Annotated in this window: 41 protein-coding genes and 1 rRNA gene; 25 read left to right on the plus strand and 17 right to left on the minus strand. The window is 34.7% G+C overall.

Going from position 1 to position 52,035, the window contains the following annotated elements:
• Nucleotides 1–91: 91 nt before the first annotated feature.
• The 3 genes from IWX83_RS13555 to IWX83_RS13565 form a co-directional block, all read right to left on the minus strand.
• A complete protein-coding gene (locus IWX83_RS13555; RefSeq protein WP_196830390.1) occupies nt 92–301 on the minus strand; it encodes a helix-turn-helix domain-containing protein in 210 nt (69 codons plus the stop codon).
• A 709-nt stretch (nt 302–1,010) separates the two neighbouring features.
• Nucleotides 1,011–2,405, minus strand: coding sequence for an exonuclease domain-containing protein (locus tag IWX83_RS13560; RefSeq protein WP_196830391.1), 1,395 nt, complete (start codon nt 2,403–2,405; stop codon nt 1,011–1,013).
• Between the two features lie 274 nt (nt 2,406–2,679).
• Nucleotides 2,680–3,456 carry a LexA family transcriptional regulator gene (locus tag IWX83_RS13565; protein ID WP_196830393.1) on the minus strand — a complete coding sequence of 259 codons (777 nt, stop codon included), beginning with the start codon at nt 3,454–3,456 and terminating at the stop codon, nt 2,680–2,682.
• Nucleotides 3,457–3,540: 84 nt separating this feature from the next.
• Here IWX83_RS13565 and dinB point away from each other — a divergent pair, with 84 nt between their 5' ends.
• Both dinB and IWX83_RS13575 read left to right on the plus strand, forming a co-directional pair.
• Nucleotides 3,541–4,722: a DNA polymerase IV gene (dinB, locus tag IWX83_RS13570; protein WP_196830400.1), complete on the plus strand. Its 1,182-nt coding sequence runs from the start codon at nt 3,541–3,543 to the stop codon at nt 4,720–4,722.
• A 265-nt stretch (nt 4,723–4,987) separates the two neighbouring features.
• Nucleotides 4,988–8,050, plus strand: a complete 3,063-nt coding sequence (locus IWX83_RS13575; protein WP_196830402.1) for a DNA polymerase III subunit alpha — start codon at nt 4,988–4,990, stop codon at nt 8,048–8,050.
• Between the two features lie 256 nt (nt 8,051–8,306).
• Here IWX83_RS13575 and IWX83_RS13580 read toward each other — a convergent pair whose 3' ends face one another.
• The 6 genes from IWX83_RS13580 to IWX83_RS13605 all read right to left on the minus strand — a co-directional run bounded on the left by IWX83_RS13580 (nt 8,307) and on the right by IWX83_RS13605 (nt 19,016).
• Nucleotides 8,307–10,598: a DNA topoisomerase 3 gene (locus tag IWX83_RS13580; RefSeq protein ID WP_196830404.1), complete on the minus strand. Its 2,292-nt coding sequence runs from the start codon at nt 10,596–10,598 to the stop codon at nt 8,307–8,309.
• Between the two features lie 240 nt (nt 10,599–10,838).
• Complete coding sequence (locus IWX83_RS13585) at nt 10,839–12,410, minus strand: calcineurin-like phosphoesterase family protein (RefSeq protein ID WP_196830406.1); 1,572 nt, start codon at nt 12,408–12,410, stop codon at nt 10,839–10,841.
• Between the two features lie 22 nt (nt 12,411–12,432).
• On the minus strand, nt 12,433–13,863 hold the full coding sequence (locus IWX83_RS13590) for a SusD/RagB family nutrient-binding outer membrane lipoprotein (protein ID WP_196830451.1): 1,431 nt from the start codon (nt 13,861–13,863) through the stop codon (nt 12,433–12,435).
• 14 nt (nt 13,864–13,877) lie between these two features.
• On the minus strand, nt 13,878–17,324 hold the full coding sequence (locus IWX83_RS13595) for a SusC/RagA family TonB-linked outer membrane protein (RefSeq protein WP_196830408.1): 3,447 nt from the start codon (nt 17,322–17,324) through the stop codon (nt 13,878–13,880).
• Between the two features lie 62 nt (nt 17,325–17,386).
• Nucleotides 17,387–18,340: a FecR family protein gene (locus tag IWX83_RS13600; RefSeq protein WP_196830410.1), complete on the minus strand. Its 954-nt coding sequence runs from the start codon at nt 18,338–18,340 to the stop codon at nt 17,387–17,389.
• Nucleotides 18,341–18,431: 91 nt separating this feature from the next.
• Nucleotides 18,432–19,016: an RNA polymerase sigma factor gene (locus IWX83_RS13605; protein ID WP_073355283.1), complete on the minus strand. Its 585-nt coding sequence runs from the start codon at nt 19,014–19,016 to the stop codon at nt 18,432–18,434.
• 411 nt (nt 19,017–19,427) lie between these two features.
• Between IWX83_RS13605 and IWX83_RS17285 the strand changes: the two genes are divergently transcribed.
• The 14 genes from IWX83_RS17285 to IWX83_RS13675 all read left to right on the plus strand — a co-directional run bounded on the left by IWX83_RS17285 (nt 19,428) and on the right by IWX83_RS13675 (nt 32,488).
• Nucleotides 19,428–19,625: a TetR/AcrR family transcriptional regulator gene (locus IWX83_RS17285; protein ID WP_231380026.1), complete on the plus strand. Its 198-nt coding sequence runs from the start codon at nt 19,428–19,430 to the stop codon at nt 19,623–19,625.
• 714 nt (nt 19,626–20,339) lie between these two features.
• Entirely contained in the window at nt 20,340–21,137 is a 798-nt protein-coding gene (locus tag IWX83_RS13615) for a sulfite exporter TauE/SafE family protein (RefSeq protein WP_073354926.1), read from the plus strand.
• A gap of 525 nt (nt 21,138–21,662) precedes the next feature.
• Nucleotides 21,663–22,046: a hypothetical protein gene (locus IWX83_RS13620; protein WP_196830412.1), complete on the plus strand. Its 384-nt coding sequence runs from the start codon at nt 21,663–21,665 to the stop codon at nt 22,044–22,046.
• Between the two features lie 208 nt (nt 22,047–22,254).
• A complete protein-coding gene (locus IWX83_RS13625) occupies nt 22,255–23,655 on the plus strand; it encodes a rhodanese-like domain-containing protein (protein WP_196830414.1) in 1,401 nt (466 codons plus the stop codon).
• Nucleotides 23,656–23,667: 12 nt separating this feature from the next.
• A complete protein-coding gene (locus IWX83_RS13630; RefSeq protein WP_073354922.1) occupies nt 23,668–23,985 on the plus strand; it encodes a rhodanese-like domain-containing protein in 318 nt (105 codons plus the stop codon).
• A gap of 235 nt (nt 23,986–24,220) precedes the next feature.
• Nucleotides 24,221–24,529, plus strand: a complete 309-nt coding sequence (locus tag IWX83_RS13635) for a DUF202 domain-containing protein (protein WP_073354921.1) — start codon at nt 24,221–24,223, stop codon at nt 24,527–24,529.
• Nucleotides 24,530–24,570: 41 nt separating this feature from the next.
• Nucleotides 24,571–25,785 carry an MFS transporter gene (locus IWX83_RS13640; RefSeq protein WP_231380027.1) on the plus strand — a complete coding sequence of 405 codons (1,215 nt, stop codon included), beginning with the start codon at nt 24,571–24,573 and terminating at the stop codon, nt 25,783–25,785.
• Between the two features lie 61 nt (nt 25,786–25,846).
• Complete coding sequence (locus tag IWX83_RS13645; RefSeq protein ID WP_196830416.1) at nt 25,847–26,416, plus strand: TlpA disulfide reductase family protein; 570 nt, start codon at nt 25,847–25,849, stop codon at nt 26,414–26,416.
• A 102-nt stretch (nt 26,417–26,518) separates the two neighbouring features.
• On the plus strand, nt 26,519–27,082 hold the full coding sequence (locus IWX83_RS13650; protein WP_073354932.1) for a YeeE/YedE family protein: 564 nt from the start codon (nt 26,519–26,521) through the stop codon (nt 27,080–27,082).
• Between the two features lie 10 nt (nt 27,083–27,092).
• Nucleotides 27,093–27,590: a DUF6691 family protein gene (locus IWX83_RS13655; RefSeq protein ID WP_196830417.1), complete on the plus strand. Its 498-nt coding sequence runs from the start codon at nt 27,093–27,095 to the stop codon at nt 27,588–27,590.
• 6 nt (nt 27,591–27,596) lie between these two features.
• Nucleotides 27,597–28,694, plus strand: a complete 1,098-nt coding sequence (locus IWX83_RS13660) for a c-type cytochrome (RefSeq protein ID WP_196830419.1) — start codon at nt 27,597–27,599, stop codon at nt 28,692–28,694.
• 5 nt (nt 28,695–28,699) lie between these two features.
• Entirely contained in the window at nt 28,700–29,119 is a 420-nt protein-coding gene (locus tag IWX83_RS13665) for a DsrE family protein (RefSeq protein WP_196830421.1), read from the plus strand.
• A 99-nt stretch (nt 29,120–29,218) separates the two neighbouring features.
• The gene (locus IWX83_RS13670) at nt 29,219–30,913 is read left to right on the plus strand and encodes a bifunctional UDP-sugar hydrolase/5'-nucleotidase (RefSeq protein WP_196830423.1); all 1,695 of its coding nucleotides are present in this window, start codon (nt 29,219–29,221) and stop codon (nt 30,911–30,913) included.
• A gap of 144 nt (nt 30,914–31,057) precedes the next feature.
• Nucleotides 31,058–32,488 (plus strand): OprD family outer membrane porin, encoded by a 1,431-nt coding sequence (locus IWX83_RS13675; RefSeq protein WP_196830425.1) that lies wholly within the window; start codon nt 31,058–31,060, stop codon nt 32,486–32,488.
• Nucleotides 32,489–32,894: 406 nt separating this feature from the next.
• On the opposite strand, the gene IWX83_RS13680 is transcribed toward IWX83_RS13675, so the two are convergent.
• Entirely contained in the window at nt 32,895–33,341 is a 447-nt protein-coding gene (locus tag IWX83_RS13680; protein ID WP_196830427.1) for a tellurite resistance TerB family protein, read from the minus strand.
• A 473-nt stretch (nt 33,342–33,814) separates the two neighbouring features.
• Between IWX83_RS13680 and katG the strand changes: the two genes are divergently transcribed.
• Entirely contained in the window at nt 33,815–36,067 is a 2,253-nt protein-coding gene (katG, locus tag IWX83_RS13685) for a catalase/peroxidase HPI (RefSeq protein WP_196830429.1), read from the plus strand.
• 269 nt (nt 36,068–36,336) lie between these two features.
• Here the strand turns inward: katG and IWX83_RS13690 are convergent, their stop codons facing one another.
• The 3 genes from IWX83_RS13690 to IWX83_RS13700 all read right to left on the minus strand — a co-directional run bounded on the left by IWX83_RS13690 (nt 36,337) and on the right by IWX83_RS13700 (nt 39,397).
• Nucleotides 36,337–37,272: a tetratricopeptide repeat protein gene (locus tag IWX83_RS13690; protein ID WP_196830431.1), complete on the minus strand. Its 936-nt coding sequence runs from the start codon at nt 37,270–37,272 to the stop codon at nt 36,337–36,339.
• A 173-nt stretch (nt 37,273–37,445) separates the two neighbouring features.
• Nucleotides 37,446–39,026, minus strand: a complete 1,581-nt coding sequence (locus tag IWX83_RS13695) for an NADP-dependent glyceraldehyde-3-phosphate dehydrogenase (RefSeq protein ID WP_196830433.1) — start codon at nt 39,024–39,026, stop codon at nt 37,446–37,448.
• Between the two features lie 59 nt (nt 39,027–39,085).
• Complete coding sequence (locus tag IWX83_RS13700; protein WP_073354902.1) at nt 39,086–39,397, minus strand: rhodanese-like domain-containing protein; 312 nt, start codon at nt 39,395–39,397, stop codon at nt 39,086–39,088.
• 283 nt (nt 39,398–39,680) lie between these two features.
• Between IWX83_RS13700 and IWX83_RS13705 the strand changes: the two genes are divergently transcribed.
• From IWX83_RS13705 to IWX83_RS13740, 8 genes are all read left to right on the plus strand, one after another.
• Nucleotides 39,681–40,307 (plus strand): Crp/Fnr family transcriptional regulator, encoded by a 627-nt coding sequence (locus tag IWX83_RS13705; RefSeq protein WP_073354900.1) that lies wholly within the window; start codon nt 39,681–39,683, stop codon nt 40,305–40,307.
• A gap of 68 nt (nt 40,308–40,375) precedes the next feature.
• A complete protein-coding gene (locus IWX83_RS13710; RefSeq protein WP_196830435.1) occupies nt 40,376–41,164 on the plus strand; it encodes a sulfite exporter TauE/SafE family protein in 789 nt (262 codons plus the stop codon).
• Nucleotides 41,165–41,242: 78 nt separating this feature from the next.
• Nucleotides 41,243–42,658 (plus strand): rhodanese-like domain-containing protein, encoded by a 1,416-nt coding sequence (locus tag IWX83_RS13715; RefSeq protein WP_196830437.1) that lies wholly within the window; start codon nt 41,243–41,245, stop codon nt 42,656–42,658.
• A 25-nt stretch (nt 42,659–42,683) separates the two neighbouring features.
• Nucleotides 42,684–42,887: a DUF2892 domain-containing protein gene (locus IWX83_RS13720; RefSeq protein WP_066076681.1), complete on the plus strand. Its 204-nt coding sequence runs from the start codon at nt 42,684–42,686 to the stop codon at nt 42,885–42,887.
• Between the two features lies 1 nt (nt 42,888).
• Nucleotides 42,889–43,704 carry a methyltransferase domain-containing protein gene (locus IWX83_RS13725; RefSeq protein WP_196830439.1) on the plus strand — a complete coding sequence of 272 codons (816 nt, stop codon included), beginning with the start codon at nt 42,889–42,891 and terminating at the stop codon, nt 43,702–43,704.
• A 34-nt stretch (nt 43,705–43,738) separates the two neighbouring features.
• On the plus strand, nt 43,739–43,945 hold the full coding sequence (locus IWX83_RS13730) for a hypothetical protein (RefSeq protein ID WP_196830441.1): 207 nt from the start codon (nt 43,739–43,741) through the stop codon (nt 43,943–43,945).
• Nucleotides 43,938–44,240, plus strand: coding sequence for a thioredoxin (gene trxA / locus IWX83_RS13735; RefSeq protein WP_196830443.1), 303 nt, complete (start codon nt 43,938–43,940; stop codon nt 44,238–44,240). The genes IWX83_RS13730 and trxA overlap by 8 nt, the downstream gene beginning before the upstream one ends.
• A 276-nt stretch (nt 44,241–44,516) precedes the next feature.
• Complete coding sequence (locus IWX83_RS13740) at nt 44,517–45,131, plus strand: TIGR00730 family Rossman fold protein (protein WP_370568429.1); 615 nt, start codon at nt 44,517–44,519, stop codon at nt 45,129–45,131.
• A 116-nt stretch (nt 45,132–45,247) separates the two neighbouring features.
• Here the strand turns inward: IWX83_RS13740 and IWX83_RS13745 are convergent, their stop codons facing one another.
• From IWX83_RS13745 to rrf, 4 genes are all read right to left on the minus strand, one after another.
• Nucleotides 45,248–47,395 carry a PAS domain-containing hybrid sensor histidine kinase/response regulator gene (locus tag IWX83_RS13745; protein WP_196830447.1) on the minus strand — a complete coding sequence of 716 codons (2,148 nt, stop codon included), beginning with the start codon at nt 47,393–47,395 and terminating at the stop codon, nt 45,248–45,250.
• A gap of 144 nt (nt 47,396–47,539) precedes the next feature.
• Complete coding sequence (locus IWX83_RS13750) at nt 47,540–47,863, minus strand: PAS domain-containing protein (RefSeq protein WP_196830455.1); 324 nt, start codon at nt 47,861–47,863, stop codon at nt 47,540–47,542.
• A 3-nt stretch (nt 47,864–47,866) separates the two neighbouring features.
• Nucleotides 47,867–50,779 (minus strand): chemotaxis protein CheB, encoded by a 2,913-nt coding sequence (locus IWX83_RS13755; RefSeq protein ID WP_196830449.1) that lies wholly within the window; start codon nt 50,777–50,779, stop codon nt 47,867–47,869.
• 1,164 nt (nt 50,780–51,943) lie between these two features.
• Nucleotides 51,944–52,035: ribosomal RNA gene (gene rrf, locus IWX83_RS13760) — 5S ribosomal RNA — on the minus strand; the annotation flags it as partial.

Consider the following 52,035-nt stretch of genomic DNA (forward strand, 5'->3'; position numbering starts at 1 on the left):
TCAACTGTTTTCATAATGTCGTTTTTTAGGACATCTAAGTTACGAAAAACTCATCGGTGTTTGCGTTTGCTAAATCATGGATATTTCATAATTATTTATTGATTGGACTTTTAAATTGTACGTCAATATTTAATACATGTAGAACTGATAAAAGATTGATCCAACTAACCGTTTCTTTATTTTTTTCAATATCAAAAACGGTAGTCTTCCCTACTCCTGCCAGATTAGCCAATTCTAATTGCGTCAAACCTGCTTGTTTACGATGCTCTTTTATGAAGAGACCTAAATTAAAATTATCCATTTTTACCGCTTTAACAGTAAAAATAAACAAATATCCTATAAACTACAAGTAATTAAAATAAAACTACTAATTTTTACTGCTATAGCGGTAATTATTATACAAATAACAGTTAATAGGCTTAAAAAAGGAGCGAAATAAAGCTATTTTACTGCTATATCGGTAATTTAAGGGATCTATTATCTATTGCTTTTTCCTTTAAGTTCTATGAAATTAAATGCTTGGAATAATCTATCATAATTTCTATATCCATATCGAGCAAAACCTTCTATAGCTTAATAAATATCCCCATTAAATTCAGATTCATAAGTGCATAAAATAACAGTTTTAGAGTTTTTACATACACATCTTTTGTACAAAATTTTTTGCCCCCTATAAAACAAGAGTACTATTCTAAATTTCGATTTATAATTAATTTATTCATTATCAAATAATTAAAAGAAAACATACTGATTACTATGGGAGTTTGATTGAAAACATTGGACATTTTAAATTACTATCGAACACCAATGTGACAAATTCCCTTTTTTGTTTACTTTTTTATTACTGCTATATGGAGTAGATTCCTGTTTGTCCTTAATTTTTCAGTAAAGTGCTTTTCTAAATTTAAGGGTAACTTGGAGTGATAAGGAAAACCACGAAATTCTTTTTGGCAGTATTAAGTTATTATCTTTTAGTATTGCTATAAGTTGTTGTTTACCAATTTTTACGATTACTCAAACGCCACAAAATTATCATCCCTTTTCTGAATATGAACGGTTCGAGGATGTTTTTGCGCAAAAGAAAAGATGAGTTGCATGATGTACTGGTTCGTTTTATAAGGCGTCATGTATTCTTTGACTTGAGATGGATCAGTAATTACTAGGTCTGAATCCAGATAACCCATACCAAAAAAATGTCCGTTTTCGACCCAAATGCAACTGCGTTCATCCGTTGTTCTTCCTTTGTCAATAATCGCAAAACTGGGTCTGCTATTCAAATAAAAATCAATTGCTGCTTGAATTGTATCGTTATGTACCTGTATTTCAGGTAAGGCTGCCGTATCATTTTGAGTTGTAAAAACCCCATCGGACATGCTACCGTATTTGCAAAACCTTTGATCAATTTCAAATTGTTTGGCTAATTCTTGAAGTAAATTTATTCCTGCGTAAATGGTATCAAAAGTTTCCAGACAATTTTGATTTTTAGCCAGTTTTCCTATTGCCAAGTAGCGGTATCCATTTCTTGCTTCGTATTCAAACAATCCAAATTTTGGTTCAAAACGTTTCAATGCTTTATTGTGATCGGGCCATAATTGTTTTATTTCACTGCATTCGAGTAATAATGCCATCAATTCGGTACCGCAAACTTCGTGCGTAATAGAATAGATATCCCGCAAGAAAAGTTGTCGTTGCGGTGTAATGTTATGTCCTCCAAAATGCGATGCTACTCGCTTTTTTAAGTTAACCGCTTTGCCTATGTAAACCACTTTTTTATGTTCATCATAAAAATAATACACGCCTGGTTTATCTGGTAATTGATCAAAATCTTCTCGAGGTAAATTGGGCGGTAATTGCTGCTCTTGGGATGTTTTTTTAATCATGACATCCATTACTTTTTCAGAATCCCACTCTAATAATCGACTGAACAAAATGGCAGTTGCATCAGCATCACCTCCAGCACGGTGACGGTTCTCTAAATCGATGTCTAAGGAGCTACAAAGTCTTCCCAAACTGTACGATGGCAATCCGGGCTTAATTTTTCGTGCTGCTCGTACGGTACATAATTTTTTTGCAGTCCACTTTAATCCGGCTCTTTCTAGTTCATGACGAACAAAGAAATAGTCAAAATTCACGTTGTGAGCCACAAATACTCGATTGGACAAAAGCTCAAAAACTTGATCTGAAATTAAATCAAAAACAGGAGCTTCACGTACCATTTCATTGGTAATACCTGTCAATGCAAAAATAGCGTCGGGGATGTGTTTTTGAGGATTAACTAAAGTCTCCCATCGGTCGATTACTTTTTCGCCATCGTGAATGACAATCGCTATTTCAGTAATGCGGCTGTGTGTGGCATTGCCGCCTGTGGTTTCAATATCTACTATGGCGTATTCTTGTTTTTTCATTTTTTATAATAAGGAAGACTTCTCGACTGCGCTCGAAGTGACAGTATTTTGATTGAAATTGAATTATAACTTTTATGTTAAGTAATGCTTCTCGACTGCGCTCGAAGTGACAGTATTTTAATTGAAATTGAATTATAACTTTTATCTTGAGTAATGCTTCTCGACTGCGCTTGAAGTGACAGTATTTTGATTGAGATTGAAATATAACTTTTATCTTGAGTAATGCTTCTCGACTGCGCTCGAAGTGACACTATCAATCTCAAATATTTAGTTGTTAATTCGTTAAACCAATGCTGTTTTTTACCTCAGCTAGATCTTTCTTTAATTCAACAAACATGTTTTTGATCGTATCACTTTCCAGCGCTTCTGTCCGTTTGTCGCTTCTGGCAATGCTGCACTGGTATTCCCAAATTTCAAGAATATGGGACGCTTTGACTTCGTATGGTGGATAGAAATAATTATCTGATGCTAGTACCAAGGCATTTTTGTTGTTTTTATTGAGTCGTTTGTATACCATTCCTTCACTTCTGGTAATGAAAATATACGTTTTCCCATCTAAAACTTCACCCAAACCTTCTACGTAACGTCCCACAATAATATCGCCATCTTGATGCGGTGGCATCGAATCCCCTTCGACAGGGAAGCCACGGTATTTGCCCACGCCTAAAAACGGTAAGGATATTTGTTGCAATTGTTCGATATATTCGGGATCGGCATAGCCATTTAAGTATCCTGCTTTCACTTTTTGGGTTACTACTTCAATGCGGTTTTCGCCCATTTGATCTACTTGAATGGGTAAAATGAGTCGGTTATTTTCGAGTTTTAACAAATCAGTGACCTCAATTTTCCGAACATCAACAGACAGTAATAAATCAATACTGATTTGGTAATATTGCCCTATTTTCTTGAGAATTTCATAAGGTGCTTCCGAAGTTCCATCTTCGTACTTTACATAGCGACCCCTAGTAATAATAAGGCTTTCGGCTACTTTTTCCTGTGAGATTTTGTGTTTTACACGCAAGGCTCTGATATTGTCTGAAAATAAGGACATACTGAATTTGTTATAATTTGGAACAACAAATATACTAAAAAATGTTAGTATCTGTGCTAATTTTGTCCTCTAAAAAGAAATGAAATGGCACGTGCAATTGTACATATGGATTTGGATACTTTTTTTGTTTCCTGCGAACGCTTGAACAACTCGAAACTGGAAGGGATTCCGTTGATTATTGGCGGTGGTGATCGGGGTGTTGTGGCTTCCTGTTCGTATGAAGCGCGGCGTTTTGGAGTCCGTTCGGCAATGCCCACTTCGATGGCGCTTAAACTTTGTCCGCAAGCCAAAGTAATCAAAGGCGATATGGAACGCTACTCGAAATTGTCGCATACCGTCACCGAAGTGATTCAGGAAAAAGCACCTATCATGGAAAAGGCGAGTATCGATGAATTTTACCTAGATATCACCGGCATGGATCGTTTTTATGGTTGTTACCAATGGACGAATGAATTGGCCGATCGGGTAGTAAAAGAAACCGGATTACCCATCAGTTTTGCTTTGTCGATTAACAAAACCGTTTCTAAAATTGGCACGGGCGAAGGCAAACCCAAAGGACATTTGGACATCCCCGAAGATCAAGTGCGTACTTTTTTGAATCCGTTATCGATTCAGAAAATCCCCATGGTGGGCGATGTGACGTTTCAAACTTTATCCCGAATCGGTATTCGAACCATACAAACTCTCTCCGAAATGCCTGCCGAAGTCTTGCAGCGCATGATTGGTAAAAATGGTGTCGAGATTTGGAAAAAAGCCAATGGTATCGATAATAACCCAGTAGAACCGTACACGGAACGCAAGTCGATTGCCACCGAACACACTTTTGTACAAGACACTATTGATATTGCGCACCTCAAATCAATTTTGTGCGGTATGGTTGAAAAACTAGCGTTTCAATTGCGTTCCGAAGAGTGGTTGACCTCAACAGTCGTCGTGAAAATCAGGTATGCTAATTTTGATACGGAAACCAAGCAATGCAAGATTGCCTACACCTCAGCGGATCATTTGCTTACGCAAAAAGTACTCAGCCTCTTTGATGTGCTGTACCAACGCCGAATGCGGTTGCGTTTGGTGGGTGTTCGTTTTAGCGGTTTGGTTCGGGGTACTTATCAGATGGATCTTTTTGAAGATACGCAAGAAATGCTCTCGCTTTATGCCGCTATGGATAAAATGAAAAGCCGCTATGGTTTTGATGCGGTAATGCGTTGTGCTGGTGCCGCTATGAAGCCTAATAGGAAGGATGTTATTTTGAAACGGGTGAAGTGAGGATTGATTCGTAAGAAGTGAGAAGTTCTCGACTCCGCTCGAACTGACCTATTTGTTTAATATTCAAATCGTTGGGTGTGATTAAAAAAATTCGTCAGTTCGAGTGTTTTTTGTGAAGTAAAACGGAACAAAAAATGTATCGAGAACCATTTTAATAAATTTTTCTTGTTATCGATACACTTTTATTTCCGATGATTCGGGAGAAAAGTAGTCAACTTGGCGAAAAATTATCAATAAAAATTAATTATTAAAATTTAGCACTACTATGTATTTAAATTGCCATTCCTATCATTCGTTGCGTTACGGCACGATTCCACTGGACGACCTGATTGATAAAGCAGTTCGCTCTGGGGTTACGGCTATGGCACTCACGGATATTAATACGGTGACGGGGATTTACGATTTTATAACGGCGTGCAAAAATGTAGCTATTAAACCTTTGGTAGGCATCGATTTTCGTTCGGGAAATGACTTTCGGTATATCGGTCTAGCCAAAAATACTAGCGGACTCGCGGCCATGAATCGGTTTTTGACCCATCATAATTTTAAGGAAATTCCTTTGCCAAAAGTAGCGCCCGAATTTGAATCGGTTGTGATTATTTACGCTTTCGCCAATGCGCCAACGGAATTAAAACCGAACGAATACATTGGGATTCGCCCTGAAGAAGTGGGAAAACTTTTTGGATATAAAGGCAGTCTTGATAAAATGGTGATGCTGCAACCGGTTACTTTTCGAACCAAAAAAGAATACCAACTTCATAAAATTTTACGCGCGATTGATAACAATATTTTGTTGTCTAAACTCGGCGATTCGGATATCGCTACGCCTTATGAAGTGATGGTTTCAGAAGAGCGTTTGCTTGCTGCCTACAAAGAGTATCCGCAAATTATAGCCAATACGCAAGCCGTTATAGACAGTTGCGATTTTCAATTTGATTTTGAATCGCCCAAAAACAAAAAATACTACACTACTTCTCAGGAAAGTGATATTGCGTTGTTGACCACTTTAGCCCATCAAGGGATGCACTGGCGGTACGGAAAAGATCATGCAGCCGCTTTGGCTAGAGTCCAAAAAGAATTGAAAGTGATAGATGAGTTGCAGTTTAGCGGCTATTTTTTAATCACTTGGGACATTATCAGGTACAGTAATAGCCGTGGTTTTTTACATATTGGTAGAGGAAGTGGAGCCAACTCGATCATCGCGTATTGTTTGGGAATTACGGATATCTGCCCGATAGAACTCGATTTGTATTTTGAGCGTTTTCTGAATGAAAATCGCAAAAGTCCGCCCGACTTTGATATTGACTGGAGTTGGCAAGAACGCGATGTCATTTTAGAATATATTTTCAACCGATATGGGTATGAAAATGTAGCTTTTTGTGGTACCAATGTCGAATTCAAGTACCGATCCATCTTCAGGGAAGTAGGGAAAGTTTTTGGTTTACCCAAAGAAGAACTGGATCATCTAGCCAAAAACCCGATGCGGTTGCAACAAAGCAATAGCGTGGTCAGAGAAGTGCAGGAATACGGTATGTTATTAGAAAAATACCCCAACCAACGGAGCATGCATTCCTGTGGAATCATCATTTCCGAAGAACCCATCACGAATTACACGCCTTTAGAAATGCCCCCAAAAGGTTTTCCCATCGTGCTTTTCGACATGCACGTAGCCGAGTCTATTGGTTTCGAGAAGTTTGATATTCTGAGTCAACGTGGTATTGGTCATATTGACGACACCGTTAAACTGGTTGCTAAAAACAGAGGCATTCGGATTAATATTCGGGATACGAGTATTTCTAAAAATGAAGCCAAAGCCAATACGTATTTAGCTAAAGGCAACACTATAGGCTGTTTTTATATCGAAAGTCCGGCGATGCGCGGTTTGTTGCGTCGATTGAAATGTGATAACTACAAAACTTTGGTAGCCGCTTCTTCAATCATTCGGCCAGGTGTTGCGAAATCTGGAATGATGAAAGAATATATTTTCAGGCACAACCATCCCAATCAATTTGAGTATTTCCATAAAGTTTTCGAAGAACAATTAGGCGAAACCTACGGCATTATGGTTTATCAGGAAGATGTGATTAAAATTGCATTGCATTTTGGAGGACTACCCGCTGCTGACGGTGATATTTTGCGCAGAGCGATGAGTGGCAAAGGGCGTTCCTTAGCTGCTTTGCAAAAAGTGAAAGATGATTTTTTTGTGAGTTGTGCCAAACAAGGACATACCGAAACACTGAGTCAAGAAATTTACCGACAGATCGAATCATTTGCAGGCTATTCGTTTTGTAAAGCACATTCGGCCTCGTACGCGGTAGAAAGTTACCAGAGTTTGTATCTAAAAGTGTATTATCCCATTGAGTTTATGGTGGCGGTCATCAACAACCAAGGTGGTTTTTATAGGACCGAAGTCTATGTGCATGAAGCGAGAATGGCGGGTGCAAGCATACACAATCCGTGTGTGAATAAAAGTGAATTTACGACTACTTTATATGGTGAAGCTGTTTATTTAGGATTTATGCATTTGCAAGGATTGCCCGTAAAACTAGCGGAAGCAATCGTGAAAGAACGAGAACGTAATGGCGACTATTTTTCTTTAGAGGATTTTTGCAATCGGGTTACAATTGGTTTAGAAAGTCTTAAACTATTAATTTTTATAGGCGCTTTTAGGGAAACGGGCAAAACCAAAAATCAACTGTTGATCTTGGCGAGTTTACTGTTTCATTCGGCTCCATCCGATCATCAAATGTTGTTGTTGCAGGAATCGGTTAAGGAATATCAATTGCCTCAATTAGAACGTTCCCGATTTGAAGATGCTTTTGATGAAATCGAATTGTTGGGCTTTCCGATTTCGTTTACGCCTTTCGATTTGTTGCAAAGCACGTTTAGAGGTGATGTTATGGCGCAACATTTACTGCAACATCACAAAAAGCAAGTTCGAATGTTGGCCTATCTGATTTCGAGAAAACAAGTTCCCACGATTAGAGGCACGATGTATTTTGGTACTTGGGTCGATTTTGAAGGCACTTATTTTGATACGACCCACTTTCCTGATAATTTACTGCAGTATCCGTTTCAAGGTGGCGGATGTTACTTGCTCTTGGGCACGGTTGAGGTCGATTATCATTTTCCGACGCTGACAATTCTGAAAATGGCCAAGATGCCTTTTGTACCAGACCCGAGATATTCGGATGCTAAAGATCATCAGTTCCTGACCCAACAACGCATGCGGGAAGATGTGAGTAGTACCAATCGCGAACCATATCCTAGAGCGCATGAGATTCATTTGCCACGATATAAAATGGGCAATGATTTAAAGGAAGTATAATCTCTAAAACAACTCCCTAATAAGGCAACTTCGGTAGTTATTTTAGATTTTATTTTATTTGGTAAAGCTATTCTTTAGTGCTTTTAGTTCTCATCTTATCAGGAAGAAAACCTCATCAACAGCAAGAAATTAGGCACTTAAAGAATTTTGATTTGGAAAATTTAAATTGGAAATTGCAACTTAATAAAAACCAGAAATTAAGGAAAAAACAGTACTATAAAAACACAAAACAAGTATTACAAATCCTTAATTGGTATTAAACACTTTCGTTTAAAATAGTATAAACTAGTTCTTTAGTAGGTTTTTTATTTTTCAATTTTTCTCTAACCACATCAAAAGTCACTTTGAAATCACAGCCCGATTTATAGTGGCTACATCCATAAGCCGTTTTTCCTTTAATAACCGTTCCACTTTGGCATTTTGGACAGATTAATTCGTCTGGTATGGCTTTCGCCAAAGCTTTCTTAGGTTCTAATTTGAGTTGGAAATTTTCGTCAAAACGTAGCAAACCCTCTACAGCGCCGGCATTCGTTTTAAAGTCTTTCAAATTTACAGTAGATCCTTTTTGTAGTAATCGCAAATATTGATTCTCGGATATTTTTTTCTCTGCAAAACTATACGGCAATAAAAACGTACAACCCGCTTTGTAATCGCCACATCCATAGGCCGATTTTCCTTTGATGAGCGTTGCATTTTTACATTTTGGACAAGTTGCTGCTAAAATTCCCGCTAATTTCTTTTGCTCTATTTTAACGACTTCTTTTTGGACACTACTGGCATGCGAAATATTGGCACGCGTGGTTTCACTTCGTACTTCATAGACTAAAGCTTCTACCATACGTTTCATGTTGTTGATAAATCCAGCAGCGCTATACGTACCTTTCTCAATATCTTTCAATTGCTTTTCCCAAGAACCCGTCAACTCAGCTGATTTTACTAAATCATTTTGAATGGTATCAATCAGTCTAATCCCTGTTGGCGTTGGCAATACCTGTTTTTTATTTCTAACAATATATTGGCGTTTAAAAAGCGTCTCAATAATATTAGCGCGTGTTGATGGTCGTCCTATTCCATTTTCTTTCATCAATTCGCGTAAATCTTCATCATCTACTTGTTTTCCTGCCGTTTCCATGGCACGTAGCAAGGTTGCTTCTGTAAACTGATTGGGTGGTTTAGTTTCCTTTTCTAAAAACGACGGCTGGTGCGGTCCCTTTTCGCCTTCAACAAAACTTGGCAATAGATCGGCTTCTTTTTCTTTTGCATTCGGATCTTCAAAAACAACACGCCATCCTTTTTTTAAGATTTCTTTTCCTGTAGTTTTAAAAGCTACATCGGCTGCTTTTCCTATTACGGTGGTATTGGCTACCAAACAATCATCATAAAAAACGGCAATGAACCGTTTAGTAATAATATCATAAACCTGTTGCTGATTGTATTGTAAATTGGTTTGAATCCCCGTTGGAATAATCGCATGGTGATCCGTTACTTTTTTATCGTTAAAAACTTTAGTAGATTTTATAATCTTTTTTCCTAATAGCGGTTCCGTTAACGCAGAATAATTGGTTAGCTTTTGAAGAATACCAGCTACTTTTGGGTACACATCATTGGGTAAAAAAGTAGTATCGACTCTGGGGTACGTGACAACTTTTTGCTCGTACAAAGTTTGAGCAATTTTCAACGTTTCATCTGCAGTAAACCCAAACTTAGTATTGCAATACACTTGTAAACCCGTTAAATCAAAAAGTTTTGGAGCAAATTCATTTCCTTTCTTTTTTTCGATAGAGACAATTTCAAAATCGCTTTCCTTGACTTTATTGGCTAAAATCTCTCCGTCTTCCTTTTTTAAAAAACGTCCTTCTTCATAACTAAAAAGCGTCTCTCTATATAAAGTCTGCAGCTCCCAATACGGTTGCGGTTTAAAATTTTCAATTTCCTTAAAACGATCCACTACCATAGCTAATGTAGGGGTTTGTACCCTTCCAATAGACAATACTTGTTTGTACCCGCCATGTTTTACGGTGTACAAACGGGTCGCATTCATACCCAATAACCAGTCGCCAATGGCTCTAGAAAATCCCGCATAGTACAAATTATCATAGTTGGATGATGGCTTTAAGTTTTCAAAACCCTCCCTGATTGCTTCGGTAGTTAATGAAGAAATCCATAAGCGTTTCACTTCGCCTTTATAATTGGCTTCATTCATCACCCATCGCTGTATCAATTCTCCTTCTTGACCTGCATCCCCACAGTTGATGACCAACTCTGCTTTGTCAAATAAACTTTTTATAATTTTAAATTGCTTTTGAATACCGGAATTCTCCACTACTTTAGTTTCAAATTTTTCGGGAAGCATAGGTAAATTATTCAAATCCCAACTTTTCCAATGCGGTTTATAATCATTTGGTTCTTTTAAGGTGCATAAATGACCAAAAGTATACGTCACAACATAGCCGTTGCCTTCGTAATACCCGTCATGTTTGGTATTAGCTCCTAATACGGATGCGATTTCGCGCGCTACACTTGGTTTTTCGGCAATACAGACCTTCATTATATACTACTAATTTGAAGCCGCAAATTAGGAATTTATATGTTGGGAATAAAAAGGAATCGTCAGGAGTTATGAACGAGCTTCAAAAATAGAGTGCGACATTGCGTGAAATAATAAAAGAATGACAAAATCATAATTAATTGATAGCAGGACGACAGTTCTGAAACTGATTTGTATAAAAAAAGGCTTACCTAGATTAAAATCATCGGTAAGCCAAGCCAATAAAAACTGATTACAGTTTTATTTTTTATTTTCTAAGCGGTAAGAAGTTCCTCCACTATGTATTTTTCCAAATTGATCTATTGCTTTTATTTCAACTTGATGTTCTCCAATTTCTAGATTAGTTTGGATTTTCCCTCTCCAAAGATGTTTACTATCGATAGGGTTTGACGAGCGCCTTCCTGGAATTAATTCTTCGATAAGATCCCATTCATAAACGTCAATTGCATAAGCAGGATCAATTTCTTCAACATACTCCAAGGCGATCCATTGGCCTTGGTCGATACGATAGTGTAAGCTGTCATTTTTACTTCCCATAAAGAAATTCACATAAATACCAGATTTAGTAGAACGTCCTTTTTCAATAACTTTTGGAGCAAAAACTTCCATTTGATAGGTTTTGGGTTTGCCCGCTACTTTATAATCGATGTTGTATTGATTTCCTTTAAAATTAATAAAAGCATATCCTTTAGGTGTTCCATCACGCATGGTTGAAACCGGAACGCCTTGCTGATTGAGTTTCCCTGAATACCAATCTCCAGAGGTCGTTCCTACATTATAATGATGATGTGGTTTTTCCTGTAGCCAGCCTTCCTTTTTGCCAAAGTAATCCTGACGTTGAATATGGGTATGGGCCGACAAAGAAAGTGTATTTGGAAAATCTTTTAAAAGTCTAAATAACTGATCCCGGTCAGCATCTCTGAACGAATCACCTTCGGTTTCGCTTAAAGGAATGTGAAAAGCTAAGACTATTAAATGATCTTTTGGAACAAGTTTCAAATCGTTTTCAATAAATTGTAGTTGGTTTGCTGTGAAACCGCCCCAATATCCTTTTTGATTTCTTGGGTCAGGATAAAGCACATTATCTAATATGATAAAATGTACTTTTCCGTAATTGAAGGTATAGTTGGCTGGGCCAAAATGTGCTTCATAAGTCTCATCGGCCATTTCATTTGATGTGGCATCAAAATTAAGATCATGATTCCCCAGTAAATTATACCACGGAATTCCTGCTGCTTTTACCGCTTTTATATATGGATTAAATAAAGCAAGGTCATTTCCAACTAAGTCACCTAAACTTAAGCCGAACGGAACATTTTTTATACCTGCAACTTCGGTTACAATACCTTTCGCAAAAAAATCGACTTCCGCTTGAGTATATGGTTGTGGATCACCAAAAATTAAGGCTGTAAATGCATCATTTTCTTGTTGCGGAATTAATCCGAAATTAACTGATTTTGGCAGTTTTCCTGTTGGATCGACCCCTTTATATTTTAATTTTGGAGAACCATTAGGCTTGTGATTGTAAAAAAACTGTGGAAGATTATTTTCATCAACACCCACTTTATAATTCGCTGGTTTTATTACAGCTATAATGGCATCATCGTTAATAGGTAGATTGTATTTGCCATCTTTATTCGTGAGGACAACGTCAAGGCCATTAGTTACGGCCACATTAGAAATTCCTTTTTCATTGCGATCCATTTTATTATTCTTATTGTGGTCCTCAAAAACAAAGCCCTCAACATTAGTTTGTGCCATAAAAGGAATGGAGAAAAGAAGGGCACAAAAGGGTAAAAATACTTTTTTCATGATTTTTTATTTTAATTAAGATTTATTTATCCCACCAAACTTTAGTGTTAACATCATCTGTACCTAAGATTTCGACAGCTTTAAGATAATTTTGTTGGTTGTTAATTTGAATGCTGGTTGGATAGAAAAAACGGGATGGCATTATTGCATTATTTTCCATCGCAGTAGTTTTTGGAAGTATCGGAAACCCGGTTCTTCGGTATTCAAACCATTGTTGGTAATCAATAAAATATAGTGCGTAATATTTTTGAAGCATTATTCTTTCCAAAGTACCATCATAAGTTGCCAGTTGACTATCAAAATAAGTTGTTGTAATGGTAACTCCTAATTGTTCCATTGCAGCTTGAACTCCTTTTTTATAATGTAATTCAGCCTCCGTTGTGAATCCTCTTTGAGCAGTTTCGGCTTTTATAAATTCTACCTCTGCATAAGTAAACAAGAAAATATTCATTGGATTGGTGATTTGAGCTGAATTAAACGTCGAAGCATTGTAAGCAAATTGAGATTCGGCGCCAACATAAGCGCTGGGAATTCCTTTATATCCTATCGAAACAGTATTCATATCTGTTGCAACACCAGCAATAATTGGCCTTCTAGGATCTGACATAGTATTTAAGTTGTCAATAAAAAAAGAGGCTATTTTGACATTTAAGCTAAAATCCTGAGGTCTTCCCCAAGGTGAAACATTAGGGGTAGCTCCTGTAACTTTCAAAATTGCAGATTCAGCGGTATTTTCAAAAACAGGATACAGTATTGGATTTTGAATCATGGTTGCTAATTTTTGAAAAGCATTGGTTTCTGAACGATTGGATATTCGCAACAACAAGCGCATCTGAAGCGAATTAGTGAATTTTCTCCATTTTTTAACATCATTTTGAAAGAGAATATCACTGGCATAAACCATTGGAGAACTAGTTTTATAAAGCGTATTGGCTCTCTCTAAATCTGCTAAAATAGTTTTGTATATCTGCTCCTGAGAATCAAATGCAGGATAGAGATTGCCTTCTTCCCCGCTTACCGCCTCGGTCATGGGTACTGGTCCAAAAATATCTGTTAAATTAGCATAAACCCAAGCATTTAAAGTCAAGGCAATCGCTTCATAATTAGGATCTTCTGCTCGAATGGCGGCTATTTTCATTTCTTTAATGTTATTGAGCCATTTGTAATAATTATTCCAAGACGAAGCACCAATTTCTTGACTTAAATCATAGCGATGTAAGCCACCAGAAACACTTGGAAACGGCAGTGAAACTTGCATTAAATTAAAAGTCACACTTGCACTTCGGTTGGCATTGTGTGTGGCCAAACCATAAATTATAGGATTAATTAAAGTTCCTGGACTTATTTCAGCAATACGATTTGGATCCTCATTGAGTTCACTAAAATCGCCTGTACAGCCCATATTTAGCAGTATCATTGCTAAAATTGCAGTAAAAATTTTTATCTTTTTCATCATTAAATAGGAGTTTAGAAATTCACTTTTAAATTAAAACCATAACTGGCTGGAGAAGGCATTTGCCCTATTTCGATACCTGGTAAAAGAGTATCTCCATTTAAGGCTGCGGTTTCAGGATCAAAAACAGGGAAATCAGAAACAACAGCCAAGTCTCTTCCAAAAATGGCAAAATCTAAACTTGTAATACCACTGTTTTTCAACCAGTATGAAGAGAATTTGTATTGTAGACTTACTTCTCTCAATTTCACGAAAGAGGCATCAAAAGAATTAGATTCGACGTTCGCTCTGCGATAATAACGACTATACCAGTCTGGTGTTAGCGCTTCTTTCGTATTAGGAGAATATGTATTGTCTGGATTTAAAACAACACCTTCGCCTATAATTACACCTTCCTCACGGCCTTTCATTGTTGACATTATTTTTCCCATTTCGGTTAGTTTATGATGGGTTTGAGAATAAACTATTCCTCCGAGTTGACCGTCAAGCATAACATTTAAGCTTAAATTTCCAAATTTAAAGCTGTTGTATAATCCTGCTTTCCAATTGGCATTTGCATCTCCTATATATTGAATTTCATCTGGATAAGCTGGCAAACCTGCATTATCATATACGATTTGTCCATCTGGAGATCTTACAAAACCATACCCGTAAAGTGCTGTAGTTGTTCCACCCACTTTAGCAATTAAAGAAGCTGATCCTGCTGATCCTATGGTTTGTTGACCCTGAATTCCCTCGGCAAGTTCCATGACGCGATTCCAGTTTTTAGACCAAGTTAAAGTTGAAGACCATTTAAATTTAGTAAGATCTATAATTTTACCCGTAAGAGTTAATTCCATCCCACGGTTTCGCACTTCGCCGGAATTCATAATCCCTGAACTGTATCCAGTGGTTATGTCTAAGGGCACCGCGATAATCTGATTTTTAGTTGTAGACTGATAAACAGTTGCGTCAAAATTAATACGGTTTTTGAATAATCGACCTTCAAAGCCCGTTTCAAAACTAGTCGTTATTTCCGGTTTAAAGGTGGCATTAAATAAGGTAGATGGAGCTACTGCTGAACTCGCAAAGGCAGATTGATCGTAATATTTACTGGTTCTGTAAGGATCCGTGTCATTACCAACCTGAGCTAGGGATAATCGGTATTTTAAATACTCAAAAGATTTTGGAAAATGGAAAATATCAGAAATAATGAAACTAGTATTCAGCGAAGGGTAAAAGAAAGAATTGTTTTGTACTGGTAAAGTACTGGACCAATCATTTCTTCCTGTTAGATCCAAAAAAACCTGATCTTTAAAAGATAAGGAAAGAATTCCATACAGACTGTTTACTTTTTTATAACTGTCATTTACACTTACAATTGGATTACTGACACCATTTGACAATTTATAAACATTGGGAACCACTAATCCTTCAACTTCAGCATCCATCCTCTGGTATTTATAACTCATTGCATTTCCCCCAGCTGAAACCGAAAGAGAAAAATGATCCGACAGCTTGTTTTTATAGTTCAATAAAAAATCAGAATTTACTTCCTGCATGAACACATCTTGGGCTCTAAAAAACCCTTTTACATAGCGATTGATACTGTACGGTCTTTTTTGTTCCCGATCCTGATGATAGGTATTTAAAGCGGTTCTAATTAAAAGATCTAAATTAGGAGTCAACTGGATAGTAGCATTCAAATTTCCTACTATTTGATTGCTTGCTAATGAATTAGTAGCTTCATTAGCAATAAGATAAGGATTATCAATATAACTACTAAAAGGCTGAAGTTGCTGAATCTGGGTTTTTCCTTTTTCCCAAATAGGTTTGTACCAATTAAGATCAGCATTTGGGTTTTGAAAAATTGTAAAGTAAGCAATAGATCCGTTGTTATATCCAGTACTTGGTAAATTATCACTCGATCTATTGTTGTAGTTAATTACCGAAGCAATTTTGATTCTATCAGAAATTTTATAGTCTGCATTTACTGAAGCTGTAATTCTTTCAAATCCAGTATTAGGCATAATCCATTCATTTTTAGAATGACCAACTGACATTCGCATGGATCCATTTTTATCACCACCCTGAAGCGTAATATTATTGTTTATAGTAATTCCAGTACGCCAGAAATCTTTAATATTATTTTTATAGGGTTGCCAAAGTGTCCTTTCAGTCCCTTGCATTTCTGTTTTTGGATCATATTGAAAATAATATTGACCTTCAAATTTGGGACCCCAAGCGCTACTAGTAGAACCCGTATTACTTCCATCTACTGAACTACCGTAGGAATAATAAGGATTTTTGTTTTTATCAAATGATTTGCCAGTGCCTTGTCCATATTCATATTGATAATCCGGCCAACGTTGAATAACATCAAAAGTGACTCCTGAGTTGTAGGTAATACCAAGCCCTTTACTTGTTTTACCAGATTTTGTAGTAATGATTAATGCTCCATTTGCGGCACGACTTCCGTAAAGTGCTGTTGCTCCGGGGCCTTTTAACACCGTTACACTTTCGATATCATCCATATTCAGGTCTGAAATACCGTTACCAAAATCTACGGGAGAATCATTACCCATGTAAGCACTACTAGAACCTGAACTGGTTATTTTACTATTCATAGGGACACCATCCACTACAATTAAAGCATTATTACCATTTGGATTTAGGGAATTACTTCCTCTCAATGTTATTTGTTGGGAGTTTAAAGGGCCAGAACCGGATGAAACAAAATTTAAACCGGCTACTTTTCCTTTTAATCCCGAAGACCAATTGTTAGGAGCGGTCTGAGCTAGGTTATCACCGCTAATTGTTTGCTGTGAAAAACCCAATTGTTTTTCCTGTCTTTTAATTCCTAAAGCCGTAACGACTACTTCACTAAGAATATTTAAATTTTCAATTAATGTAATTTGTTGAAAACTACCATTTTTTAGTGAAATTTCCTTGGTGTCATAACCAATGTATGAAACTGATAAAACAGCTAGAGGATTAGAGATGATAAGATTAAAATTCCCATCAAAATCTGTAGTTGTACTATTCGTTGTTCCTTTTTCAAGAACTGTCGCTCCAGGTAATGATAAACCATTAACATCACTCACTTTCCCATTAATTACTTGCTGAGTGAGAATAGGCTTAGTTACTGAAATTATATTATTAATTTTATGAAATTTAAAACCTGTTTTACGGGTTATCTTATTTAAAATTACGTCCAAAGTTTCTTTGTTTACCACTAAAGTTAAACGCTGTGTTGAAGATGAAATTTTTTCGTCAAAAAGGAAAGTACACTTCGTTTTCTTTTCTATCATGTCAAAAACTTCTGTGATTTTAACTTCTCTTACATCAAGAGATAAATTTTCTTCTTCTCCACCAGAAATAAATGAAGCTGCGTTAACTCCATGAAATAAAAAGAAGCAGCCTAACAGATAAATATATTTTGTTAATTTCAAGGGAATAAGAAATTGGTTTTTAAAATTCATTGCAATATTTTTTTAATATTTTTCGTATATTCAAAGAGTAACCCTCTTATTTGGTATTATTTTTAGTTTTGAATGTCGTTCTTGTTTTTTTCTCTTATATAAATTTGGTTTTGGGTTATAAATTCTATTTCAAGTTGTTTTACTACTGCGATACTTTGCAAAATATTATTTAAATTTTCTTTTTTGAATTTTCCAGTGATTCGAAGTTCTCGCAAATCATGAGAATCAAAAATTATAGAAACATTAAATTTATTTTCTAAAGTTTCTGCGGCTTCACCTAAGGTTGAATTTGTGAAGATTAAAGTATTTTTGGTCCAAGCCAAAAAATCTTCATTTGTAGCAAATGACTGCACGGGAAGCATTGATTTTGAGAATTTAAGTTGCTGATTTTTGGTAAGAATAAATTTCCAATAGGTATTTTCTGTCGAATTCACTTCTACTATTCCGGTGAGAACCTTTATTTGGTTAGACTGATTTTTATAGGCTTTAATCGTAAAAGACGTTCCTACTACTTTAGTTTCAAACTGTTCTGATTTGACAATAAAAGGACGATTAGGATTTTTTACTACTTTAAAATAAGCTTCCCCACTAAGGATTATATTTCTATTGGTTTTAAAGTCCGAGGAATAACTTAGGCTACTATTTGCATTTAATAGTATTTGGCTACCGTCAGGCAAAAGGAGTGTTTTTTGCTCCCCTTTAGCAGTACTTTGAATTATTGTTCGATGATTTTGCCCTGGATTGAATAAGAATACCATTCCAATTAGGGCAATTCCAATTGCTGCGATTGTAGCTGTTTTAAAATATAAAGCGCGAAGTACTCCTTTTGGTTTACTTATTTTAGCATTAATACGATCGAGTATTACCTTCCTTTTTTCTTCTGAAAAGAGGATAGTAGTATTTTCTTCCTCTTCTATCCGTTTTTGAAAAAAGATTTCTACTGCTTCTTTTTCGGATAAAGAACATTTATTTTGAGCGTATTTTTGAGCAAATGATATGAAGTCTTCTTTTTGCAAAATGGATCTTTTACTATAAGTCCCATTTAAAGCTCATTTTACGTAGTAGAAAATCGAGTCTTAAAGATTTGTTAACTTGGGTTTATTTGGGTTAACATTGCAGCAACATTCCTGTAATAAATACCGAGAATTGGTATGGATCGATAGATTTTTTAAGCAACCTTAAGCCATCGCTAATATGTTTTTCTACAGTGCGTACGGATATATTTAGCCTCAAGGCAATTTCAATATTGGTGTAATTCTCTAATCGACTTAAAATTATTACTTCCTGACTTCTGGGAGGAAGTTTTTTTATTTCTCGAAATACATTAGCTTCAAATTCTTTATAAACTAAATGTTTATCTGATCTAGAAGGATTTGGAATGTTTTCGAGTATTTCAAGATGCCTGTTATCAAACTTCAAATCCCGTATGTGGTTCGCAACTTTGTTTTTTACAGCTCTAAGCAAATAGCCTTCTAAATTCGTAATAGATGTACTTTTCGATTTTTCCCAAAGACTAATAAAAATCTCTTGAACAATATCTTCGCAAATAGCCTCTTCTTTATAAATTTTAAAAGCGTAGGAATACAATCTTTTCCAATACCGATCGAACAGTATTTCAAAAGCCACTTGGTCTTGGATTTCTAACCGTTTTTGCAGCTCCAGATCCGATAATTTTAAAAGTGTTGTTTTCATTATTTTGTAGTTGCAACAAATGAAACCTATTTTAAGTTGCTTGAGGTCAAAGAGAGTTTAAGCTAAGGTTAACGAATGTCAATAATTTTTTGTTAGAGCAGTAACACAATCTTGGAATGAATTAGATTTTCATGTACGTAAAAAATGGAACCCTTCTCTAAAAATCCATGTCCTATCCCTTTATACTTAATAAGAGAAGTAAAATAAACCTACTAGAAAAGTTGCTTTACACCTCATTATCACACTAATCAATAAATAGTTACAGAAAATCAATCAGTAAAGTAATATAATTTCTAATACTTGTTAACCAAATGGTTAAACCATTTAATTAAATAAGATGACCAAATAAAAATTAGAAAATACGGAAATAGAAATATTAAATGCCGCCAAAGAAATATTTCAACAAAAAGAATGGATGGAGCTAGAATGCAAGAAATTGCAGATAAAGCTAAAATCAACAAAGCCTTATTGCATTTTTACTATAGAAGCAAGCAACTACTATTTGAAGCAGTTTTCAAAAGTGACTTCTCTTTATTGGCCACACAACTGAATAAAGTATTGAAAGATGACAGTGATTTATTTGAAAAAAAAAACAAAATTTACAGATAGCTATATCCATATGTAATCAAACATCCGTATTTACCCAATTTTGTTATTCAAGAGTTAAATAAAAATCCCGAATTTGTCATGAAACTCCGTTCACAGGAAAATTTTCCAACTATAGACCAATTCAAATAGCAAGTGACCGATGCGATCAAAGAAGGGGTAATAAAACCTATCAAAGCCAAGCAATTATTCATAAACATTATAGCATTAAACCTATTTCCATTCCTAGGGGAACCCTCGTTGATGGCGCTACTAAATGTGGATCAAAAAAGTTATACGCAACTATTACAGGATTGTAAAGTCCATGTAGCCGACTTTATTATTAACGCAATTAAAATTTAAAACAAGAAAAATACAGTAGTTCTACTCTTGCTATTCCTGCTGTCATTAAGTTTAAATGCACAACCAACTTTGACATTGGATGACTGATATGCTTTAGCCGCTAAAAACTATCCTATGGCATAACAAGCGGCAGTACTTCAGTACTAGATTTTATATCGTAAAGCAATAAATTTTGGTCTAATTCAGCTGAAAACCGAGTGTATTTAAGACAACGCTGCAGACAATATTTGAAGTAAAAATACGTCGGAGTATTGTGATGTTTCAAAATAGTGTACCGTATAAATCGCTAGTTTAAGAAAAATAAACAGCTGTGTGATAAATGTTACTGTACACAAAATTTAAACGGCTAATCTTTACATCATAAAATTTATGATTATGGAATATATCGGGTATTTTTCTTCAATACTAATAGGCGTAGCGTTAGGACTAATTGGCGGTGGCGGAAGCATTCTTACGGTCCCCGTTTTAGTTTATTTATTTGCTATTGAGCCTGTTTTAGCAACAGCTTACTCGCTTTTTATTGTAGGGCTTACAAGCGCTGTGGGTTCTGTGGGTTATTTCAAAAAAGGGTTGGTAAATATCAAAACAGCCATTGTTTTTGGTATTCCGTCAATTATTGCCGTTTTTACTACGCGAGCTTTAATCGTTCCTGCAATTCCTAAAGTTTTATTTTCTACTGATAATTTTACCTTGACCAAAGATTTATTTTTAATGTTACTTTTTGCTGTTATCATGATTTTTGCTTCGTACAGCATGATAAAAAAAGACAAAAAAAATTCAATGGAAGCACCACAAGCACAAAAGTTCAACTACCCAATTATACTTCTTGAAGGAGCAGTCGTTGGAATAATCACTGGATTAGTAGGTGCTGGAGGTGGTTTTTTAATTATTCCAGCCTTAGTAATTTTGAGCAAATTACCCATGAAAGAGGCCGTTGGAACTTCATTAGTAATTATTGCGGCTAAATCGTTGATTGGTTTCTTTGGCGAAAGTGGTGAAAATGGAATAAATTGGCAATTCCTATTTACGATTTCAGCCTTTGCCATTGTTGGTATCTTCATTGGTACTGCATTATCTAAAAAAGTAGATGGAGCGAAACTTAAACCCGCTTTTGGTTGGTTTGTTTTAGTGATGGGAATCTACATTATAACCAAAGAGCTTTTTCTAAAATAAACAGAGTGGACTACAAAACCATAGAAGTGATTTAGCGCAATGAGATCTTTTTACTTAAAATAGTAGTCTCCGTTACAACCACTTTGTCGATTTAGTGCATACTGTTTCATCCAAAATAAAAAATCCATACCACTTAAAATAGGAATCCCTTTCGATAAAAATTGAAAGGGACTTTTTTCGTTTTGTGCGCTTTTGGAATTACAAGTAAATAAATAACGTATAAAATACACCTTAACTATAAAATTACATAAATACTTGAAAACAAACTACTTACAATTTTAATTACATTAAAAATATTCTTAAATTAGTGGTCATAAATAAATCAATAGTTCAATTTATAAGTGCCCTTTTATAAATATATTTTGAATTTTTTAGGAAAGTAATACTGTTCTAACTACTATTATTTTATTAGTACTTGTATTAAATGGTAGTGCTATGAATTATATTTCTTGATTTTTTTACATTTTGAATTATTAATTAAAATAATGCGGACTAAATTAATCTCACCTTTTATAAACAATAAAAATGGAAACTTCAAAAACAATTTATGAATTACACGAAGAGCACAAAACATGGATAAACAAGCTTTTGTTTTACAAAGACGAACTTTCCATTATGGCAAATCGACTAGCTGAAGTAGCTACTAAAAACACTTCAAATGAGGTACGCTCCGCTATAGACCACTTTCAAAATCTGCTTGTTATCCAGAACGAACAGATTGATATTTTAAATCATGATATAGAAAGTCACGAATCTTTTCTTGAAGGAGCCATAAGTAAAAATGCTGCTAATATTGAGTATGAAAAATTTTCAGATCATAAAAAACACCGCGAAAGCATCGCTATTTTCGAAAAAATATTCAAAGATTTACGAGAAGAGTTGATTGATTTTCTGTCAAAATGGATGTAATTTTAAAAATATCTGTTGTCACGACATGCAATTTGATAATCGAAAATAAAGCCACAACAAGAAGTGCTGCGGGAATTATCTTCGTCTTCCTTCTTGAGTGAAGCATTAGATTATCCAGTTAAAAAAGCCTGTGTAACATTAGTCACCAACTATAAGGGAAACATGTCCTAATTTTGTAAAATAAATTATGAACTAAAAAATTAAAGATATGTATTTTCAACACATTTACGACAAGAGTCTTGCTCAGGCAAGTTATTTTATTGGCTGTCAAAAAGCAGGAGTAGCTGCGGTAATCGATCCTAAAAGAGATGTAGACACCTACCTTGAAATTGCCAAGCAGAACAATATGAAAATTACTCATATTTTAGAAACACACATTCATGCTGATTTCCTTGCTGGATCAAGAGAATTAGCCGCATTGACTGGAGCAGAAATGTACCTTTCAGCGGAAGGCGGACCAGATTGGAAATATGAATTTCCTCATGTTGACGTGAGAGATGGTGATGTTTTAAAAGTAGGAAACTTAAAAATTGAAGTAATTTCTACTCCTGGACATACTCCAGAAAGCATCAGTTTTCTATTAACCGATCCACCTGCAAGCGACGAACCCGTTATGTTGTTCACCGGTGATTTTGTATTCGTTGGTGACATAGGAAGACCTGATTTGCTCGAAAAAGCAGCAGGAATGAAAGGAACGCAAGACGTTGGTGCCAAACAAATGTATGAGTCTATTAATAAATTCGATGCATTACCTGATTATATTCAAGTATGGCCAGGCCATGGAGCAGGTTCGGCATGTGGAAAAGCTTTGGGAGCAGTTCCAAGCACCACGGTAGGATATGAAAAAATGAGAAATTGGGCTTTTCAGCATAAAAATGATGAAACTGGATTTGTAAAATATTTATTGGAAGACCAACCGGAACCGCCAAAGTATTTTGCGATGATGAAAAAACTAAATAAAGTTGATCGTCCGCTGCTCACTGAAGTTCCTAAATTGAAAAAATTAGAGTACACTGAACTAGTAGAGGCTTTAGCCAAAGGAACTAAATTAATTGATGCCAGAGATAAAACGGAATTTTCTAAAGGATTTATTCCGGGAAGTATCAATATTCAGGGGAATAATTCTTTTGCCACTTGGGCAGGATGGTTTATTACGTATGAAGAGCCTTTTATCTTGCTTGCCGATGAATCTCAATTGGATGATTTGACCAGAAAACTAATGAGAATAGGATTAGACAACATTCAGTGTTACGTTCCTTCTACAAAAACATGGGAAGAACATGGCGGTACTTTAGAGACTGTAAATCAAATTTCATTGGAAGAATTTAAAACCTTACAGCAAGAAAAAGACGTTCAGGTAGTTGACCTTCGTGGTGTTGCTGAATATAATGCAGGTCACATAAAAGGAGCTGATAACGTATTTGTAGGTACATTACTAAACAATATGGATCAAATAAGCAAAGATAAAAAAGTAGTAATCCATTGTCAAGGCGGCGACAGAGCAGCAATTGCTTATTCCTTACTAGCACGAAACGGTTATAAAAACGTGCTGAACTATTCTCCGGGAATGAATGAATGGATGAATCAAAACAATATTGTTGAATACTAAAAAATCTTAATTATGTTTGGAATTTTCAAAAATATATTTTCAAAAAAAGACACCACTCAAATGGAAAAATTAATAAAAGAGGGCGCATTTCTAGTAGATGTGCGCACCCCAGCAGAATTCGCTGAAGGCCATGTAAAAGGATCAACAAATATTCCTTTAGATCAAGTTCCAAATCAATTGGCTCAATTTAAAGGAAAAGACCAAATTATTGTTTTCTGCCGAAGTGGCAATCGCAGTGGTCAAGCCAAAATGATTTTGGAAAGAAATGGCTTCAAAAATGTGACCAATGGCGGAACTTGGCAGGATGTAAATGAAGTTCTAAACAGTTAAAAAGTTAAATTATAAAAATAGTGTGCAGTTTAAAGCAACTGAAATAGTTGTTTTTAAACTGCACAATTATTTAGGTAGGACTTGATAACCTTATAACCCGAATGATTTTTTAACTATTTTAAATAAAAGAGTAAATTTGAGGGATTCAGTATTAGATGTAGCGCTTTGACCCGTTAAATTCAAAACGGCATTTTCAAAGCTTCCCTTTTAAATTAATTCGAAAAAAAAAAATAGTATGGAGACGAAAAAACCAGGTAATAAAGACTTGATTTTAAGAGAAAAATTGGCTTTACAGCGCACTATTTTGGCCAATCAATCTACTTTTCTTTCCTTTTTGAGGACATCAATGTATTTTTTAATTGCTGGCTTGAGTTTGAGAAACCTACTAAAAGTTGAAAATAGTCTCTTGATTGAAATTGCTCTTTTTGTCACTTCGTTTGTAATTTTTGTTTTAGGAACACTCAATTTTTTCAAACACAGGAAATCCATCGCCAACAATAAAAAGCATATTGGTGATTATCAACTAGAATATTATGAGATGTAAAGAACCTCTTTTTTAAATTTTCAAATTAATAAATACAAGCCTTGGAAACGAGTACGACCAAATTAGGATTGAAAAATAATTGGAAACAATTTACACTGCTAGTTATTGTTAATGCCTTTGTTGGTGGAATGATAGGAATGGAACGAACCATTATTCCAAAGTTTGCCGAAATAGAATTTGGCATTGCCTCAAAAACAGCACTTCTCTCTTTTATCATAGCCTTTGGGATTACAAAAGCCATAACGAATTATTTTACGGGTAAGTTAGCAAACCATTTTGGTAGAAAAAATTTACTTTTATTCGGTTGGGTTTTGGCACTGCCGATACCCTTTATTTTGATCTATGCTGAATCATGGAATTGGGTGATTTTTGCTAATATTCTGTTAGGAATTAGTCAAGGACTCACTTGGAGCAGCACGGTAGTGATGAAAATTGATTTGGTTGGAGAAAAAGATCGTGGACTAGCGATGGGACTTAATGAATTTGCTGGTTATTTCGCCGTTGGGTTGGTCGCCTTTCTTTCCGGTTATATTGCACAAAAATATGGCATCACACCCTACCCTTTTTACTTGGGAATTGGAATTTCCATAAGTGGCTTTCTATTGACTTTATTTTTTGTCAAGGATACTAGAAAATTTGTCCAACAAGAAAACACGACCAATACAACTCAAAAATTAGAAAATATTTTTCTGGAAACCACTTTCAAAAACAAAACATTAAGTGCTATAACACAGGCGGGTTTAGTCAATAATTTGAATGATGGAATGATTTGGGGTTTGCTTCCTATTGTGCTACTTTCTTTAAATTATGATTCGCAAAACATTGGAATTATTACAGCCATTTATCCTACTGTTTGGGGATTTGGCCAATTGATTACCGGAAAAATGTCCGATGTTTATTCGAAAAAAAAGATGCTGTTTTGGGGAATGCTATTGCAAGGAATAGCGATACTTTTTATTCCCTTGGCTTCAGCATTTTATCAACTGGCAGCAATTTCAGCATTTTTGGGATTGGGAACCGCTTTAGTTTACCCTACTTTTTTATCAGCCATCGCACAGGCGACAACTCCGAATCAAAGAGCGGAAAGCATAGGTACATTCAGACTTTGGAGAGATTTAGGATATGCGATAGGCGCCATTATTTCTGGGATAACAGCTGATTTATTTGGAATCAATTATGCTATTGTTTTGATAGGCGTGATCACCATTGTGTCGTCGATGATAATTGAAATCCGAATGCCAAAAGACAATCTATAAAATAATAACCTCTAAAATAGAATCAAACATAAGATCTTTTTAGAAATTAATCATTTAAAAAATGGAACCAAAAAAATCAAAAAAATCTACTATCCAAAATATTGTTTTTATCGTATTGATAGCACTTCTTCTGTTTAGTCCGTTAGGCACTTTTGTAAAAGTACAACTCAACCGCTTAATTGCCTTTTCGCCCAAAACAATTGCTGTAACAGATCAAAAAATACTTTCCACTTATCAATGGCAATTAAAAGACGCCACCAGAAAGACTGTGTCAATGGAAGCATACAAAGGAAAAATAATATTCATTAATTTCTGGGCCACATGGTGTCCGCCATGTATTGCCGAAATGCCGAGTATTCAAAAATTATATACGGATTATCAAGATAAGATGGTCTTTTTATTTATCACAACGGATTCTTTTGAAAAAGCAAATGCTTTTATGGTGAAGGAAAATTTGACACTTCCCGTTTATCAATCGGTTACAAATCCGCCTTTAGAAATGGAATCATCAACAATTCCGGCAACCTACCTTATTGATCAATCAGGAAATGTGATTGTATCCAAAATTGGAACAGCAAATTGGAACAGTGATTCGTTCCGAGAAAAGTTAGACGAGTTAGTAAAGAAATAAAATCAATGCCATTTTTTACTTTTTTTTTCTTGTGTGACAAAAGTAACATAACTACTCCTTAATAAATTTGATCTTTGCATCAATAAATCAACAAATATGGAAATTTTAGAAATAATCAAACAACCTTGGCCTTGGTATATTGCAGGACCATTAGTTGGACTTACAGTACCAGCATTATTGCTCATTGGAAACAAATCATTTGGAATTAGCGCCTCATTACGTCATACTTGTGCCATGTGTTTGCCTGCAAATATTGCCTTTTTTAAATACGATTGGAAAAAAGAAATCTGGAATATGTTTTTCGTTTTCGGTATTTTACTTGGTGGCGTTATCGCATTCCAATTTTTATCAAATCCAGATCCGATATTGATAAACGATAATCTAAAAACAGAGTTATCTACCTACGGAATCACATCTATTTATGGCATGTTGCCAGAACAATTGTTTTCCTGGGAAAGTTTGTTTACCCTTAAAGGATTTTTCATGATGGTTATTGGAGGTTTCTTCATTGGTTTCGGTTCCCGTTATGCAGGAGGTTGCACTAGTGGTCATTCCATTTCAGGTTTGTCGAATTTACAACTGCCATCGCTTATAGCAACGTGTTGTTTCTTTATTGGCGGATTGATTATGGCTAATTTTATTTTACCCTTCATTCTTTCACTTTAAAAAATTAATTATGCAAATTAAAGATCAAAATACAGATTTCGAAACGCGTTCTTTAGATACGGTCTGTATCAACGAGAGTCATTTAGAACACAAATGGTATCACAATTTAAAATACTTAATCATAGGTATATTATTTGGTATTGTATTTATCAAAGCTGAAGTAATCAGCTGGTATCGCATTCAGGAAATGTTTCGGTTCCAATCTTTTCACATGTATGGAATTATAGGAAGCGCCGTTGTAGTGGGAATGATATCTATTTTTATTATTAAAAAGTTCAATATTAAAACCATTTATGGCGAGAAAATTGAATTTCACGACAAAACGTTCAACAAAGGACAAATATATGGCGGACTGATCTTTGGACTCGGTTGGGCAGTAACAGGAGCGTGTCCAGGACCCTTGTTTGCACAAATAGGAACTGGAGCTACTGTGATGATTGTTACCTTGTTGGCTGCTATAGTAGGAACTTGGGTATATGGCTATTTTAGAGAGAAACTTCCTCATTAAAAAATTATGAACACTGAAAAACAAAATATAGTCCAATTAAAACTTCTTGTAAAAAGATTAATCTATCTTTTTACAACAATTATATTCTTAGTAATGGCATTGTTTCTAGCTTTGTTTTTCAATTCAACAATCACAACTTGGTTTCAAAATAGTGATACTAATACTGATTCGCTTTATACCGATGCCAAGAAAAAGGTGATTTTGCAAAATGAAATAGCAAAATTCTGGAAACCAGCGGACATAGATCTGATTACAGATACCATTTTAAAACAAGAAGTGGAATATGGTAAAGACTTAATTGCTCATACGGCTAAATATTTTGGTCCAAATGGTAGTGTGAAACAAATCAGCAACGGTATGAATTGCAACAATTGCCACTTAGATGCAGGTACCAAACCATGGGGTAATAATTATGGCTCCGTATATTCCATGTATCCAAAGATGAGAGCTAGGAGTGGTCAAGTTGAAAATTTATACAAAAGAGTTAATGATTGCATGGAAAGAAGCTTAAATGGCCAACCGCTCCAAGAAGATGAAAAAGAGATGAAAGCCATGATTGCCTACATCGAATATATTGGGAGTACTGTTCCAAAAGGCAAAGAGGCAAATGCGGCTGGAATTTATGATGTAGAGTATTTAGATCGTGCCGCCAATCCAATCAAAGGGAAAGTGTTATATGATGCCAAATGCGCCAGTTGCCATCAAGTCAATGGTCAGGGAATTTTAGCCGAAGATAAAAAAGAATATACGTATCCACCGCTTTGGGGTACTAATTCCTATAATAGCGGGGCTGGATTGTTTAGAATCAGTCGTTTTGCAGGATACATAAAATACAACATGCCGTTAGGTGCAACTTATGAAAATCCGCAATTATCTGATGAGGAGTCTTGGGATATCGCAGCTTATGTGGAAAGTCTTGAAAGGCCATCAAAGGATCTAAGTAAGGATTGGCCAAAAATTTCTAAAAAACCAATCGATCATCCTTTTGGGCCCTATTCTGATAAATATTCTGAAACACAACATAAATTCGGACCATTTAAACCAATTAAAGAAGCAAAAAAGAAAATGGAAGAAGCGGCTGAAAAATTGAAATCTAAAAAATAAAATAAATGAAAAATCTAAAATTGATTGTTCTAGTAGGATTTTTTGTAGTTAGTGCTTTTGCTCAAAAGAGAGCGAATCATCACAAAATTGTTTTTCAATTTACAAATGCTGTAGATACCTTGCAACAAAAAGCATTTATAAACCAGCTCAATAATCTTACCGCGCATTGGCCAGATGCCAAATATGAAGTTGTCATTCACAGTATGGGCCTTCCCTTTGTAATGTCAGCTAAATCGAAGCAATTAAATGCGATAAAAGCGCTTCGTGCAAAAGGAGTTCGCTTTTTAGTATGCGAAAACACAATGAAAAATCAAAAAGTAACAAAAGACCAATTAATTCCCGAAGTAGAATATGTAAAGGTAGGAATTGCTGAAATTGTAGAAAAACAAGAGCAAGGATGGAGCTATATCAAAGGTGGATTCTAATTAAAAAAGAATACTTTTTGCACTAAACTACACCGTTATTTTAGCTGTAGTTTTTCAATAAAAAATTGACTACAGAATAAATCTAAAAACCTAAAAACGATGAGTAATAACCGAAGAGATTTTCTAAAATCAGTGGGAACATTAGGGCTGGGAGCTGCGATAATTTCGCCAAATTCCGCTATTGCAAATACAAATCAAAGGGAAGAATTAGACTTAAATAAAAAAACCGATAGTACTAAACCGCAAACAATTTCTATTCTTCAAACCACGGATGTGCATTGTCAGATTCATCCGCACGACGAGTTGTTTTGGGAAAATGAAAAAGTAGTTTTTAGAAAAACAGGTGGCTATGCCTACATGGCAACGGTGTTGAAAAAATTAAAAAAGAAAAATCCCAACACGTACAGTATTGATACTGGCGATATGTTTCAAGGTAGCGAATTGAGCGTTGAAACTACTGGTGAAGCATTTGTCCCTATTTTAAATGCAATGCAATACGACCTCTATCTTCCTGGAAACTGGGAAGTAATTTACGGAAAAAGGAAAATGCAAACGCTATTAGGATCCCTTGATGCACCAAAAATTTGTACTAATATGTACCATGATTTAGGCGAAGGAAAACGAGGTGAACTTATTTTTCAACCCTATACCATTTGGCATATTGCCGGAGCAAAAATTGGTTTTCTAGGCTACACGGATCCTTTAGTACCGTTGCGACAAAGTCCAAATTACAGCAAAGGAATTTTATATACCAATCCCGAGGAAAATCTAGCACATTATGTAGATGTACTAAGAAATCAGGAACAATGCAGCTATGTAATCATGATCGCACATCTAGGATTATCGCAGCAAATTGCACTAGCGAACCGACCGGAATGCAAAGGGGTCAACTATATTTTAGGCGGCGACACACACGAGCGGGTTCGTAAACCCATTGTTTGTACTTATGCTAAGGTGGTTGAGCCAGGCGCATTTGGTTCTTTTATTGGAAAATTAGATTTGACCGTCCTCAACGGAAAAGTAATCGAAGACAATTATGAATTAATTGAAGTCGACTCTCCTTTAATAAAAGCAGATCCGTCTATCGAAAAATTATTAAAAGAAAAAGAAGCGGTTTATCACGAAAAAATCAATCAAATTATTGGTTACAGTACCATCCCATTGTACCGCTATTTTGTAGTTGAAAACCCAATTGATACTATGATTTTGAATGCATTGCATTGGAAATTTCCTGAAATAGACATTAATCTTTCAAATGGATTCCGCTTTTGCCCACCTAAAACTACCCCGGACGAAACAGGAAATATTCCAATTACAAGCGGATTTATTTATGACATGCTTCCTGTTGATAGTACGGTAAGGACCGCAAAAGTTACTGGGAAACAATTGCAAAATTGGCTGGAGAAAGAACTGAATAATGTTTTTGCCCAAGATGCTTCAAAACGTTTTGGTGGTTGGGTTGTAAAATTCAAAGGGATGGAAGTACGTTTCAATGCATTTGCCGATATGGACAAAAGAGTGCAAAGCATCACCATAAAAAATATTCCAATGGATCCTAATAAATTGTATACAATCATGGCGTGTGAGCGCGATGGGGATCCTGTAGATATGCTTTGTAGAATGAAAGGCGTTCTGGATGCCAAAAACACTGCAGCAACCTTGCATACGGTCATGAAGGAATATTTAAAGCAAAATTCGCCCGTTACGCCCACACCCGAAAAAAACGCTAACATCCTAGATGCTCCAGAAACCTTGCTTTCGCAAGTTACCGGCGTTGATTATACTTTCAGATAGTTCTTTTAGTAACAAAGTAAAAAGTCATAAAGCCGAATGCATAAAAAACATTCGGCTTTATGACTTTTTACAGCTACTGTGATAAAAGTTACTTCCCACTCGTTAGGATGGTCTTAATTTTGTACCAAATCTAAACGTTCAAAAATGAGAAATTTTTTCGTATTAATTTATATGCTTACTGCTTTGCTTTTTGTGACTAATGCAATAGCACAACATCAAGAAATTGCAGAGAAGCCAACAGTTTGGAAAGAAAAAAGTAACGAAAAGATTGATTCGACCTCGATTTTAAATGCTTTTAAAAATGGAAATTTCAGTGGTCACTTTCGCTATTTTTTCATGGGTACAAATAATGAAAGTGGCTTGTCGGATTACTTCGCTAATGCTCTTGGAGGTGGCGTTAAATTTGAGACGGCTCAATTTCATAATTTTCAATTTGGTGTTAGCGGTTATCACATTTATAATATTGGTTCTTCCGATTTTTCTAAAAAAGATCCAATAACCAATTTATCCAACAGGTATGAAGTGGCTCTTTTTGATTTACAAAATGCATCAAGTAAAGGCAATTTAAGCCGGTTAGAGGAATTATATTTAAAATACAACTACAAACATTCTACTGTAACCCTGGGAAAACAACTGCTGAATACGTCTTTCATTAACCTGCAGGACGGCAGAATGCGACCTACAGAAGTCGATGGAATTTGGATCGATTTTAATGAAATCAAAAAAACAAAAATTAACATAGGCTACTTGTATGGGATTTCACCACGAAGCACAATGAAGTATTTCAGAATTGGGGAATCCATTGGTATTTATCCAGCAGGAGTCAACCCTGATGGAACAAAATCAGACTATGCTGGAAACCTAGACAGCGACGGTGTTTATATTATTGGAATCCAAAATGAATCGGTATCTAATTTAAAAACACTTCTGTGGAATCAGTACGCAGAGAATTTATTCAATTCGGCCTTGTTCCAAATGGACTACAACTACCCTTTAAATCATAATTCAAAACTACTTTTAGGTTTTCAAACGGTATACCAAAATGCACTGAATGAGGGAGGAAATATAGATCCACGCAAAACTTATTTTCAAAAAAATGGCAGCTCACAGACCTTTGGCGGTAGACTCGGATGGAAAACAAAAGCCATCGAATGGACTTTAAATTACAATCGAATTACTGCAAAAGGACGATATTTAATGCCACGCGAATGGGGACGAGATCCATTTTATACCTTTATGACTAGAGAACGAAATGAAGGTTTTGGGGATGTAGATGCCGTAATGACTAAAATACAATATACGAATCCTAAAAAAACATTCAAATCGCATTTAGCAGTGGGATATTTTGATTTACCAGATGTAAAAAACGTTGCGTTAAATAAATATGGTTTGCCTTCCTATTGGCAAACTAATGCGGACATACGATATGAATTTCAAGGGCTCCTAAAAGGTTTTGATGCACAATTATTATATGTACACAAGTTCAATGTGGGCGAAACTTACGACAGTAAAAATTACATTTTCAATAAAACTAACATGAGCAATATCAACTTTATACTTAATTTTAATTTTTAAAAAATTTCTTTCTTAATCTAAATGATAAAACTTCTTAATTAAATAATCCACTATAAAATAGACCAACACACCCACAAAGGCAAGTGTTAGTAGTAAACTGATGAGGTTGAGTACAATATTAGGAATAAACTTCAACCGAGGATGCGTAAGCACAGGCTCTCGATGCAGTCTGGCGTGAAAGGCTTCCTTTGCTATTTTGATTTTCTTTTTGATAGTAAATGATTTTTTTAAAACAATAATATGCCTTTAATCAAATGTAATACTAAGATCATATTTGGAAGAAACTAAAGTAAGCAATAATTTTAATATACGTCGGTTTTGAAACAAGCAGAATAGTTCTGAATTGAAAAATTTTGCTTGTTTAACTATTTCATTACCAATATTTTTTTATTCTTTTATTCTCAGTTTAAATTCTTTTGATATTGCCTCTATTTTTTAAGAAAATAACCTCAATAATTTTGCTGATCATTGCAGCCTCGATTTTTAACTGATCCGATAAAACTTCAATTATATTCTTTTCTTCTTTCTCTAATATTCCGTCGGCGAGTAATACTTCTAAAGCAAGGGCAAAAACGGTTTCTTTATCTTCTTCATTAATCTGTTTACAACAAGCAGCTATGTATTTTAATTGTCCAACCTCTGCTCTTAAATTAAATGACTTAGTATATAGAGGTGCAATATCGATTCCCACAAATTTCTCTTTAGAATGCAATAATCTTGATAATGCAGCTTTTTCAGAATCTTTAATTTGATTGTCGGCAGAAATACAGGAGTATAAAATCCCAACCCAAGCTTCAAAATCTGACGTTACCCAATTTTGATCCTCATTATTATTCGCTTCAAATGAACTCATGTTTAGTATTTGTTTTAGGCATAAAGTTACTGCTTAGATTGCAAAGGATCGCTTGGTTTATGATTAAATTATCTTTTTATTTTTTAGCATGTTGTAACCTAATTCAAAATGAGAGAGATAAAAAAAAACACATCGCTACCAATTTTGAAAAACACAATAATTGAATGATTACAATACGGCATTAAAGACTACTGACATAGACCAAAGGTTGTAGCGCAAGTTCCAAACCTTTTAAAATGTCAAACTTGTGGTCATTCAATAAAAGCACAAGTACATTAAATTCACTTTAAGAGTCTCTTTTAATATGATTTTAAAATTTTAAAGTAATGCAAAAGAGCTAGTGCTACTCATTTTGACTAAATTTAACATGTACAAACAAGACTTGCGCTATAGTTTTTATCTATTAAAAATTAAATTTGGTACGAATGCTTTTTAGTAAATTCGCTTTAAGTAAATAAAAAATCAATCATACTATGGAAAATAATACGAAACCAACATCTTACAATGTAAATGGTGAAAGCAAATGTCCCTTTTCTGCTGGAGCAAATGCTCCAAAACAAAGTGAAAGAAATGGAAAAATAAATCGCGGCTGGTGGCCAAACCAATTAAAATTGAACATTTTGCGCCAAAACTCATTAGAATCTAATCCAATGGGAGCTCATTTCAATTATGCCGAAGAGTTCAAATCTGTCGATTTAGATGCTTTGAAAAAAGACATTACAGATGTTATCACTACCTCACAAGACTGGTGGCCTGCTGATTACGGCAGCTACGGGCCATTTTTCATTCGGTTAGCTTGGCACAGCGCGGGAACATACCGTATTGCTGATGGACGTGGAGGAGCAGGTTTTGGAACACAACGTTTTGCGCCTCTAAACAGTTGGCCAGATAATGCAAACTTAGATAAGGCACGTTTATTATTATGGCCTATCAAACAAAAATATGGTAATAAAGTTTCATGGGCTGACTTAATAGTTCTTGTAGGAAACTGCGCGCTAGAATCTGCTGGTTTTGAAACTTTTGGTTTTGCTGGAGGCCGTGTAGATGTTTGGGAACCACAAGAAGATATTTATTGGGGTCCTGAAAAAGAATGGTTGTCACTAAGCACAGAACCACATAGCCGTTACTCTGGTGATCGTGAATTAGAAAATCCTTTGGCTGCAGTTCAAATGGGATTAATTTATGTTAACCCTGAAGGTCCTGACGGTAATCCTGATCCACTTTTGGCAGCACATGACATTAGAGAAACCTTTGCCCGTATGGCGATGAATGATGAAGAAACTGTTGCACTTTGTGCCGGAGGACATACCTTAGGAAAAACTCACGGTGCCGCTGACCCAAATAAATATGTGGGAGCGGAACCTGCTGGTGCCTCTATCGAAGAGCAAAACCTTGGATGGAAAAATACCTATGGAACTGGGAATGGTGCTGATACGATTACAAGTGGATTAGAAGGTGCATGGACTACTACGCCGGTTACTTGGAGTAATAATTATTTCGAAAACTTGTTTGGTTTTGAATGGGAATTGACAAAAAGTCCAGCCGGAGCACATCAGTGGAAACCTGTAGGTAATGCAGGAGCTGGAACGGTTCCTGACGCACACGATCCAACTAAAACACACCAACCTTTTATGTTGACTACTGATTTATCATTGCGAGTAGATCCAGCGTATGAGAAAATTTCAAGACACTTTTTAGAAAATCCAGCCGAATTCAATGATGCTTTTGCTAAAGCATGGTTCAAACTGACGCACAGAGATATGGGACCTAAAGCGCGCTACTTGGGATCAGAAGTTCCTACCGAAGAATTAATTTGGCAAGATCCTGTTCCAGCGGTAACGCATCAATTAATTGATGAACAAGATATTGTTTTGCTTAAAGAAAACCTTCTTGCTTCAGAATTAACTGTGCCAGAATTAGTTAGTACGGCATGGGCATCAGCATCTACCTTCCGTGGATCAGATAAACGTGGTGGTGCTAATGGTGCTCGTATCCGTTTAGAACCACAAAAAAATTGGAAAGTAAATAACCCATCCCAACTAGAACGTGTGTTACATACTTTAGAAAACATTAAAAACGAGTTCAACAATGCTCAATCAAGTGGAAAACAAGTTTCAATGGCTGACCTTATTGTTTTAGGTGGTAGCGCCGGTATTGAAAAAGCTGCCGCAAATGCTGGACAGCAGGTTTCAGTACCTTTCACACCAGGAAGAACAGATGCTTCACAAGAACAAACAGACATAGAATCTTTTTCAGTTCTAGAGCCACAAGCAGATGGATTCCGTAATTATGTAAAAACAAAATTTACTGTTTCTGCTGAAGAAATGTTAGTTGACAAAGCACAGTTATTAACATTAACAGCTCCTGAAATGACTGTTCTTGTAGGAGGTATGCGCGCTTTAAATACCAACTTTGACCAATCTCAAAATGGGGTTTTCACCAATAAAAAAGAAGCGCTGACAAATGATTTCTTTTTGAATTTACTTGATTTAGGAACTACATGGAAAGCAGTGTCAGAATCAGATGATGCCTTTGTAGGAAGTGATCGTATGGCCGGCGGATTGAAATGGATTGGAACTCGAGTAGATTTAATCTTTGGTTCAAATTCAGAACTTAGAGCCATTGCTGAAGTTTATGGATATGCCGATGGTCAGGAAAAATTCACAAAAGACTTCATCGCAGCATGGACTAAGGTGATGAATCTAGACCGTTTCGACTTAGTATAATTTTAGATTTTTAATTTGTTTAAAAAGGTGATCTGGTAACGGGTCACCTTTTTTATAGGTTAAATTGAAGGTCAATCATACTTTCTAGCTCATCAAAGATTACCAAAATATTTATTATCAATATTTTATTACAATTACATATTTTGATACTCATTGGATAAAAACTCCTTTACAATCTTTATAGTGTTTGATATTAAGAAACGGGTTTGCAAATATTTTTTTTTGATTTTAAGCCTATTTCAATGCGTCTGTTTTTTTGTGGATTTTACTCAATTACAATGTTTTTTTACTTCTTTATTTGCTTGTTCTAGTCCTAATTCCTTTGATTTATTTAAATCTAAACAACCACAAATTTTATCTTTAGCCTTTATTTTTGCTAACCCTCTATTATAATAGGCTTCAGCAGATTTAGGATTGATTCGTATTGCCATTCCATAATCAGCCATTGCTCCATCATAATCCTTTATTTTGTTTTTTGCATTTCCTCTGCCATAATAAGCATCTGCATCGTCAGAAACCAAATCTATATATCTACTATAATCATCAATTGCTCCTTTAAAATCTTTCGATTTTTTCTTAGCGCGTGCTCTATTAAAATAGGCTTCAATATAATTAGGATTAATTTCTATTGCTTTATTAAAATAAAAGATTGCTTTTTTATAAGTTTTCAATTCATCTTTGGCATAACCAATAGAGAAATAAGCAATAGCATGATTTGGATTAATCTTGATTGCTTTAATGTAATCAGAAATGGCCCCTTTATAGTTTTTCAATTCATCTTTCGCAAATCCTCTTTTATAATAAGAATCTGCATCTGAACTATTAATACTTATCGCTTTATCATAATCCAAAATTGATCCTGCAAAGTCAAGCATGTTGCTCTTTGCATTAGCCCTGTTTAAATAAGCATCTTCATAAGAAGGATATCTCTCCAATACTTTATTGAAATCTAATACAGCTCCTGCATAATCCTCTACTATATTTTTAGCATAGCCTCTACCAAAAAATGCTTCAATGTATTCAGGATTTAGTCCAATTGCTCTGTCGAACTCTTTTACTGCTGCATTGTAGTCCTCTAGTTTAATTTTAGAAAAAGCCTTTTTATAAAATGATTCCGCAAATACATTATTAAAAGTAACTTCATTTGTCTGACTATAACAATTAATGCAGCTATAAAAAGTAAATATTAAAAAATATATTCTCATAATTGGAAATTAAAAGTATTCAAAATTAAACTATATATTTGAATTAAAAAAGAATTGATAATATCCATTAACTTAACTTAAATATATTAGAATAAAATCTTCTCTTCCAACTTAACTCCACAAAAAAGCCGTCCAAATTTATCGGGACGGCTTATTATTTGAAATCATAAAGATTATAAAATGTAATCAGTATTGATGAAATTTGATTCTTTACTACTTAACAATTCCTGTAAAATGGCATTATTATAAGCATTGTCTTTGGATGCAACAAAAGTTCTAATCGAGAACGAACGCAAGGCATCATGTATGCTTAAGGTTCCTACAGCAGAATCTTTTCGTCCTGTAAACGGTAAAACATCTGGACCTCTTTGACAAGAACTATTCAAGTTTACTCGACATACTAAATTAACTAAAGTATCTATAAGTGGTGCAATGGTTTTTATATCTCTCCCAAACAAACTCACTTGTTGTCCATAATTTGATTCGGCCATATCATTTAGAGGCTCTTGAATGTCTTTAAAAGTCATTACAGGTACTACTGGCCCAAATTGCTCCTCATGATACACTCTCATTTCTTTGTTTACTGGAAATAAAACCGCTGGAAAGATATAATTAGCAGTGTGCTGTCCTCCTTTTTCGTTGATGATTGCTGCTCCCTTTTTGATAGCATCATCTATCAACTCTTGGATATAGGCAGGTTTTTCTTTTTCTGGTAAAGGCGTCAAAAAGACTGAAGCATCCCATGGATTTCCAAAAACTAAGGAATCTACTTTAGCTGCAAAACGCTTATTAAACTCATCTGCAATGGATTCATGTACATACAATACTTTCAAGGCTGTACAACGCTGCCCATTAAACGATAAAGAGCCTGCTATACATTCCTGGATAGCCAAATCTAAGTCGGCATCTGGTAAAATGATTGCTGGATTTTTAGCTTCCAAACCTAGTATCAAACGCAATCGGTTTTTATTAGGATGTTGGTCCTGTAACGCAATCGCTGATGTACTATTTCCGATCAAAGCTAAAATTGCTACTTTACCAGATTTCATAATCGGCGAAGCTACTTCACGTCCACGTCCATACACAATATTAATAGCTCCTTTTGGAAAACTATTTCGGAATGCTTCTAATAAAGGAGAGATTAACAAAACACCTAGTTTTGCTGGCTTAAAAATGACAGGATTTCCCATAATCAAGGCAGGAATCAGCAACGAAAAAGTTTCATTTAACGGATAATTATAAGGTCCAAGGCATAAAACAACCCCAAGCGGTCCTCTACGAACCATAGCATTTATTCCTTGAACTTTAGAAAATTTAGCACTTCGGCTGTTTAATTCTTTTAAGCTGTCAATGGTATCATAAATATATTCTACCGTTCTATCAAATTCTTTCTCCGAATCACCCAATGATTTTCCAATTTCCCACATCAATAATTTAACAACTTCTTTACGGGTGGTCTTCATTTGAGTAACAAAATTTTCCATGCATTTTATGCGATCAGAAACTTTCATTGTAGGCCATAATCCTTGACCATTATTATAAGCCGCACTTGCTGATTCAACGGCTTCCAGAGCTTCGGCTTCTCCCATAAACGGAACGGAACCTAATATAGTTGGACCATACTCCGCTGTAGATGATATAGTTGAAAAAACAGCCGTGGTCTGACCTTCCCATTTCTTTAATTCACCATCCACTAAATAAGTATCTTGATTCAACAATGATGTAATCTGATATTCTTCTGGTATTAAATTCATATAAAGCGTGTTAAATTAATTATTTAAGTAAATAAAAGAGACAATCTTCTGCTTCTTTTTTATGGCTCAATTATTTCTCCATCCCATTCTAAAATCCCGCCCAATAAGTTATAAGCGTTTTCAAAACCAAGTTGATTCATTATTTCACAGGCTTTTGCACTACGCATTCCAGAGCGGCAATATACATAGTACTTTTTATGTTTGTCTAAAGCCTCTATTTCGCTTACAAAATCTTGTCCTCGGTGAATATCGATGTTGATAGCATTTGCTATGAAACCTTCGTTAAATTCGGCTTCCGTTCTCACATCGAGAATGACTGCATTTTCATCCGCTTCAAATTGAGCAACCCAATCTTCTTGTTGTAAATTCATAATGATGTTTTTTGTAAAAATACAACGTTTTTACCGAACATTAAACGCAACAATTGTTAATTAGAAACTATTTGTAAGAAATCGTTTTCGCAAAACATTAACTATCAATAAACTATAAAAACGACCTTGTTTTTCACAAAAAAACAGTCTATCACGCCCATAGGTAATTAAATTTTAATAGGTGTGAAATCAAGTAGTTATCTTTTTTTTTGTATCAAAACCCTCCTCTATTTTAAGTTATTTAAACTACTTTTACACTACAAAACATAGAAAAAAGACCAAAATGCTTGATCCAATAAAAAAATATTTCCCCACATTTTCTACTGAATTAGTAAAAGAAATTGAAACTAGCGCCACAATTCATTCCTTTCTAGCGGGAACTATTATCATACGAACAGGACAATACATAAAAAATACTGTTTTGGTTATTAGTGGAAAAATTAAAGTTTACCGAGAGGATGAAAATGGCGGCGAATTTTTTATGTACTACTTGCAACCCGGTCAAGCCTGCGCTATTTCAATGATTTGCGCCACCAAGAATGAAAAAAGCCAGATTATGGCAAAAGTTGTTGAGGATGTAGAACTAATCATGGTGCCTTTGCCCTTAATGGATAAATGGATGATGCAGCACCGCAGCTGGTATGAATTTGTTATCGATACCTACAGAAGTCGTTTTGAAGAGGTGCTCGAAGTAATTGATAGTATTGCTTTTCGAGCGATGGACGAGCGCTTAGAATTTTATTTAAAGCGCCATGCTGAGGTTTGTGGTTGCAGAGAATTAAAGCTTTCTCATCAGGAAATTGCATCTGAATTGAATACATCTCGAGAAGTAATTTCGCGTTTACTAAAGAAAATGGAGCAGCGAGGTTTGGTCACTTTACACCGAAATAATATTGAACTCCTGAAATAAATTTTGTTCTACAAAGAATATTTTCTGTAAATAAAATTATTCAAACCGTCACTTCGAAAAATTTACAAATGGAATATTTAGGTTATTTTGCTTCGATTATTATTGGACTTTCATTAGGATTAATTGGGGGTGGAGGATCGATTCTTGCAGTTCCAATTTTAGTATACCTTTTCAAAATTCATCCGGAGCAAGCCACGAGTTATTCCTTATTTATAGTTGGAGTGACTGCTATGATTGGAAGTTACAGTCACTACCGTATTGGCAATTTAAAAATTAAGGCAGCACTTATTTTTGCAATTCCTTCCGTATTTTCTTTGCTTTTTGTAAGGGATATTATTCTGCCAAAAATTCCAGCTCTTCTTTTTACCTTACATAATTTTGAAATATCAAAAAATGTATTGATCATGATTGTGTTTGCTTTTCTTATGATTGCGGCATCTATATCGATGATCAAAAAATCAAATCCAAAAAAAACACCTCCAAAAGACAGTTTTAGTAGAATTGCCATCATTGGACTTTTAGTCGGTTTTATCACTGGATTTCTAGGAGCTGGCGGCGGTTTCTTGATCATTCCAGCTTTGCTTTTCTTTGCAAATTTACCAATGAAACAAGCCATTGGCACCTCATTATTGATTATCTTTATTAATTCATTAATTGGTTTTGGTGGTGACGTATGCAACGGTATTGTTATAAATTATAAATTACTTTTTACAATATCTGCTATAGCAATAATTGGAATGTTCCTAGGTACTTATTTGTCAAAAAAAATAGATGGGGCAAAACTGAAACCAGCTTTTGGTTGGTTTGTATTAGTAATGGGATTTTATATTATAATCAAAGAATTTTTCCTGACTTAAAATAGGAATGTAACAATTGTCACTGTATATCCTAAAAAACGGAAGTACATTTGTACTGTAAATTAAAAAAACAAAATCATGCAAATAGAACAAATATATACTGGATGTTTAGCGCAAGGCGCTTACTATATTACTTCAAACGGGGAAGCAGCTATTATTGATCCACTGCGTGAAACCCAACCCTATTTAGACCGACTTGAAAGAGATGGTGTGAAATTAAAATATATTTTTGAAACCCATTTCCATGCTGACTTTGTTTCTGGACATGTAGATTTGAGTCGTCAAACTGCTGCTCCTATCGTTTATGGACCAAATGCAACCTGCGAATTTGATTGCATTTCTGCAAAAGACGGACAAGAATTCACCATTGGAAACATCAAAATAAAGGTCCTACACACTCCAGGACATACTATGGAAAGCTCCACTTATTTATTGATTGACGAAAACGGAAAAGATCACGCTATTTTTTCAGGTGATACATTGTTCATTGGAGATGTGGGAAGGCCAGATTTAGCCCAAAAGGCGGCACACATGACACAGGAACAACTAGCCGCTACGCTCTTCCATTCGTTACGGAATAAAATTATGACTTTGGCAGATGATGTTATTGTCTATCCCGCTCATGGTGCGGGAAGTGCTTGTGGAAAAAACATGAGTAAGGAAACCGTTTCAACCATTGGCGAACAAAAAAATACAAATTATGCATTGAGATCAGATATGACTGAAGCAGAGTTTATTCAAGAAGTAACTGAAGGTTTATTGCCACCACCAGCTTATTTTGGCATGAATGTGGCCATGAACAAAAAAGGTTACGATAGCTTTGAAAATATTCTAAATTTAGGAATGCGGGCGCTTTCGCCGTTAGAATTTGAAGTTGCCGCGGATAAAACCGGAGCCTTACTCTTGGACACTCGCAAAAATGGAGAATTTGCAAAAGGATTTATTCCGCAGTCAATAAACATTGGAATTGACGGTGATTTTGCTCCATGGGTAGGTGCGTTAATTGCTGATGTAAAGCAGCCCATCCTTATTGTTTGCGAACCAGGACAAGAAGAAGAAACGGTTACCCGATTAAGTCGTGTCGGTTTTGACAATTTAATGGGCCATTTAGCAGGCGGTTTTGATGCTTGGGCAAAAGCTGGAAAAGAAATTGATACTGTAAATAGAATTACAGCAGAAAAATTTGCGAAAGAAGTAAAAATTGGTGAAAGTAAAATAATTGATATTCGTAAAGAAAGTGAATATTGTGCAGAGCACGTTGAAGAATCGTACAGCAAGCCATTAGCCGCTATCAATGATTGGATAGAAGATATTAATCCAAAAGAACATTTTTACTTGCATTGCGCTGGTGGATACCGCAGTATGATTGCCGCTTCAATTCTAGAAGCCCGTGGTTTTAGAAATTTTACCGAAATTGAAGGCGGTTTCAATGCAATCGCTAAAACAACGATTCCAAAAACTGATTTTGTATGCCAAAGCAAGGTTTTAAAATAATTGAATAAGTAAATACAGTGTTATCATGAAAAAAAATATGGGTTCAACAGACAAGATTATTCGAATTGCAATAGCTGTAATCATCGCTATATTGTATTTCACCAATACGATCAGCGGCACAGTCGCATTAGTGTTAGGAGCTTTTGCTGTCATTTTTTTACTAACAAGCTTTATCAGTTTTTGTCCGCTGTATTCCCCGTTTGGAATTTCAACTCGAAAAAAAATATAAAATGTCTGATTTAAAATGTGATGCTACTTCTTTGTATAAACCACTGGACGCAGCCTATTGGGAGGCACATTACAGCGCTAAAACCACTGGCTGGGATTTAGGCACAGTTGCTCCTCCCATAAAAATGTACATTGATAAAATCGCTGATAAAAACAGTAGAATTCTGATTCCTGGTTGTGGCAACAGCTATGAAGCCGAATACCTATTGAATCTGGGATTTACAGATATTACTGTTATCGATATTGCACCAACACCTGCTGTAATTTTACAAGAAAAGTTTAAAAATAATGCTGCTATTCAGATTGTATTAGGCGATTTTTTTGAGCATCAAGGAAACTATGATTTGATTATTGAACAAACTTTTTTCTGTGCTTTACCGCCTACAATGCGTCAAAAATACGTTTGGAAAATGCATCAACTTTTGGCAGATAAAGGAATTTTGGCTGGTTTATTATTCAATAGAACATTTGAATCTGGACCTCCTTTTGGAGGCAATCAAGAAGAATACGAAATGCTTTTTAAAGACGCTTTTAGTTTTTTAGAAATGGGACCGACTCAAAATTCAATTGCACCAAGAGCCAATTCAGAATTGTTTTTCGAATTGAGAAAGAACAGTACCGTTTTTGTTAACATGTATCAATCTGAAAATATCAAGTGCAGTACTTCCTCTTCAGATGTAACAGAAAAACTTTTCACAATTGAAAGTGTTTTAAATGCTAGTAGAAGCAGTGATTTTGAAGAAATCCTTATTGTTAGCATTGCTGCTATTGATAGCAAAACTATCAAAGATGCTCTTTCCAACAGTAAAGAAAATTAAGAATTAAATTAATATTCCTTTTAAAGCAACAAAAATGAAAGCATTACTATTTACAAATTGGCATACGATGCGCTGGGTTCGGCTGGCCTTTGCCTTATTTTTATTTGCCCAAGCGTATATCGTCAAAGAATGGATGTTCATTGGTCTTGGACTGTTTTTCTTCATTCAAGTAATTTTTAACTTAGGTTGCGGTATAAATGGCTGCAGCATCCCAAAAACTAAATCTAGAAAATATGAGTAATTTTGATACCATTATCGAATCCGACAAACCGGTTTTAATCGATTTTTTTGCAACATGGTGTGGCCCGTGCAAAATGCTTGGCCCCATTTTGAAAGAAGTCAAAGACAATTTAGGAGATCGTGTTTCCATCTTAAAAATTGATGTAGACAAAAATCAACAGATTGCAAGCAAATATCAGGTTCGCGGTGTTCCTACAATGATATTATTTCAAAACGGAAAACAGTTGTGGAGACAATCAGGCGTATTAACCAAGGAGCAGATCATCCAAACCATTGTAGAAAAAAGCAATAAATAAACCTAAAATAATACCTATAAAAATGGTAATACTTTGACTGACTGTGATTACATCTACCCTTATTTTCTTTTGTTTAGTAGTCGAAAATGATTTTACAAACCGAAAAAAACTGGGCCAATAGTATTATTTTCCTACCTTAGTCATCCTATGGAAAAGCAACGAAAATACAGACTTTCAAGATCAGAATCTTTATTTGTAAGAGGACCTTTGACACGATTAAAAAACCTATTCTTTGTTTTTAAAGTCCTCTATAACTTTATTAGAGCGTTTCAAAAAATGCATTTTATAGGTCCATGCGTTACCGTTTTTGGTTCTGCTCGATTTGGTCCTGAAACACAACATTATAAAAGTGCAGAACGAATAGGTGCTGGAATAGCTGATTTAGGTTTTACAGTGATGACGGGCGGCGGCCCTGGAATTATGGAAGCCGCAAATAAAGGTGCCTTTCAAACGGGCGGATACTCTGTAGGAATTAATATAATCCTTCCAACAGAGCAGAAACCAAATCCCTACTTGCACAAGTGGATTTACATTCCTTATTTCTTTGTACGGAAAGTAATTCTAATAAAATATTCCTATGCATTTGTGGTAATGCCAGGAGGAATGGGCACATTAGATGAATTATTTGAAGCATTAACTTTAATTCAAAATAAAATTATTAATAATTTTCCAATTGTAATTTTTGATTCTGTTTATCACAAAGAATTGAGTCATCACATTCAAAGAATGGTAGATAATGAAAGTATCAGTCCCCAAGATATGAAACTCTTATTTATAACTGACTCAGAGGAGGAAGTAATAGAACATATTCAAAAACATGCAATTAAAAAATTTGGTTTGAAAAAACAAGAGTACAAAGCCAGATGGTGGCTTGGTGAAAAAAACAGATAATGATGCATTCAATTTTATGAAAAAAGTAAAGTAAAAAAGGATTGAATAGCAATTTTACTACTTCCTTATTACTTTCTAATAAATTTTTCATTCACTTAAATCATCTTTTTTAAGAATTACTCTTTCAGCCACTTGTATAAAACTTCCTCTAAATCACAACGAATAATTGGTTTTGAAACATAATCATCCATTCCAGACTCCAAACATTTTTCTTTCTCACCCAACATGATCCCTGCTGTTAAAGCAATAATTGGAATATTATTGTATTTTTTTAAATGTTTAATTTCTGCTGTTGTTTGATATCCATTTTTATGCGGCATTTGTATGTCCATTAAAATTAGATCTAACTTCTCTTTCTTATACATTTTAATCGCTTTTCCCCCATCTGACGCTTCTAATATAGTACAGCCAGAAAGTATCGATTTAAGCAACGTTCTAACCAAAAGCATGTTGATCTTATTATCTTCCACAACCAATATTGTTTTCCTAGAGAAATCAATACAAGAAAATGTACTGTTTTCATCTACAGTTTTCACTTCTTGAACTCCTGAAGTATTCTTGTGTTGACCTCTTTCTAATGTCACGTTAAAATAAAACTCACTACCCTGTCCAAATGTACTTTTTAATTGTATCGCACTATTCATCAAACCTAAAAGCTGGTTCGAGATCGCTAATCCAAGTCCTGTTCCGCCAAATTTGCGGGTAATAGAACAATCCTCTTGAATAAAAGATTGAAATACTTTTTCTTGATTTTCTTGCTTTATTCCAATTCCAGTATCCTTGACAGAGAAGTGTAAATGACATTGATTCTTATCTCCAGAAATAAGATCACATCCTATCGATAAATGTACGAACCCTATTTTAGTGAATTTCAAAGCGTTACCTACTAAATTTACCAAAACCTGTTTTAACCGTATCGAGTCGCCTAATACAAATTTAGGAACTGTGTTTTCAATGTTTAAGATGAGATCTATTTTCTTGGCTTCTGCATGAAATTTAAAAATATCAATAACATGATGGGTCAGGTCAAAAAGATTTATTTCTTCAATATGAAGTTCTAATTTTCCAGACTCAATTTTTGAAAAATCTAAAATATCATTAATGATTTCGATTAAAATGGTTGCTGATTCATTAACCGCGCTCATATATTCTTTTTGATTAACGTCCAGATTTGTTCTCATTAACAAATCACTAAAGCCAATGATACCGTTTAAAGGAGTCCTAATTTCATGACTCATATTTGTCAAAAAACTGGATTTAGCCCTACTAGCTGATTCAGCTGATTCTTTAGCCTTCGTCAGCTCAATTTCCAACTTTTTTAGTTCTGTTATTTCTATAAAACTGATAATTACTTCACTTATGTCTCCAGCAGCATTAAAAACAGGAAAGCCATTGAGAAAATGCCATTGAACAGCTGTAATGTCTGGCTTTTTTATGCCAATAGTAAAATTAGTAAGTGGTTTTTTAGTTCTTATAATTTGATCTACGGGATAGTTTTCTACCGCTAATTGTTCATAGTCTTCTTTTACAAATTCCCAAATAGGATTAAAACTCTGTTTTTCTTTTATTTGTTCTTTACTCAAACCAATGAGTTCAGAAGCTTTTGGGTTCGAATAAAGGATGGAACCATCCTTATTATGCAAAATGATCCCAACATCAAGATTATTCAATAAATCCCGATATCGTTTTTCACTTTCAATCAAAGCAAATTCCGTTTCTTTCAGGTGTGTGATATCCACTATGGTCATCAACACATGCTCTTTATTCTTCGAGAGGATTCCAATCAAATATACATTTGTTAAAGCAGTGTCTTCTAATAGTAATTTAATTTCACAGCACTCATTTTTATCAGAGCTAATTACGGAATCTAAAAATTTATTAAATACCGATTTTGTATCATCAGAAACAAAAAAACCAAATTGACTATTGATTAATTTTGATCTGTCTTTATGCAAAAACTGGGAACCTGAAAGATTTAGTTCGATTATAGAGCCTGAACCTGTAAGTGTAAAATAGCCTACGGGAGCAAAATCATAAAGTTCTGTGTATTTCTGAATTGCATTTTCAGCAGCTTCTTTGGCAAGAATCAGTTCTTCTTTTTGCATCTCCATCTCGATTTGATGAACTTCTAATTCATGGATCAGTTTTAATGTTTCCACTTCTGAAAGTGGAGAACTATATTTTGATTCTTTAATTAAATATAGTTCTTCTACCTTTTGTCTTATTCTAAGAAGTAAATCGGTTTTTTTTTCAATATTACCCATAAGTGCAATTTTTTTAAAATACTACTATTTGAACGATCTATAATTGGAAATTTTGCAACCTTTTCTTAGTCTATACTGCTATTTCATGTATGAAAAATTGAATATTTTTTTGATTACCAATAAAATATACAGTACTGATGAATTCTATATTGTTACTACTCTTACTTGCCGTTTCCATATCCTTGTAATAAGATTGGAATGATTTTTTTCGCTAAATTCAATGAATGATTTTTTATTTTTAATGATATTTTTAAAGAATTCAACAGTCCACACTTCTTTGCCAATAAAGCTCTCTTTAGAAAGACCTATTAAATTAATAAAAAAAGGATTAACAGCATTTATCTTTCCGGTTGCTCCATCAACAAATAAAATTCCATCTTTTACTGAATCAAAAAGATATTTATAACGAGTTTCAGCATTGACTAAAGCTTCTTGTACAAAAACACGATCTGAAATATCCCTTATAATACACTAGATTACTTTTTTAGTATTGACCAAATAAACATTACTGACAAACTCAACATGTATATTTCTTCCCTTTGCTGTTTCAAGTGGTAAATTTTCGTAGCGAACAAACTCTTTTTTTTGCAATTCTAAAAAATTGTCTTTATTAGCTACAATATCTTTTAAAGAACCTATTTCCCAAATTGATTTTTCGATAAACTGTTCGTAAGAATAACCAAGCATACCGACTAGAAATGGATTTACATCGATTATTTTTCCGGTATCAAAATTAAGAATTAAAATTCCATCTTTGGCAGATTCAAAAAGGCGACGATACTGATTCTCTAATTTTAGTAATTCTTCTGCTTGCTTTGCTGCTGTAATGTCAGTAAATGTTATTACAAGTCCGTCAATTCGATCGTCAAGAGTTCGATAAGGCATGATTCGAACATCATAAAATCGATCATTATGTGATGCTATTTCTTTTTGAATAGGTACCAGCGTTTTGATGACTTTAAGAGCATTATTGGCCATTTCAGGATAGATCAAATCACATACTAAATCAGTAAAAGGCCTGCCTGTATCCGTTACACGTAATTTGGATATCTTTGTCACAGGATCCGTAAATCGACGAATATTTAATTCTTTGTCTAAAAAAAGAGTTGCTATCTCCGTGCTATTAAGCAGGTTTTTCATGTCATTGTTTGCCTGTTCAAAGTCAATTAATTTACTTTGTAACTCTGTATTTACGGTCTGCAATTCTTCGTTTAGGCTCTGTAACTCTTCCTTTGATGTAGTTAATTCTTCATTAGTAGATTGTAGTTCTTCATTAGTGGATTGTAATTCTTCATTAGTAGATTTAAGTTCCTCCTGAGAAGTTTGCATTTCTTCTCGAACGCTGTTTAAATCTTTATTACTACGAACGAGAGCTGCTTCCAATTCTCGTTGTTTAATGCCTGCAGTTTGTTTTCTTGATTTTAAAGAACTCAAAATATTTTCGGATACAGGTTGGATATCAGTAAAAACAATAAGAATTATCCCTTTTATCACATCGGGACTTTCTATTCGTTGTACTGTCACATTAATAAAATGATATATTCCATTTTCAGAAATCTTTACATTTTCAATAAACACGGGATCAAAATTCTGTAAGGCTTTCCGAAACGCAACCGGCAACTCATGTCTTAGACCTTCTCGCGCCATGGCATGAACATTCCAGTTTGCTTTGCCAGCAACTGGTTCTAAATATTTCCCGGTTCTACCCGTAATATAAATAATATCTCCTTTGCTATTAACCAGAATACTTGCTGGTGAAAAACGTTGCAGGACGATTTGATATGTTAGATTTTGTATATTTTCAACGACCTTAGTTTCATTCATAGTGTCAATAGTTATTCTTTTTGGATGGGAAAAAGAACTTGGAAAATTAGCAAATTTAGGATAAGCTGATCTTGCAATTCGTTTATAAAATTTCAATTTAGAATCTATAGCTTCAAATCCCTTAATAGTACTTGCTATAGTCTCAGCAGTCCCAAGCATCATTATTCCACCTTGATTTAGACTGTAATTAAATAAAGTTATTAATTTATTTTGCAATTCGGGCTCCATGTATATTAGCATATTACGACAGGTGATTATATCTAATTTAGTAAAAGGAGGATCCTTGATTACATTATGGGGTGCAAAAACAATCATTTCCCGAATAGATGCATTCACGCGGTATCCGTCTTTCTCCTGTACAAAAAATTTATTTATCCGTTCTTGAGAAACATCTTTTGATATAGAGGAATAAAAGAATCCTTTTCTAGCTTTCTCAATAGATAAAACATCTAAATCTGTAGCAAAAATTTGAACTTTAATCCTTTTGGTTCTCTCAATTTTAGATAAAGCTTCTTCAAAAACGATAGTCAATGAATAAGCTTCTTCACCTGTTGAACATGCCGGAACCCATGCTCGCAGGATGTATCCGCTAGGCATTTCTCTTAAAATGTTAGGAATTATTTCCTCTTTAAGTTTGATCCAGACTGCAGGATCCCGGAAGAAACTAGTCACACCAATCAGTAATTCTTTAAAAAGTAATTCAATCTCGCTTGAGTTCTCTTGTAAAAAACGAACGTAATTTTGTATTTCATCTATCTGATGTAATCCTTTTCTTCGTTCAACACGGCGCATTAAAGTACTCTCTTTATACATTGAAAAGTCATGCCCTGTTTGTTCCCTTAATAAGATGATAACTTTATCAAGGTTATTTTTGGATTTAGTAAGAAAAACAGCCTCCCTATTTGCTGGAGGTAAAAATTTAATCAGACCTATCATTTTACTTGGTATTTCTTCAACTGGGGCTACAAGATCAGGAACAACAATCTCTAATACACTGCGAGGCATACTGTCAAATTTTGCAGTAGCAGGATCCTGAACTATTGCAATACCCTCACTTTCTTTAATAGCTTTCAAACCCAACGGACCGTCAGATCCCATACCAGAAAGAATAACTCCGACACTTTTTTGCATACGATCTTTCGCTAATGATTTAAAAAAAATATCGATTGGCAATCGTAGACCACGTGCTTGTGTTGGACTAAATAAATGTAACTTACTATTTAATAAAGACAAACTTTTATTGGGTGGAATTACGTAAACAGTATTTGGTTTTACTCTTACTGCATCTTCGGCCTGCGAAACCTTCATTTTACTCATCCTTTGTAATAATTCTGGCATCATTCCAATATGAGTCGGGTCTAAATGTTGAATCACAACAAACGCCATCCCAGTATTGATCGGCATGTTTTCAAAAAATAATTCCAATGCTTCTAAGCCACCAGCTGACGCTCCAATACCAACAATAGGAAAATCATTGATACCAGTTTGGGAGATGCTTGATTCTGGTTTTATATGCAGAACTTCACCTTCATCAAGACTAAATTGACTATTTTTTGCCATCACTGTTGCAACATTTTTTAAATATTAATATGGAAAGAAAAACTGCAAATTTCAAACTTGATTTTTCGCATCTCTTTTTTTTACAAAAAGCTAATCTAAGACGTTTATAATCTTCTGGATACTTTTGATAAATAAAATAATGAAAATTTTAATTCTCAAAAAAAAGCAAAGATTATATATTTAACAATTATTTTTTTACTTCTATAAATAGATAAAATGTAGTACTATGAAAAATAAATTATTCGCATAGAAATGGGCACTCTAATTTCATTAACGCTAATAATTAACTACTTAAGACTAAACATATGTTAAATTTAATAAAAAAAAATACATTTTACACTGCGAATACAAAATAAAAATACTTAAGCAAATAATCACTAAATTTTTTTACCAATTAAAAAATTGCAGCAAAAAAAGAAACTGGAAACTAAGCATTAGATTTGTCTATACTACTACTTCATAAACCACCAAATTTAAGGTTTACTTCCAAATCTTTCCTTAAGATTAAAACACAACAGCATAATTTTTTTTAATTTGTATTAAAAATAACATATTCTTTTATAAGTAATATAAATGCTAAATGTTCTATATTCTTCAATCCAATTTAAAGCCTCCTATACAGTTATCTCTGAATTACTTTACTTAAAGTTTGGACGATTTTATCACATCGAAAAGTAGAAGAATCTCAATCATACTTGAATATGGTAAAATTCACAAAAAAATTTGCTGCTTGTGAAACCGCTAAGCAATTATTAACTTCAAGCACGGTTCTACAATATGAAAATAATAACAAATGGGACGTAGGCAAAAAAGAACGGCCTGAAATACTATTTAAAGAATATAAAAAATTATGAAAGACCTATAACATTACTTCAGAATAAACGATTACTATCAAAAATTAGATTAAACGGTATAGTGTTCTTGATCCTACAAAACCAATATAACACTTCTTAACCGGTTACAATTTTTGATACTCCTAGGTTTTCGTTATGATCCGTCATTTTGTTCTTGATCCTACAAAACCAATACAAAAAATTTTAACCGATTATAATTTTTGCTACTCCACATGTTTTGTTCTTGATTGGTTTTATTCTTAATTCTGTAATCAACGCGGAATAGCTATAAAACAAAAAACCCTTCATCTATTGATGAAGGGTTTTAAAAGAAAGGCGACGACATACTCTCCCACATAACTGCAGTACCATCTGCGCAGGCGGGCTTAACTACTCTGTTCGGGATGGGAAGAGGTGAGCCCC

The sequence above is a fragment of the Flavobacterium sp. CG_9.1 genome, assembly GCF_015751645.1.
Taxonomy (GTDB): Bacteria; Bacteroidota; Bacteroidia; order Flavobacteriales; family Flavobacteriaceae; genus Flavobacterium; species Flavobacterium xanthum.

What these genes read in the sequence shown, in the direction of transcription:
- IWX83_RS13555 (WP_196830390.1), bottom strand. Translation starts at nt 301, where the DNA reads ATGGATAATTTTAATTTAGGTCTCTTCATAAAAGAGCATCGTAAACAA.
- IWX83_RS13560 (WP_196830391.1), bottom strand. Translation starts at nt 2,405, where the DNA reads ATGAAAAAACAAGAATACGCCATAGTAGATATTGAAACCACAGGCGGC.
- IWX83_RS13565 (WP_196830393.1), bottom strand. Translation starts at nt 3,456, where the DNA reads ATGTCCTTATTTTCAGACAATATCAGAGCCTTGCGTGTAAAACACAAA.
- dinB (WP_196830400.1), top strand. Translation starts at nt 3,541, where the DNA reads ATGGCACGTGCAATTGTACATATGGATTTGGATACTTTTTTTGTTTCC.
- IWX83_RS13575 (WP_196830402.1), top strand. Translation starts at nt 4,988, where the DNA reads ATGTATTTAAATTGCCATTCCTATCATTCGTTGCGTTACGGCACGATT.
- IWX83_RS13580 (WP_196830404.1), bottom strand. Translation starts at nt 10,598, where the DNA reads ATGAAGGTCTGTATTGCCGAAAAACCAAGTGTAGCGCGCGAAATCGCA.
- IWX83_RS13585 (WP_196830406.1), bottom strand. Translation starts at nt 12,410, where the DNA reads ATGAAAAAAGTATTTTTACCCTTTTGTGCCCTTCTTTTCTCCATTCCT.
- IWX83_RS13590 (WP_196830451.1), bottom strand. Translation starts at nt 13,863, where the DNA reads ATGAAAAAGATAAAAATTTTTACTGCAATTTTAGCAATGATACTGCTA.
- IWX83_RS13595 (WP_196830408.1), bottom strand. Translation starts at nt 17,324, where the DNA reads ATGAATTTTAAAAACCAATTTCTTATTCCCTTGAAATTAACAAAATAT.
- IWX83_RS13605 (WP_073355283.1), bottom strand. Translation starts at nt 19,016, where the DNA reads ATGAAAACAACACTTTTAAAATTATCGGATCTGGAGCTGCAAAAACGG.
- IWX83_RS17285 (WP_231380026.1), top strand. Translation starts at nt 19,428, where the DNA reads ATGGATGGAGCTAGAATGCAAGAAATTGCAGATAAAGCTAAAATCAAC.
- IWX83_RS13615 (WP_073354926.1), top strand. Translation starts at nt 20,340, where the DNA reads ATGGAATATATCGGGTATTTTTCTTCAATACTAATAGGCGTAGCGTTA.
- IWX83_RS13620 (WP_196830412.1), top strand. Translation starts at nt 21,663, where the DNA reads ATGGAAACTTCAAAAACAATTTATGAATTACACGAAGAGCACAAAACA.
- IWX83_RS13625 (WP_196830414.1), top strand. Translation starts at nt 22,255, where the DNA reads ATGTATTTTCAACACATTTACGACAAGAGTCTTGCTCAGGCAAGTTAT.
- IWX83_RS13630 (WP_073354922.1), top strand. Translation starts at nt 23,668, where the DNA reads ATGTTTGGAATTTTCAAAAATATATTTTCAAAAAAAGACACCACTCAA.
- IWX83_RS13635 (WP_073354921.1), top strand. Translation starts at nt 24,221, where the DNA reads ATGGAGACGAAAAAACCAGGTAATAAAGACTTGATTTTAAGAGAAAAA.
- IWX83_RS13645 (WP_196830416.1), top strand. Translation starts at nt 25,847, where the DNA reads ATGGAACCAAAAAAATCAAAAAAATCTACTATCCAAAATATTGTTTTT.
- IWX83_RS13655 (WP_196830417.1), top strand. Translation starts at nt 27,093, where the DNA reads ATGCAAATTAAAGATCAAAATACAGATTTCGAAACGCGTTCTTTAGAT.
- IWX83_RS13660 (WP_196830419.1), top strand. Translation starts at nt 27,597, where the DNA reads ATGAACACTGAAAAACAAAATATAGTCCAATTAAAACTTCTTGTAAAA.
- IWX83_RS13665 (WP_196830421.1), top strand. Translation starts at nt 28,700, where the DNA reads ATGAAAAATCTAAAATTGATTGTTCTAGTAGGATTTTTTGTAGTTAGT.
- IWX83_RS13670 (WP_196830423.1), top strand. Translation starts at nt 29,219, where the DNA reads ATGAGTAATAACCGAAGAGATTTTCTAAAATCAGTGGGAACATTAGGG.
- IWX83_RS13675 (WP_196830425.1), top strand. Translation starts at nt 31,058, where the DNA reads ATGAGAAATTTTTTCGTATTAATTTATATGCTTACTGCTTTGCTTTTT.
- IWX83_RS13680 (WP_196830427.1), bottom strand. Translation starts at nt 33,341, where the DNA reads ATGAGTTCATTTGAAGCGAATAATAATGAGGATCAAAATTGGGTAACG.
- katG (WP_196830429.1), top strand. Translation starts at nt 33,815, where the DNA reads ATGGAAAATAATACGAAACCAACATCTTACAATGTAAATGGTGAAAGC.
- IWX83_RS13690 (WP_196830431.1), bottom strand. Translation starts at nt 37,272, where the DNA reads ATGAGAATATATTTTTTAATATTTACTTTTTATAGCTGCATTAATTGT.
- IWX83_RS13695 (WP_196830433.1), bottom strand. Translation starts at nt 39,026, where the DNA reads ATGAATTTAATACCAGAAGAATATCAGATTACATCATTGTTGAATCAA.
- IWX83_RS13700 (WP_073354902.1), bottom strand. Translation starts at nt 39,397, where the DNA reads ATGAATTTACAACAAGAAGATTGGGTTGCTCAATTTGAAGCGGATGAA.
- IWX83_RS13705 (WP_073354900.1), top strand. Translation starts at nt 39,681, where the DNA reads ATGCTTGATCCAATAAAAAAATATTTCCCCACATTTTCTACTGAATTA.
- IWX83_RS13710 (WP_196830435.1), top strand. Translation starts at nt 40,376, where the DNA reads ATGGAATATTTAGGTTATTTTGCTTCGATTATTATTGGACTTTCATTA.
- IWX83_RS13715 (WP_196830437.1), top strand. Translation starts at nt 41,243, where the DNA reads ATGCAAATAGAACAAATATATACTGGATGTTTAGCGCAAGGCGCTTAC.
- IWX83_RS13720 (WP_066076681.1), top strand. Translation starts at nt 42,684, where the DNA reads ATGAAAAAAAATATGGGTTCAACAGACAAGATTATTCGAATTGCAATA.
- IWX83_RS13725 (WP_196830439.1), top strand. Translation starts at nt 42,889, where the DNA reads ATGTCTGATTTAAAATGTGATGCTACTTCTTTGTATAAACCACTGGAC.
- IWX83_RS13730 (WP_196830441.1), top strand. Translation starts at nt 43,739, where the DNA reads ATGAAAGCATTACTATTTACAAATTGGCATACGATGCGCTGGGTTCGG.
- trxA (WP_196830443.1), top strand. Translation starts at nt 43,938, where the DNA reads ATGAGTAATTTTGATACCATTATCGAATCCGACAAACCGGTTTTAATC.
- IWX83_RS13740 (WP_370568429.1), top strand. Translation starts at nt 44,517, where the DNA reads ATGCATTTTATAGGTCCATGCGTTACCGTTTTTGGTTCTGCTCGATTT.
- IWX83_RS13745 (WP_196830447.1), bottom strand. Translation starts at nt 47,395, where the DNA reads ATGGGTAATATTGAAAAAAAAACCGATTTACTTCTTAGAATAAGACAA.
- IWX83_RS13755 (WP_196830449.1), bottom strand. Translation starts at nt 50,779, where the DNA reads ATGGCAAAAAATAGTCAATTTAGTCTTGATGAAGGTGAAGTTCTGCAT.